Source organism: Streptomyces piniterrae (assembly GCF_005048155.1).
Classification (GTDB): domain Bacteria; phylum Actinomycetota; class Actinomycetes; order Streptomycetales; family Streptomycetaceae; genus Streptomyces; species Streptomyces piniterrae.
The window spans coordinates 746,464-804,134 of record NZ_SUMB01000004.1; the positions used below are offsets into that span (position 1 = coordinate 746,464).

The 57,671-nt window shown below is 69.8% G+C and carries 49 protein-coding genes and 2 pseudogenes (1 of these 51 running past the window's edge); 12 read left to right on the plus strand and 39 right to left on the minus strand.

The window, feature by feature from the left end; all coding sequences use genetic code 11:
• Window positions 1-176: 176 nt before the first annotated feature.
• The 4 genes from FCH28_RS15870 to FCH28_RS15885 all read right to left on the minus strand — a co-directional run bounded on the left by FCH28_RS15870 (window position 177) and on the right by FCH28_RS15885 (window position 5,107).
• The gene (locus tag FCH28_RS15870; RefSeq protein WP_136740494.1) at window positions 177-647 is read right to left on the minus strand and encodes a hypothetical protein; all 471 of its coding nucleotides are present in this window, start codon (window positions 645-647) and stop codon (window positions 177-179) included.
• Between the two features lie 379 nt (window positions 648-1,026).
• A complete protein-coding gene (locus FCH28_RS15875; protein ID WP_136740495.1) occupies window positions 1,027-1,458 on the minus strand; it encodes a hypothetical protein in 432 nt (143 codons plus the stop codon).
• Between the two features lie 226 nt (window positions 1,459-1,684).
• Window positions 1,685-2,254 carry a transposase domain-containing protein gene (locus tag FCH28_RS15880; RefSeq protein WP_136740496.1) on the minus strand — a complete coding sequence of 190 codons (570 nt, stop codon included), beginning with the start codon at window positions 2,252-2,254 and terminating at the stop codon, window positions 1,685-1,687.
• A gap of 171 nt (window positions 2,255-2,425) precedes the next feature.
• Entirely contained in the window at window positions 2,426-5,107 is a 2,682-nt protein-coding gene (locus tag FCH28_RS15885) for an NACHT domain-containing protein (protein WP_169314171.1), read from the minus strand.
• Window positions 5,108-5,515: 408 nt separating this feature from the next.
• On the opposite strand from FCH28_RS15885, the gene FCH28_RS15890 reads away from it, so the two are divergent.
• A complete protein-coding gene (locus FCH28_RS15890; protein ID WP_136740498.1) occupies window positions 5,516-5,992 on the plus strand; it encodes a hypothetical protein in 477 nt (158 codons plus the stop codon).
• Window positions 5,989-6,294, plus strand: coding sequence for a transcriptional regulator (locus FCH28_RS15895; RefSeq protein WP_136740499.1), 306 nt, complete (start codon window positions 5,989-5,991; stop codon window positions 6,292-6,294). Before FCH28_RS15890 ends, FCH28_RS15895 begins: the two co-directional genes overlap by 4 nt.
• Window positions 6,295-6,703: 409 nt before the next feature.
• On the opposite strand, the gene FCH28_RS15900 is transcribed toward FCH28_RS15895, so the two are convergent.
• Both FCH28_RS15900 and FCH28_RS15905 read right to left on the minus strand, forming a co-directional pair.
• Window positions 6,704-7,213: a peptidylprolyl isomerase gene (locus tag FCH28_RS15900; RefSeq protein WP_136740500.1), complete on the minus strand. Its 510-nt coding sequence runs from the start codon at window positions 7,211-7,213 to the stop codon at window positions 6,704-6,706.
• A gap of 328 nt (window positions 7,214-7,541) precedes the next feature.
• Window positions 7,542-7,931, minus strand: a complete 390-nt coding sequence (locus FCH28_RS15905) for a VOC family protein (RefSeq protein ID WP_136740501.1) — start codon at window positions 7,929-7,931, stop codon at window positions 7,542-7,544.
• A gap of 313 nt (window positions 7,932-8,244) precedes the next feature.
• Between FCH28_RS15905 and FCH28_RS15910 the strand changes: the two genes are divergently transcribed.
• From FCH28_RS15910 to FCH28_RS15925, 3 genes are all read left to right on the plus strand, one after another.
• Window positions 8,245-8,898, plus strand: a complete 654-nt coding sequence (locus tag FCH28_RS15910; RefSeq protein ID WP_136740502.1) for a TetR/AcrR family transcriptional regulator — start codon at window positions 8,245-8,247, stop codon at window positions 8,896-8,898.
• Window positions 8,899-9,323: 425 nt separating this feature from the next.
• Entirely contained in the window at window positions 9,324-9,656 is a 333-nt protein-coding gene (locus FCH28_RS15920; protein WP_169314172.1) for a hypothetical protein, read from the plus strand.
• A 50-nt stretch (window positions 9,657-9,706) separates the two neighbouring features.
• Window positions 9,707-10,396, plus strand: a complete 690-nt coding sequence (locus FCH28_RS15925; RefSeq protein WP_136740504.1) for a hypothetical protein — start codon at window positions 9,707-9,709, stop codon at window positions 10,394-10,396.
• Between the two features lie 32 nt (window positions 10,397-10,428).
• Here the strand turns inward: FCH28_RS15925 and FCH28_RS15930 are convergent, their stop codons facing one another.
• Entirely contained in the window at window positions 10,429-10,956 is a 528-nt protein-coding gene (locus FCH28_RS15930) for a DinB family protein (protein ID WP_169314173.1), read from the minus strand.
• A gap of 411 nt (window positions 10,957-11,367) precedes the next feature.
• On the minus strand, window positions 11,368-12,363 hold the full coding sequence (locus FCH28_RS15935; RefSeq protein ID WP_136740505.1) for a LysR family transcriptional regulator: 996 nt from the start codon (window positions 12,361-12,363) through the stop codon (window positions 11,368-11,370).
• Window positions 12,364-12,434: 71 nt separating this feature from the next.
• Here FCH28_RS15935 and FCH28_RS15940 point away from each other — a divergent pair.
• The 4 genes and pseudogenes from FCH28_RS15940 to FCH28_RS15950 form a co-directional block, all read left to right on the plus strand.
• Window positions 12,435-13,274, plus strand: a pseudogene (locus FCH28_RS15940) (4-hydroxy-tetrahydrodipicolinate synthase family protein); the annotation flags it as partial.
• Window positions 13,275-13,345: 71 nt separating this feature from the next.
• Window positions 13,346-13,450: pseudogene (locus tag FCH28_RS40100) on the plus strand (IS481 family transposase); the annotation flags it as partial.
• Window positions 13,451-13,547: 97 nt separating this feature from the next.
• Entirely contained in the window at window positions 13,548-14,762 is a 1,215-nt protein-coding gene (locus tag FCH28_RS15945) for an amidohydrolase family protein (protein WP_136740507.1), read from the plus strand.
• A 319-nt stretch (window positions 14,763-15,081) separates the two neighbouring features.
• The gene (locus FCH28_RS15950; RefSeq protein ID WP_136740508.1) at window positions 15,082-15,645 is read left to right on the plus strand and encodes a dihydrofolate reductase family protein; all 564 of its coding nucleotides are present in this window, start codon (window positions 15,082-15,084) and stop codon (window positions 15,643-15,645) included.
• A gap of 250 nt (window positions 15,646-15,895) precedes the next feature.
• On the opposite strand, the gene gap is transcribed toward FCH28_RS15950, so the two are convergent.
• Window positions 15,896-16,894, minus strand: a complete 999-nt coding sequence (gene gap, locus FCH28_RS15955; protein ID WP_136740509.1) for a type I glyceraldehyde-3-phosphate dehydrogenase — start codon at window positions 16,892-16,894, stop codon at window positions 15,896-15,898.
• A gap of 137 nt (window positions 16,895-17,031) precedes the next feature.
• On the minus strand, window positions 17,032-17,988 hold the full coding sequence (locus tag FCH28_RS15960) for a GlxA family transcriptional regulator (protein ID WP_136740510.1): 957 nt from the start codon (window positions 17,986-17,988) through the stop codon (window positions 17,032-17,034).
• A 264-nt stretch (window positions 17,989-18,252) separates the two neighbouring features.
• Here FCH28_RS15960 and gad point away from each other — a divergent pair, with 264 nt between their 5' ends.
• From gad to FCH28_RS15975, 3 genes are all read left to right on the plus strand, one after another.
• Window positions 18,253-19,644 (plus strand): glutamate decarboxylase, encoded by a 1,392-nt coding sequence (gene gad, locus FCH28_RS15965; RefSeq protein WP_425471931.1) that lies wholly within the window; start codon window positions 18,253-18,255, stop codon window positions 19,642-19,644.
• A gap of 133 nt (window positions 19,645-19,777) precedes the next feature.
• Window positions 19,778-20,617 carry a hypothetical protein gene (locus FCH28_RS15970; RefSeq protein WP_136740511.1) on the plus strand — a complete coding sequence of 280 codons (840 nt, stop codon included), beginning with the start codon at window positions 19,778-19,780 and terminating at the stop codon, window positions 20,615-20,617.
• A 370-nt stretch (window positions 20,618-20,987) separates the two neighbouring features.
• A complete protein-coding gene (locus tag FCH28_RS15975) occupies window positions 20,988-21,674 on the plus strand; it encodes a phosphatase PAP2 family protein (protein WP_136740512.1) in 687 nt (228 codons plus the stop codon).
• A 20-nt stretch (window positions 21,675-21,694) separates the two neighbouring features.
• Here the strand turns inward: FCH28_RS15975 and FCH28_RS15980 are convergent, their stop codons facing one another.
• The 29 genes from FCH28_RS15980 to FCH28_RS16120 form a co-directional block, all read right to left on the minus strand.
• On the minus strand, window positions 21,695-23,065 hold the full coding sequence (locus FCH28_RS15980; protein WP_425471932.1) for a glutamate-1-semialdehyde 2,1-aminomutase: 1,371 nt from the start codon (window positions 23,063-23,065) through the stop codon (window positions 21,695-21,697).
• A 7-nt stretch (window positions 23,066-23,072) separates the two neighbouring features.
• Window positions 23,073-23,624, minus strand: coding sequence for a dTDP-4-dehydrorhamnose 3,5-epimerase (gene rfbC, locus FCH28_RS15985; RefSeq protein WP_136740513.1), 552 nt, complete (start codon window positions 23,622-23,624; stop codon window positions 23,073-23,075).
• Entirely contained in the window at window positions 23,621-24,916 is a 1,296-nt protein-coding gene (locus FCH28_RS15990) for a polysaccharide pyruvyl transferase family protein (protein WP_136740514.1), read from the minus strand. The genes rfbC and FCH28_RS15990 overlap by 4 nt, the downstream gene beginning before the upstream one ends.
• Entirely contained in the window at window positions 24,913-25,860 is a 948-nt protein-coding gene (locus tag FCH28_RS15995) for a glycosyltransferase family 2 protein (protein WP_136740515.1), read from the minus strand. The genes FCH28_RS15990 and FCH28_RS15995 overlap by 4 nt, the downstream gene beginning before the upstream one ends.
• Window positions 25,857-27,137 carry an MATE family efflux transporter gene (locus FCH28_RS16000; RefSeq protein ID WP_425471937.1) on the minus strand — a complete coding sequence of 427 codons (1,281 nt, stop codon included), beginning with the start codon at window positions 27,135-27,137 and terminating at the stop codon, window positions 25,857-25,859. The genes FCH28_RS15995 and FCH28_RS16000 overlap by 4 nt, the downstream gene beginning before the upstream one ends.
• Window positions 27,138-27,142: 5 nt before the next feature.
• Window positions 27,143-28,426, minus strand: coding sequence for a DUF4910 domain-containing protein (locus tag FCH28_RS16005; protein WP_136740517.1), 1,284 nt, complete (start codon window positions 28,424-28,426; stop codon window positions 27,143-27,145).
• On the minus strand, window positions 28,414-29,439 hold the full coding sequence (locus tag FCH28_RS16010; RefSeq protein ID WP_136740518.1) for an NAD-dependent epimerase/dehydratase family protein: 1,026 nt from the start codon (window positions 29,437-29,439) through the stop codon (window positions 28,414-28,416). Before FCH28_RS16010 ends, FCH28_RS16005 begins: the two co-directional genes overlap by 13 nt.
• Window positions 29,440-29,442: 3 nt before the next feature.
• Window positions 29,443-30,090: a PIG-L deacetylase family protein gene (locus FCH28_RS16015; protein ID WP_136740519.1), complete on the minus strand. Its 648-nt coding sequence runs from the start codon at window positions 30,088-30,090 to the stop codon at window positions 29,443-29,445.
• The gene (locus FCH28_RS16020; RefSeq protein ID WP_136740520.1) at window positions 30,087-30,881 is read right to left on the minus strand and encodes a sugar phosphate nucleotidyltransferase; all 795 of its coding nucleotides are present in this window, start codon (window positions 30,879-30,881) and stop codon (window positions 30,087-30,089) included. The genes FCH28_RS16015 and FCH28_RS16020 overlap by 4 nt, the downstream gene beginning before the upstream one ends.
• On the minus strand, window positions 30,878-32,170 hold the full coding sequence (locus tag FCH28_RS16025; RefSeq protein WP_136740521.1) for a class I SAM-dependent methyltransferase: 1,293 nt from the start codon (window positions 32,168-32,170) through the stop codon (window positions 30,878-30,880). Before FCH28_RS16025 ends, FCH28_RS16020 begins: the two co-directional genes overlap by 4 nt.
• The gene (locus FCH28_RS16030; protein WP_136740522.1) at window positions 32,171-33,385 is read right to left on the minus strand and encodes a glycosyltransferase; all 1,215 of its coding nucleotides are present in this window, start codon (window positions 33,383-33,385) and stop codon (window positions 32,171-32,173) included.
• Window positions 33,386-33,387: 2 nt separating this feature from the next.
• Window positions 33,388-34,692 (minus strand): O-antigen ligase domain-containing protein, encoded by a 1,305-nt coding sequence (locus FCH28_RS16035; protein ID WP_136740732.1) that lies wholly within the window; start codon window positions 34,690-34,692, stop codon window positions 33,388-33,390.
• 1 nt (window position 34,693) lies between these two features.
• Window positions 34,694-36,217, minus strand: coding sequence for a right-handed parallel beta-helix repeat-containing protein (locus tag FCH28_RS16040; protein WP_136740523.1), 1,524 nt, complete (start codon window positions 36,215-36,217; stop codon window positions 34,694-34,696).
• Window positions 36,218-36,226: 9 nt separating this feature from the next.
• A complete protein-coding gene (locus tag FCH28_RS16045) occupies window positions 36,227-38,203 on the minus strand; it encodes an alginate lyase family protein (RefSeq protein WP_136740524.1) in 1,977 nt (658 codons plus the stop codon).
• Window positions 38,200-40,398 carry a bi-domain-containing oxidoreductase gene (locus FCH28_RS16050; protein WP_136740525.1) on the minus strand — a complete coding sequence of 733 codons (2,199 nt, stop codon included), beginning with the start codon at window positions 40,396-40,398 and terminating at the stop codon, window positions 38,200-38,202. Before FCH28_RS16050 ends, FCH28_RS16045 begins: the two co-directional genes overlap by 4 nt.
• A 17-nt stretch (window positions 40,399-40,415) precedes the next feature.
• Complete coding sequence (gene asnB / locus FCH28_RS16055) at window positions 40,416-42,338, minus strand: asparagine synthase (glutamine-hydrolyzing) (protein ID WP_136740526.1); 1,923 nt, start codon at window positions 42,336-42,338, stop codon at window positions 40,416-40,418.
• Window positions 42,339-42,341: 3 nt separating this feature from the next.
• On the minus strand, window positions 42,342-43,877 hold the full coding sequence (locus FCH28_RS16060) for a Wzz/FepE/Etk N-terminal domain-containing protein (protein WP_136740527.1): 1,536 nt from the start codon (window positions 43,875-43,877) through the stop codon (window positions 42,342-42,344).
• Window positions 43,874-45,241 (minus strand): Wzz/FepE/Etk N-terminal domain-containing protein, encoded by a 1,368-nt coding sequence (locus FCH28_RS16065; RefSeq protein ID WP_136740528.1) that lies wholly within the window; start codon window positions 45,239-45,241, stop codon window positions 43,874-43,876. Before FCH28_RS16065 ends, FCH28_RS16060 begins: the two co-directional genes overlap by 4 nt.
• The gene (locus FCH28_RS16070) at window positions 45,238-46,503 is read right to left on the minus strand and encodes a glycosyltransferase family 4 protein (RefSeq protein ID WP_136740529.1); all 1,266 of its coding nucleotides are present in this window, start codon (window positions 46,501-46,503) and stop codon (window positions 45,238-45,240) included. Before FCH28_RS16070 ends, FCH28_RS16065 begins: the two co-directional genes overlap by 4 nt.
• Complete coding sequence (locus FCH28_RS16075; protein ID WP_136740530.1) at window positions 46,493-47,827, minus strand: nucleotide sugar dehydrogenase; 1,335 nt, start codon at window positions 47,825-47,827, stop codon at window positions 46,493-46,495. Before FCH28_RS16075 ends, FCH28_RS16070 begins: the two co-directional genes overlap by 11 nt.
• Before the next feature lie 82 nt (window positions 47,828-47,909).
• Window positions 47,910-49,388, minus strand: coding sequence for a sugar transferase (locus FCH28_RS16080; RefSeq protein ID WP_136740531.1), 1,479 nt, complete (start codon window positions 49,386-49,388; stop codon window positions 47,910-47,912).
• Between the two features lie 697 nt (window positions 49,389-50,085).
• Window positions 50,086-50,316, minus strand: coding sequence for a hypothetical protein (locus FCH28_RS16085; RefSeq protein WP_136740532.1), 231 nt, complete (start codon window positions 50,314-50,316; stop codon window positions 50,086-50,088).
• Between the two features lie 355 nt (window positions 50,317-50,671).
• Window positions 50,672-51,241, minus strand: a complete 570-nt coding sequence (locus FCH28_RS16090; protein ID WP_136740533.1) for a hypothetical protein — start codon at window positions 51,239-51,241, stop codon at window positions 50,672-50,674.
• Complete coding sequence (locus tag FCH28_RS16095; RefSeq protein WP_136740534.1) at window positions 51,238-52,359, minus strand: ROK family glucokinase; 1,122 nt, start codon at window positions 52,357-52,359, stop codon at window positions 51,238-51,240. Before FCH28_RS16095 ends, FCH28_RS16090 begins: the two co-directional genes overlap by 4 nt.
• 324 nt (window positions 52,360-52,683) lie before the next feature.
• The gene (locus tag FCH28_RS16100; protein WP_136740535.1) at window positions 52,684-53,547 is read right to left on the minus strand and encodes an ATP-binding cassette domain-containing protein; all 864 of its coding nucleotides are present in this window, start codon (window positions 53,545-53,547) and stop codon (window positions 52,684-52,686) included.
• Window positions 53,544-54,617, minus strand: coding sequence for an ABC transporter permease (locus FCH28_RS16105; protein ID WP_136740536.1), 1,074 nt, complete (start codon window positions 54,615-54,617; stop codon window positions 53,544-53,546). Before FCH28_RS16105 ends, FCH28_RS16100 begins: the two co-directional genes overlap by 4 nt.
• On the minus strand, window positions 54,614-55,627 hold the full coding sequence (locus FCH28_RS16110) for a sugar ABC transporter substrate-binding protein (protein ID WP_484422074.1): 1,014 nt from the start codon (window positions 55,625-55,627) through the stop codon (window positions 54,614-54,616). Before FCH28_RS16110 ends, FCH28_RS16105 begins: the two co-directional genes overlap by 4 nt.
• A 370-nt stretch (window positions 55,628-55,997) precedes the next feature.
• Complete coding sequence (locus tag FCH28_RS16115; RefSeq protein ID WP_136740736.1) at window positions 55,998-57,002, minus strand: sugar ABC transporter substrate-binding protein; 1,005 nt, start codon at window positions 57,000-57,002, stop codon at window positions 55,998-56,000.
• Between the two features lie 660 nt (window positions 57,003-57,662).
• Window positions 57,663-57,671 carry the end of a GntR family transcriptional regulator gene (locus FCH28_RS16120; RefSeq protein WP_136740738.1) on the minus strand. 711 nt of this gene lie beyond the right edge of the window, so only the last 9 of its 720 coding nucleotides appear in the window; its start codon lies beyond the right edge, outside the window; it ends in the stop codon at window positions 57,663-57,665.

Here is a 57,671-nt window from a genome sequence, read left to right on the forward strand (position 1 = left end):
GAACTCGGACTGGGCGCGAGGTGGCAGTTGGCCGTCGAAGCGTCGAGCCGACGCCGAGCCGACGCCGAAACCGATACGTCGCGAACACTCGACCCTGGCGGCCGCGACCGTGCTGCTGTGGCGGCGGCCCTGCGACCCCCGCTGTACGGTCGCCACACGCCCCCGTGCGGGCCGTGTCACTTGCTCACGGACTTCAGAATCCGCACCTCGCCGCCGAACTGGTTCTCCGGCTTGTGCTCCTTGATCAGAGCATCGTTGAAGTCCTCGTTCTCCTCGTGGTTCTTCGCCATCCGCTCCAACGCCTTGCCGATTTCGTTGAGCTTGGTGGCAAGGTGCTCCATCGAGTCCGTCATGCCGTCGCGCAGGCCTTCGTAGACCACGCCGAACTTCTCGCCGAGCTCGTCGTCACCCCACGGTGGGGTGCCCTCCTTGTCGCTGAAGGTGGTCAGGCCCTTCCAGGCGTCCTGGGCGACACTCGAGAACGTCGTCTCCTTCGGCGCTCCGCCTCCGCCGCCTCCGCCGTCACCCTGCGCGGCCAGGCCGTTCTTCAGCCTGGTGGTCGCCTGGTAGAAATCCCTGCCGATCTCGGAGAAGCTCCTCCCCTCGGCCTTCAGCATCTCCGGATTGCTCTTGAACCCGTCGCCCATGACTGCTCCCCCGTTCAGCAACCGGCATTATCGAGCTGCCGGTTCACGTCCGTTTCATATCTTTGCCAGCGTACCCAGAGGCACTGACAAGCCCTCAACCCCTGGGGGTCACAGTGTTGTCCCGGGAGCGTCCGGCCGATGCACCTTCCGAGACAAAGCGATCACGCCGTGTTCGGGGTAACCGATGTCGAGCTCGAGAACCCGCAACGGCGTCTGGGTGCCGTCAGGCCCGGTGGGCGCCGCGGCCGGTGGGGCCTTGACCGAGGAAGGGGCGGGCCATTTCGCGGGCCTCCCAGCGTTCGCCGGTAGACGTTACGCCGACGAGACGGCCCGAGCCTCCGTGGGCACGGGCCCTTGGTCCGTATCCGGCCCCCGGGGCTCAACCCCGGTGTCCACCCCGCCCCCGCTTCTTCGGCCCCGTGACCAGGTTGGTCGAAGGACCGTCGTACTCGGCGCGCTCCTTCTGCTCTTCCTCGTCCCGCTTGCGCTCCCACTGCTCGCGCTTCTCGCGCTCGGCCTCGCGGTCCTCCATGGTCTGCGACTCGGCGGCGCGGCGGATCTCGGTCATGCGGTCGCCCAGCGCGTCCATGTAGCGCTCGTTCTTGATGGCGTCGGTCATTCCCATACGTCCCGACAGGATGCCCTGGGCCATCTCCTGGAGCGGTCCGCTCACATTGGGGTTGTTGGCCAGAGTGCGCAGCGCCTTGTGGAGGCTGTGAGCCTGCTCCGGGTCCTGCGCGGCGTCCATCAGCTCGGAGTCGTCGATCTCCCGCTCGCCCGGTCTCGGTCCGCTTCCCGGCCTGTTGGTCATGAGAACCCCCATCGAGCCCCAGAGGGCCCTTCGCACGCACCGAACGCGGATTTCGCACTCGCTACAGCCTGCTACAACTTTTGACGAGCTTACCCAGCCGACCGTTTGGACCGTCACCCGGGCGCATCCGCGCGCGCCGCTCGCCACGCTCCCGCACTGCCCGTATGACGGGAGTCATGACTGTGTGGGCCTGGCCAGGTGGAACACCTCGCGGGCGGCGTAGCGCCTACGGCATCGGACGATTTTGCGTCGGGTCTGGCCTTCCTTGATGAGAAGGCGTTGGTGGCAAATCCCCGGTCCAGCAGTACGGCCATGCCCTGGTGCAGCGCGCGCAACAGACGCCGTCCGAGGACGGGCTCGCTGGGGTTGCGCGGGCCGAAGACCGCGTCGATGACCGCCCAGGTCCGCAGGCCACCAGGGCGACCAGCAGGACCTGTGGGTAGTCGGAGGCGGCGGGGTAGTGGTTGGCCCCTTTGCCCAGCCGGGTCCGCACGTCCCCATCGTCGGCGACGTCCAGGCAGGTGCCGTCGATGGCGACCGCCAGCAGTCCGGCCCAGCGGGTCCCGGCGGTGCGGATCGCACTCGCCGGGCCGCGCAGCTGGTCGAACAGGGCCCGCATCGAGCGCACGCCGAGCCTGGTGCGGGCGCGCCACAGCGCGGTCGCGATCATCATCGGCAGTGACAGCGCCTCAAGGACGTCGCTCAGCTTGCGACTCGCAGCCTGGTAGCCGCATTTCTCGAACAGCGTGACCGTGAGCGCCAGGTAGACCACTACCCGGGCCGGAAGTTTCCGCAGCCGCTGCTATGACAGGCTGTTCGGACAGCGGAGCCTCCGCTCCATGTGAACGGCTTGTCTTGCCACACCAGCCGGTTCTACCGGGGCTCCGCTGCTCGTGTCCGGCGCCCTTCCAGGCCAGCCCTTGCTTACAGCCACGCCCAGCCCCATCACTTCACGGCCTTGGCCCTTTTACTCGGTGATCGTTCCCGGCCCCAAGAGCAGGGATTCGCGCCTCTCTGCGATGACGATCTTCACGGAACCCGGGATGGTGTGGGCGTCGAGCGGGTGCGGGGGTTTCGGGAGGACGAGTGTGTGGAGGTGGGGAAAACGGGCGAGCCAGTTCATGCCGTGGAAGACGGACGTGTAGCCCTCGCGCAGCCATAGGTGCGTCAGACGCTCTGCCGGTATGTGCGACGCAAGGTCGCGCGGATGGTGCGTGCCGAGAATCTGGATGCGTGCACGGCCACCCATCGCCCGCAGGGCACTCAGGTGTTCGACGCTCGCGGCAGTGAAGTAGAGCTCTCCGTCCTCTGGAAGGTGGGAAATGATCTCCTCGGCATAGGTCGAGCAGTCGAATCGGTGCCAGGACCAAGCCAGTTGGCGGCGAACGAGCATTGACGGGTGCGTCCGGAAGAGAGCCAGATAGGCGATAGCGGCGTTGGATACCAGCCGGGTGGCGGTGACCACACACGCCTCGGCCTGTCCCTCGTCGAGGTGTTCCGGCCCGGGCAACATCGACACGACGTTCGGCCCACCGTACTCGGCCAGGCGGCGGGCCGCCGTGAGATTGTTCGGCGGCAGAAGGCCGCGAGTCAGCGACATGATGGATTCCTGCAGTGCGGAATCCACCTCGGGGGCGTGGTCCAGACACGATCGCGCAAGGAGGACGCGGCGCAGGGGGAGCCTGCGCCTCCCGTTCTTGTCCGATGGGGGAGACATCCGCGCCCGATGGAACCTGAGCTGCGGCCTCCCTGGACTTGTTTCCTCATGGAGCTGCTCGTCGGTGAGGACGGGAACGAGTCCACGCAGGATGCGGGCGCGTTCATCCGGACGCCCGTGGGCCACCGCCATGCGGATGACGTCCTCCCACTGGGAGTTCTCGGCATTGTCCTGAAGCCAGGGAAAATCACGGGCCTCGACGATGGCCTTGGCGGCCAGGTAGTCCTGGAAGGTACGGTGAATGAAATCCATGGTGTCGGCGGTGGGTTGCCGCAGCACTCCACTGCGGTCGAGCAGATAGCGCAGCACCGTCTCCGCGTCGGCGTCGATGTGCGTCATCGACGGCAGGTGCGCGGCCAGGACAGCGCGTGCATCGTCCCGGTCCATCTCCGACCGGTCGTTGCGGACCATCCAGTGTGCGAGGCGCTGCAGCAGCGCGATCTGAGGTTCCCTCCCGATCCGCAAGTCACCCCGCTGGTGCATGCCCCGCTCGAGGTCACGGCGTTCCAGCAACATGGCCAGGGCGGCGTCGTAGAGTTCCTTGCGGTCCTCGGGCAGAAAGCCGCGACGTTCGCGGTGCAGAGCGCAGAGCAAACCGCACATCAGTGGGTTGACAGCAAGATGCCCGAGGTCGGGTTTGGTGCGGACGGCCGTCAGCAGGGCGTCCGCCGACTCGTCCCCGGCCACCGCCGCGGCGTGCCAGCGGCGGATGAACGCGGTGATGTCTTCCTCCGACATGGGCATCAAGGACAGCTCGGCGAAGGTGTCGGCCTGAAGCCAGTCGTCCTGCACCGCGGAGGGCCGTGTCGTCACCAGCCACAGGTTCTTCGGGAAGGCCGCAATGAGCCGGTGCAGCCATTGCCGCGCGATCTCCCGCATGTGGTGGGGGACTTCGTCGACCCCGTCGATGAGGAGGAGCCCACGGCCGGCTGAAAGTACGCGTTCCGCCCAACCCTCGGGCTCGGTGAGGGGAAAGCCGACCGAGGACAGGAACTCCGCCGGCCTCGGAAGCGTCTGACGGGCGATGGTGCGGAGGGGAAGCACGAACGGCACACGTCCGCGCAGTCCACCCAACTCATCAGGTAACTCCTGACGGACGGTGGAAACAGCCAGCCATTGCAGGAGAGTTGTCTTGCCGGAGCCCGCCAGACCGCGCAGCAACACCCGGTCCCGCCCGGCCAGGATGCGCTGGGTGGGGATGGGCACCGCCGGGCCCTGCCTGGTCTCGGCCTCGAGCGAGATGTACGCGGCGTCGAGCTGCCACTCGCGTGCCTGCCCCAGGTCCAGCCCGTAGATCGTCAACTCACCGTGCCGGCGGACGAGTTGTTCCGCATACCGTGCCTCGAACTCCGCGTCCTGGACGACAACACTGGGAACACGCTGCAGCAACGCTGAAACGTCGGACTGCATACGCCCCTGGCGCCGTGTCTGCTCCACGAGCGTGCGCGCCACGAACGTGGAACGCTGGGTAAAAAAGTGAAGAATGTGTCGGCAGGCCACACGCAGCACAGCGTCGTGCAATGCCACGGCGCCCTCCGACAGGAACAGGAACGTACTCGCCGACACGGCCCCCTTCAGCCGCAGCGCGAACCTTTCCTCCCCCAGCTCCACGGCCTGTACGTCATCCATGTCGAGATCGCCGAGTGCATGCAGGGTGAGGGCCAAGGCGTGCGCCGTGGCGGCCTCCTCGTCCGCGGCCGGCCGATCGCTCGCCGGCAGCGGCTCGACAGCCCGCCGCACCAGTTCCGTCGCCAGCTTGAGCAAGTCCTGCTCACTGAGACTCTTCTTCTCGCCACGGTAGGACAGCCACCCCGAAACCCGGACGGGGCGCTCCACGATCCCCGCCCCCGCACCCTCCGCTACGAGCAATTTCTGCACCAGCGGTTTGAGTGCGGCCGCCCCCAGCCGCGTTCCGATGACCGACAGATCCATCCTGGGCATCCCTCCCGTGTGCCGCAGTGCCGCGCTGTGGCGATCGAGTATGTCGGACTCTCTCCTCCGTAGGTCTGGATTCCTGGCATTCGCCGGGATCGGCGCTCCAAGCGGACCCGCTGCCGAAGCGGTCGTGGTGTCCCGGGTCGTCCGAAACCGGCGAAGAGCAGCGACAATCGGCGCGTCGCCCCGAGGCTCTGGTTGGGACGAAGGCCCAGCCGCCCGGCTGACGTTGGCTCGCGGTCGCCTGGCGCCCTCCGAGATTCTGACCGACTACGGGCAGCGGTCTCGGATGTTGGAGACCGTCCGCGTTCTGAGCCACAGAGAGGGAGGAGGGGGTTGGGGTGGGGGTCCGTGCGCGAGCCCGACTCACTCTCCATGTTGGCAAGTGACGTCTAAGTATCCAGTATGGCAAGTGACTCTCCCTCCGGTCTCATAGACCCGACGACTGCACGCGCGGCACTGGACATCGTCGGCAGCGCGCGCACTCGCGTTGCAACGCACATCAAGAGCCCGTGGTGGTACCACCCAGGACTCGGAGCCTCTCTCGCCTTCGCTTTCTCGTCGGTCAGCATCGACTGGGACCTCATTCCCTACGGCGTCGTCCTCGGGCTCATGGTCATCCCGATGGCGCTGACGATGCTCCTCAAGAGCTCCACGGGTGTCGGCGTCGATCACTACACGGCCACGCCGGGCGCCCGACGACTGTCGATGGTCTACTCACTGCTGCTCGGCGCCCTTCTCGCCCTCGGAGCGGTCCTTCAGTGGGGGATCGACTTCCGCTGGGCGATGGCCGGATGCGGGGCAGCGGCCTTCCTCCTCACAGTCGTCACGGGGCTTCGCATAGAGCGGGCTCTCCACAGGGACGTACAGGCCGGCGCATGAGCGAGCCCGCGTTCGACGAGGTCCTCCACCCGGCCAACCGACTTCGGATCTGCGCCATGCTCGCGGCCGCCGACAGCGTGGCCTTCTCGACCATCCAAGAGGCCCTGGGCATCAGCGACTCCGTACTCAGCAAGCAAGTCAAGATCCTCCAGCAATCCGGCTACCTGGCCGTCGCCAAGAAGACCTCGAACTCTCGCGCACGCACCTGGTTGTCCCTCACCCCCACCGGCCGCAAGGCACTGGCTGGACACTTGGCCGAGTTGCGCCGCATCGCCGAACTCGCCGGCCCTGCTCCGGAATGAGCCTCGAAAAGCTCCCGGGACCTCGGGCGCGGGCGAGGCGAAGCTGCGGGCGGCCGCGCCCCGTCGGCAGGCGTGTCCACTGCCCTGCGGTACGGCCTCGGCACCAGCCACGAAGCGGTCACCAACACCGACTACCGGCACCTGGGGGGTCGACCCCGGACTCCGACCGTCTTGCAGGGCGTCCTGACTGGCAGCACATCGCGAGGCCACGGTCCTGGCGGGGTGTCACCCATCGCGCAAGCCGACTTGATCGTTCTCAAGGTCACCATGGCGACCTTGGCCAAGACCCCTTTGGGACCCGCCCCTTCAGCAGGCCGATCTTGCCGCGGCCCCTCCCCCGGCGTCATCGATCCGGCGCGAGGATCTGCCCGGGAGGACCGCCTCCGAGATCCCCAACGGCATCGGGCACTCAGAGTTGACCGGATTCGTCGATGACGACCTTCTGGGCGGTCTTCCCCGACTGGCTGCCCAGCGCCTCGACCTTCTTCACCACGTCCATACCACCGGTCACCTCACCGAACACGACGTGCTTCCCGTCCAACCAGGAGGTCACCGCGGTCGTGATGAAGAACTGCGAGCCGTTGGTGTTCGGGCCGGCATTCGCCATGCTGAGGAGACCGGGCCGGTCGTGCTTGAGCTGGAAGTTTTCGTCCTCGAACTTGGCGCCGTAAATGCTCTTGCCGCCGGTTCCGTTGTGGTTGGTGAAGTCGCCTCCCTGGAGCATGAATTGGGGAATGACCCGATGGAAGGTCGAGCCCTCATAGCCGAAGCCATGTTCGCCGGTACACAGCGCGCGGAAGTTCTCCGCCGTTTTGGGCACCACGTCCGCGAAGAGCCGGAACGTGATCCGCCCGAGAGGCTGACCGTTAGCGCTGATCTCGAAGTAGACCTGGGGGTTAGACGTCGACATGCCGCTCATGGTCACTCATCCCGGGTCGTAGGACGGTGTTGGCACCGCCACCTGCACCCGCACGGGTGAGGGGCTGCCACCCTGGCGGCTGCTTCAGCCGGCGCCCGCGGGGCGCGTGCAGCCGGCGCGTCCCGCGGCACCCGAGAGTAGGACTTCGACGGGTTCGCCGGCCGGCCTCATGCACCGCCTCGGCCGGGGTGGTTGAAGCCGTTCGATGACGTTTGCGTGCACACCCTGCCGGGGGGGACGGGCGCGGCGAGGCTGGACAGGGGGTAGCGGGCGCCGCATGGGGTGTTTCCTCTGTGCGGGGGCAGGGCGTGACGGCGGCGTCGTGTGATCAGGGGGCTGCCGGCGCTGCCCACTCGACGAACTGGACGATCACGCCGTTGGGGTCGGTGATCTGGAAGAGGCGTTCGCCCCAGGGCTCCTCGCGCAGCGGCATGGTGATTTCCACTCCCTCGGCCTCCAGGCGCTTCTCCTCGTCCTGGATGTCGGTGGTGGTGAAGGCGAGGATCAGGCCGGAGGCGCGCTGGTCGCGCTGGTCGGCCGGCAGGATCTGGGTGCCGCGGGCGAGTAGGACGATGTCGACCGCGGCGTCCTGGCGGGTCAGGGAGGCGAAGCCGTCGGCGGCGGCCTGTTCTGTGTAGCCGAGGTGGGTCGTGAAGAACTGCTGGGAGGCGGCGACGTCATCGACGGTGAGCGAGACGGTGGAGGCGGTGATCTGCATGGTTTTTCTCCTCAGTGGTTTCCGGGAGGGGGAGTTGCCGGTGCCGGTCGGGCGCCGGTCGCCGCGGGGCAGAGGGCAGAGGGCAGAGGGCAGAGGGCAGACCAGGGTGCGTCCGTCGCGCTCGGCCAGGCCGAGCCGGGCCCGGTGAAGACGGCCGGGAATGCGGAGGGAGGTGGGGTGGGGTCGGGTGAGGTGGGGTTTCGGGATGGGCACTTCCGTTCTTCGCTCCGTGGCAAATTTGCTACGGACGTAAAATTAGCCCGGAACCCCCAAGCGGGTCAACATAAAAATACTACGAGTGTAAGATTGCCCCATGGCTACTGAAACCGTCTCGTCCGCACCGCCTGCCGGCTTGCGGGAGTCGAAGAAGCAGGAGACCCGGCAGCTCATCTCCGACCACGCCACCCGCCTGTTCATCGCCCAGGGCTTCGAGCAGACGACCATCGCCGAGATCGCTGCCGCCGCACGGGTCGCCAAGAAGACGGTGACCAACTACTTCCCACGCAAGGAAGACCTGGCCCTGGACCACCAGGACGCCTTCATCGGCTCCTTGGCCCGCACCGTGACCGATCGCCAGGCCGGCGAGTCCGCCCTGGCGGCACTGCGCCGCGCCTTCACCGACGCGGCCAAGGCAGCCGAACCGGTCGCCGGGTTCTCCGGCCCCGACTTCGCCGGCATGATCGCCGACAGCCCCACCCTCTCCGCCCGCCTGCGCGACCTGCATGACCTGCGCGAGGCAGCCCTGGCCGACGCCCTGGCCGAGGCCACCGGCGCAGCCCGCGACGACATCACCCCCCGCACCGCCGCCGCCCTGCTCGGCGCCGTGCACCGCACCCTGTTCCAGCGCATCCAGGAACTCACCCTCGCCGGCCAGGACAACCCCCGGATCTCCGCCACTGTCACCGCGGCGGCGGACAGCGCCTTCGGCATGCTGGAGCCCTCACTCGCCGACTACGCCACAGCGTGAGTCCGAGCGTCACCCGTCGACTTACCGGTGCCCCTGCCGCGCCCCCGGCCGACCGGCCGGTCGACGCGTGCGCCACGGGGGCGCGCTCGGTGCATGGCAGCGAGCGCGAACCACCGAACAGTCGTCGCGTCTCTCCCAGCGGATCCGCGGACGACAGAGCCAGTGCAGGTGAGCGAACACCGGCTCCACCGGCTCGGGGTCCGATGAGCACGTCGGTCTGCCCGTAGCAGGAGTCGCAGACCGGGCGAGACGATCTTGGGTGAGCGCATGGTGCCGTTGGTCATCTCGGTGGCAGCGCCGCCGGGGTCGGCTGCGAAGACCGAGGTGCCGACACCGCGCAGGCGCTCTGCCAGGTCGAGGGCGTAGGCGAGGTTCGCGAGCCTGGTCCGGCCGTACCAGTGGGCGGTCAGCAGGTACGGCGAGAGGTGGTTGACGGCGAACGACGCCTCGATGCCGTCGACGGTCCGCTGACGATCAGCAACATTGGCCTGGCTCATTCGCTGTCGCACAGGCTCAGAAGGATGACGGCGACGTTTTCAGCCCCTATAGCCTGGGGCGAAAAGGGCAACGTCGAAGCTGGCCTCGGGCACATACTCTTCAGGCGCGCAGGTGAGTTCCTCGAACGAGGCGTGGCTGCCGAGGGCATTCCCAAACCCATCACGAACGCCGTGACCGGCGGGAAGAGCATCGGGTATCAGGGCGCGGACAAAGGAAAGCCGTCTACGACACGGTGTACGACGGAAGAACTCACCACGTAGCCACCATCGTTGGCGACAACGGATTCATTGGCATGGGGAGCGAAGCCGGCATGAGTCACCACTACGACGAGCCTCGGCATCTTCTCGTTCAGGCCAGCGGCGACAGATCGCCGCTGTACACGGCGGAGGCCGGGGTCCACGCCAACGTCGAGCAATTCGCTCTCAACGTACCGGTGGAAGACCCCGAGCTGAGTTTGCCGGACGACCTGGCCCACAGGCTGGTGTCGTGGTCTCAAGCGCGCCCTGAGAACGGGTTCACGTCCCGCCCCCAGTTGCGCAAGTACACCCGGCAAGGCAGGGAAGCCGCCCAGCGCCTGGCAAAGCATCTTGGACCGCTATGGGTCGTTCGCTATAGAGACGAGGCGCACGATTCAGCGAAGTTCGTGTGCTGGGGATGCGACCGGCTCCACTGGACCATTGATGCCCACGGCACACCACCGCACCCGGTCCACATCACCGTGCAGGGCGAGTACCACTGGTATCCGCTCCGCGCTGAAGGATTCGAAGACTTCGCTCCGGACGACCCTGCTACTGCTCTCCACCTGTCGGACATTCTCGTATCCGATCTCTACCAGTGGGCGAAGGACATCGACGAGGCCATGAACACGTGGCTGGAGGACCGTGACGACGCCAGGCAGCAAGCCACGTATGAACGGCTGGACCACGTCGGCGAGGCGCTCGCCGAGCGGGTGGCACGCGAACTGGGTCCAGGAAGGAAGGTGACTTACCGAGGCGTCTGAGCGTGCCCTTGTCGGGGATTCTCTGGCTCCGGCTACTCGCCGGTGACGCCGTCGGCAAGCTCCCGGACGATGTCAAGTTGCCCGACGTGCCTCGCGTACTCCTGGAGCAAATGGAACAGGACCCAGATCAGCGTTGGCCGCTCCTCCTCGGGTGGGACCCGGCCCCCGAGCGTCGCCATCCGGTCCTCCAGCCGCGCGCCGGCGACGATCGTGCGGGACCGCTCACACTGGGCGCGGAAGAACGTGGTCACATCCTCGACGGACTCGCCCGCCTCGACACGCCATCTGCCGCCACGGGCTTCCATATCGCCCCATGGCTGTTCGACCTGCTGGCCTGCGAAGCCCCACTGCAGCCAGCGCAGCTCCACATGGGCCAGATGCTTCAACAGCTCCAGCGGTGCCCAACCGGACGGCAGCCGGCTACCCCGCAGCTCCTCGTCGGTGAGGCCGTCCAGCTTGCGCAGCACGGCGTCACGGTAGAAATCCAGATAGCCGGCCAACAACTCGGCCGGGCAGGTGAGCGTGACATCGGGCTCTGCCGGGGTGGCTTCAGCAGTCATGGCAGTGATGTTAAGCGGGCCCCACAGGCACGCCAGCCGCGAAGCGCCCCGCCCGTCGATGATTCCCCGGTCGTCCCACCATGTGTGTGCGCCTCCATGACGGAGAAGCCGAGCGGCACGGCACGGGCAGGGGCTGTTGAGCGCGCCCGGTGCACGGAAGCGGGGACGCCGGAAGCGGGCACGCCGGGCACGCCGGGTGCGGGAAGCGGTCCAGGGAAACGGGCCGGTCGGAAAACCGGAACCGCGCCCCGGGCCGGCTTGGCGCTTCCTCTGAGTTCCACCGAGTCCCTGTGCCCGTGGCCGGGGGATTGTTCCTCCGAGGCCCGCGAGTCCACGGAAACTGAAGGTTCTTCACCGGGAATGGGTGGGTCCGATGACCTGATTCCGAGGGGTGGATCCGCGGGTTCCGAGTCAACTCGCCGGGTTGGCCTCGGCGCGCAGATCCAGCAGCGCCTGTGCGGAGTCCGCGTAGCGCTTCGCGGTCTGCTCGTCCATCCCTGAACCAATCATGCAGCTCACTGCCGCTCTTGCCGCGGCCACGAATGCGGCGATCGCCGGATGAGTGCCGCCGCCCGCGCGGAAGGCGACCTTCGATCGACGGAACAACGGCAACTTGGTCAACACCACGCCTGCGGGGCTTTGCGCAGTGGCCATTTCCGGAACAAATCCCGCCCCTTGCCCGGTGGCTGCCAGGGCCACCACGGTGCGGAAATCGTTGACCTGGTGGCGAATTCTCGGCTGGAATCCGGCCGCCTGGCAGGCGCGTACGGCCATCGCGTGACCGGTCGTGCCGTCCCGTGCGGTTATCCACGGGGCCTCGGCATAGGGTCCGAGCAGCTCTGCCAATGTGTCGCTGCGGCTGGTGTTCCTGGTCGCGGTACTGGTGACGAGGTACATCGGCTCTTCCAGGAGCGGTACCTCGTCCACTGTGGTGTCCGGTGACGCGGGTACGAAGTCGTAGTCGTGGACAAGGGCCACGTCGAGTTCGCCGGCTCGCAGGCCGTCGGAGACGCGGGCAGAGTCGATTTCCTGCACCATCGGTTCCAGCGCGGGATGCCGTTGGGTCAGCTCGGCCAGCGTGGCGGGCACGATGGTGTGGCCGCCCGAGGGGAACGTCCCGATACGTAGCGGCCCGCCGATGCCGTCCCGCGCGCTGGCCAGCTCGGCGACCGCCAGCTCCAGGCGCTGCAGCACGGCGTCGGCGTGTGCGACGAGGGACCGGCCTGCGGGCGTGAGGATCACACGCCTGCCGCTGCGTTCCAACAAGGCCACGCCTGCCTCGCGTTCCAGCACACCCAGCTGCTGGGAGACGGCGGATGCGGTGAAGGTCAGCGCCTCGGCCACGGCCGCGATCGTGCCCCGCCGGTCCAACTCGCGAAGCAGGTAGAGACGACGAACATCGAGCATAAGTTCAGCTTAGGCATGAAGGTAGAAATCAGAAATGGATCTACCGGGTCAGTGTGAGCCAGGGTTGGACCATGAAGCCCAATCCGTTCTTCGAAGGCCTGTATGTCCCCTTGGTGACTCCGTTCACCGACGACCTGCGCCTGGCCCCCGATGCGCTGGCCCGACTCGCGGACGAGACGCTGTCGGCCGACGCCTCCGGACTCGTCGCCCTCGGCACCACGGCGGAATCGGCCACCTTGACCGCGGAGGAGAAGCAGACTGTGGTGCGCATCTGCTCGGCCGCCTGCCAAGCACACGGCGCCCCGCTGATCGTCGGGGTCGGCACCAATGACACCGCCACCGCCATCAAGTCGCTGCGCGAGCTGGCGGCCACCGGCGACGTAGCCGCGGCGCTGGTTCCCGCGCCGCCCTACATCCGGCCCGGTGAAGCGGGGACACTGGCGCACTTCACCGCGCTGGCCGAACACGGCGGCATACCGCTGATCGTGTACGACATCCCCTACCGCACGGGGCAGACTCTCAGCATCGACACGATCGCAGCGCTGAGCCGCCTGCCGGGGGTCGTCGGAATCAAGCACGCGACCGGCGCGATCGACGCGACCACGGTGGAGTTGCTCGGCTGCCCCCCGCCCGGCTTCGCCGTGCTCGGCGGCGACGACGTCGTCATTTCACCGCTCGTCGCGGCGGGCGCCCACGGCGGAATCATCGCATCGGCCAATGTGCGCACCGCCGACTACGCCGAACTGATCTCGCTGTGGCGCCGCGGCTCCGGTGAACCCGCCCGCAGGCTCGGAGCCGAGCTGGCCCGGTTTTCCGCTGCCCTCTTCGCCGAACCGAACCCGACAGTGATCAAGGGAGTACTGCACGCTCAGGAACGCATTCCCAGCCCGGCCGTCCGAATGCCGTTGCTTGCCGCCGCTGCCAGTACGGTCCGCCGAGCGGCGCTCCTGGCCGGCAGCCGTGCACCCTCGACCGACCCGGCGCCGCGGGCTTCCTCACCCACGCGGCCGCGTTCCTCCCCACGCACGGCATCGAACGGATCGAGCGGGTACTGACCGACATCGCTGCCACACTGCACTCGGAGGCCGGCCACCCATCAGGCGGGCGAACAACCCTCCAGGTCAACACAGGTCAATGCAAGTCGATACATAAGCAATTACTGAGCGGTGAGGAGACACAGACGGGTGGTTGCCAGCGGCGAACAACAACACATACCCGGCCACCGGATCTGGGCGGTCCGCGCGGCGCGGCTGTTCGACGGGTGCACATTGCGAGCGGGGCGCCCGCTTGTGCTCATCGAGGGTTCGCGCATCGCCGGTGTCGATATGACGGGAGCGGCCCCCTCTGGGGATCTGCGCGTTCTGGATCTCGGCAACGCCACGCTGTTGCCCGGGCTCATCGACTCCCACGTGCACCTCGCCTTCGACCCCGACCACAGGTCGAAGCAGGCGATGGTGGACGAAGATGACCACACCACCCTGACGCGCATGCGCTTCCACGCCGGGCAGCAACTGCGGGCGGGCGTCACGACCGTACGGGACCTCGGCGATCGTCACTATCTCGCCCTGTCGCTCCGTGCCCCCTGCACGGCAGGCAGGGAAATGTGCCCGGAGGTTGTCGCCGCCGGGCCTCCCATCACGCGAACTCGTGGACACTGCTGGTTCTTGGGAGGCGAGGCCGACGGCATCGCGGCTGTGGAGGCCGCGGTCGGGGAGCGCGTCGCTCGTGGCGTCGACGTGGTCAAGGTCATGGCGACCGGTGGTGTGACCACTCCTGGATGGGGGCCGCATCAGTCGCAGTACACACGCGACGAACTGGCCGCGGTGACCCGGGTCGCCCATGCGCACGGCAAGCCGGTCACCGCGCATGCGCACGGCCGGCAGGGGATGGCTGATGCCGTCGCAGCCGGCGTCGACGGCCTTGAGCATGCCTCCTTCTTCACCGAGGACGGTGTCGAGCCCGACTGGAAGACCGTTGAGGCCGTGGTGGAGGCAGGCATCTTCATCGGTGCCACCGAAGCATGGCTGCCGACAGGCTCGATGGTCGCACCGCACATGGCCGAGCGCGTGGAGCAGCGAAGCGCGAATTTCGCGCGGATGCACCGCGAAGGAGCGCGGCTGGTCTGCTGCTCCGACGCCGGTGCCGGCCCCCGCAAACCCCACGGTGTGCTCCCGTACGGCATCCTCCACTTCGGCTCTCTCGGCCTCACCAACGCCGAAGCCTTGGCTTCGGCCACCTCTCTTGCCGCACGGGCATGCGGGCTGGCCGATCGCAAAGGAAGGGTCGCCGCAGGCTATGACGCCGACCTCATCGCGGTAGCCGGCAATACGCTGCGGCAGCTGGAGACTCTGCTCGACATCCGGACCGTGATCCGAGCCGGCAGGCTGTTCACGGGCTGACCCCGCTTATCCCGCTTCCGATGCTCGTCGCCCAGCCCGTGCATGACGTGGCCACAGGACCATCCAGGGCAGCTTCGAGGATGGAATTCGGCAGGTGAGGGCACAGATGCATTCGAATTCTGCGACGCTGGCGGCCTCCAGCCAGCAGCCCTTTCCGAACAGAATCCCGAGTCCGCTCCGGGGGGCATTGACGTGCTCATCCGGCTCTCTCAACGAAATGATCCCGTGAGGTGACTCGGCCCAGGGGATCCCGCGAGCCGCGCTGAGCCTGCGGCGTCCGGCGGTCGTACTGTCGAGCCGTTACCGAGGAGGACTTCTGATGCGCAGCGTGACCTATTCGATGGGCGTCTCACTTGACGGCTACATCGTCGGGCCGGACGGCGACTTCAACTGGACGGCGCCCGACGAGGAGGTCTTTCGCTTCTGGATCGACGAGATTCGAGAGGTCGGCGTCCACCTGTTGGGACGACGGCTCTACGAGACGATGCTGTACTGGGAGACCGCCGACCAGGATCCATCGCTCGACGACTCCATGCTCGAGTGGGCCGCGCTCTGGAACCCGCTGCCAAAGGTGGTGTTCTCCACCACGCTGTCGGCGGTGCAGGGCAATGCCCGCCTGGCCTCCGGCGGCCTGGCGGAGGAGATCGAGCGGTTGCGGGCCGAGCCGGGGGAAGGCGACATCGCGATCGGCGGCGCGACGCTCGCCGCCGACGCGGCCGCGTCGGGTCTGATCGACGAGTACCGGGCCATGGTCTACCCGGTGCTGGTCGGCGGTGGCATTCCGTTCTTTCCCCACCGCGAGCGCCGGGTGGATCTCGCATTCGTCGAGACCCGCACCTTCAGCTCGGGAGTCGTCTACCTCCGCTACCGCGTGGAGCGTTAGCCGGCTCGTCCGCCGAGCCCTGGGAAGAACGGGCCGGCCAGTGACGTTCCCTCAGCGAAATTGCAAAGCATTCGGCGGCAACGTGCAATTGTTGGCCGCGCCCTGCCGTTTAGCCGACAGGTTCGAGCGAGGACGGGCGGCCCCGCTTCGGTGGCCGGGCGCTCTGGTTGGCCCGAGTGGTCAACCAGAGCGCCCGAAGGAAGTGCCGCCCGGCGCGGTCACCGGAGGCGGGGCACCACCCCGCGTCCGGTCAGCGGGTGGCGAGGAACTCGAGGGTGTCGATCACGCGATTCGAGAAGCCCCACTCGTTGTCGTACCACGCGACCACCTTGACGTGGCGGCCGTCGACGCGGGTGAGAGCCGAGTCGAAGATCGACGAGGCGGGATTGCCCACGATGTCGGACGACACGAGCGGGTCGTCCGAGTACTCGAGGATGCCGGCGAGCGGCCCCTCCGCTGCGGCGCGGTACGCCGCCAGCACGTCGTCGCGCGTCACGTCGCGGGCGACGGTCGTGTTGAGTTCGACGATCGAGCCCACCGGCACCGGTACGCGGATCGAGTCGCCCGACAGCTTGCCGTCGAGGTTCGGCAGCACCAGGCCGATCGCCTTGGCGGCGCCGGTCGTGGTCGGCACGATGTTGACGCCGGCGGCCCGGGCGCGACGGGCGTCGCGGTGCGGACCGTCCTGCAGGTTCTGCTCCTGCGTGTAGGCGTGCACCGTCGTCATGAACCCGTGCTCGATGCCTGCGAGTTCGTCCAGCACCTTGGCCAGTGGCGCGAGCGCGTTGGTGGTGCAGGAGGCGTTCGAGACGATCATGTGCTCGGCCGGGTCGTAGGCGTCGGTGTTGACCCCGTACGCGAGGGTGACGTCGGCGCCGTCCGACGGTGCGCTGACGAGCACCTTCAGAGCGCCCGCGTCGACGTGGGCGCGCGCGGCCTTGGCCGCGGTGAAGCGGCCGGTGGCTTCCAGGACGATGTCGACGTCGAGGTCGGCCCACGGCAGGTCGGCCGGTTCACGCTTGGCAAGCACCGTGATGCGACGGCCGTCGACGACGAGGGTGTTCTCGTCCACGGTCACCGGGCGTCCGAGCCGGCCGGCCGTGCTGTCGTACGCGAGCAGCCGGGCGAGCGTGGCGGGCTCGGTGAGGTCGTTCACGGCGACGATTTCGAGGGGGCTCTCGCGCTCCAGCAGTGCGCGCAGCACATTGCGTCCGATGCGGCCGAATCCGTTGATGGCGATGCGAGTCATGAGTGATGTCCCTTCCCTTCGCCACCAGGGTCGCGTGCGGCTCGCGCCGCTGACAGTGGCGTGATCGCCATGGTTCAAAAGGATCCCGCCAACCGTCGGTGGAAAGGCATCCCGGCAACCGGGGCCAGGTGGCGGGGTTATTCACCTCGGGTGAAGGTGCGCCGGTACTCGCTGGGTGTGGTGCCGAGGATGCGCTGGAAGTGCAGGCGCAGGTTCGCGCCGGTGCCGAGACCGACGTCGGCGGCGATCTGCTCGACGCTGCGCTGCGAGCGTTCGAGCAGTTCGCGGGCCAGATCGATGCGGGCGCGCATCACCCACTGCATCGGCGTGTAGCCGGTCTCCTCGACGAAGCGCCGGGAGAACGTGCGCGGCGAGACCTCGGCCTGCTGCGCCAGTGTGTCGAGGGTGAGGGGCTCGCCGAGCCGGTGCAGCGCCCACTCGCGGGTGGCGGCGAACCGCTCGCCGAGTGGCTCGGGGACGCTGCGCGGTACGTACTGGGCCTGGCCGCCGCTGCGGTAGGGGGCGGCGACCAGACGCCGGGCCGCGTGGTTGGACGCGGCCACTCCGAGGTCGCCGCGCAGGATGTGCAGGCACAGGTCGATGCCGGAGGCGGCGCCGGCCGAGGTCAGCACGCTGCCCTCGTCGACGAACAGCACGTTCTCGTCGACCTGGACGAGCGGATGCCTGGCCATGAGTGCCCGCGCGTAGTGCCAGTGCGTCGTGGCGCGCCTGCCGTCGAGCAGGCCCGTGGCGGCGAGCGCGAAGGCGCCCGTCGAGATGGCGGCGAGCCGCGCGCCCCGGTTGTGGGCGGCGATCAGTGCGTCGACGACGGCCTGCGGCGGGTCGTCGCGGTCCGGGAACCGGTAGCCGGGGACGAAGACGATGTCGGCCCACGCAAGCGCGTCGAGGCCGTGGGCAACGTAGTACGCGAGGCCGTCGCCGCCAGTCACCAGACCGGGTTTCGCGCCGCACACCCGCACCTCGTACGGCATGCTCGCGCGGGTCGTGAAAACCTGCGCGGGAATTCCGACATCGAGCGGCTTCGCACCCTCGAGCACAAGGACGGCAACGCGATGCAGGCGGGAGGCTGGCACAGGAAGAGGTTACGTGGGGCGTGACTTTCGGCAACGGGTGGTGGTGGAGCAGGACGCCTGGGCCGACACCGGCTCTCTCTGCGCCAGGTCCCCCGGGAGAATGCCGAGCTCAAGCAGGGCACCGAAGCCGCATAGCCCTGTGTCCGGCATCCGAGGTCGAGGGCCGCCGGCTCGTGCCCGAGATGGCGTACGTGCTCAGGCCGAGCCCTTGGCCGGACCGTAGTGTCTGATTCGGGTCTGCGGTTCCGATATGTGAGGTGACTGGTGGCGCTGCACAACGCTCAGGAGCCGGCGGTCGATCCGGCCGTCGACATCTTCGCCTCCCCTTTGAGTGAGCGGGCCCTGCCCAAGCGGTCGATGCCGGAGTCCCCCGCACCGCCGTCCGTGGTCTTCCAGCTGCTGCGCAACGAGCTGCTCCTGGACGGCAATGCCGCGCAGAATCTGGCCACCTTCTGCACCACCTGGACGGACGACGAGGTCCGCCGTCTGATGGACCTCTGCCTGGACAAGAACATCGTCGACAAGGACGAGTACCCGCAGACCGCGGAGATCGAGTCGCGCTGCGTCAACATCCTCGCCGACCTCTGGAACGCGCCGGCCGGCGCGGGCGACGCCGCCAATGCGGTGGGCTGCTCGGCCACCGGCTCCAGCGAGGCCGCGATGCTCTGCGGCCTCGCCCTCAAGTGGCGCTGGCGCGACCGGCGGCGCTCCGCCGGCCTGTCCACCGACCGTCCGAACCTGGTGTGCGGGCCGGTGCAGGTGTGCTGGGAGAAGCTCGCCCGGTACTTCGACGTGGAGCTGCGACAAATCCCGGTGGAGCCCGGGGCGACCGGTCTGCAGCCGCACCAGCTGCGCGAGTACGTCGACGAGAACACCATCGGCGTCGTCGCGATCCTCGGCGTCACCTACACCTGTACCTACGAGCCGGTCGCGGAGATCGCGGCCGAGCTCGACCGTCTGCAGGCGGAGACGGGCCTCGACGTACCGCTGCACATCGACGCGGCCTCCGGCGGATTCATCGCGCCGTTCCTCCACCCCGATCTGGTCTGGGACTTCCGGCTGCCCCGAGTCGCCTCCATCAACGCCTCCGGCCACAAGTACGGCATGGCGCCGCTCGGCGTGGGCTGGGCGCTGTGGCGCGACAAGTCCGCCCTGCCGGAGGACCTGGTCTTCCACGTCGACTACCTGGGCGGCGACATGCCGACCCTGGCGCTGAACTTCTCCCGCCCCGGCGGCCAGGTCATCAGCCAGTACTTCACGTTCCTGCGCCTCGGCCGCGAGGGGTACCGGCGGGTCTACCAGGCCTGCGCCGACACCGCGCAGCACCTGGCCCGGCAGGTCGCCGAGATGGGCCCCTTCACGCTCCTCTACGACGGCGCAGGCGCGCTGCCGGCCGTCTCGTACACGCTGACCGACCCGGCGTCGACGAGCTGGAGCCTCTACGACCTGTCCGACCTGCTGCGGATGCGCGGCTGGCAGGTGCCCTCCTACCCGCTGCCGGCGAACCGGCAGGAGACGGTCGTGCAGCGCGTCCTGGTCCGGCACGGCGTCGACCGCGACCAGATCGAACTCCTCGCCGACGACATGCGCAGGGCGATCAAGCGCCTCGATGAAGGCCACCCGCACGACGCGGAGCGCGTCGGCTTCCACCACTGAGAGCCACTGAGGGCCACTGAGGGCTGGCGGGCCCGCCGTCACTCGGTCCGGCAGAGCCCGACCGCCTCTGGGCGCGGGACCGGATCGGCGTTTCGCCCGGGAGGCGGCCTGTTCGTCGATCTAGGCTCGGGCCGTGGGTCAGCCGGAGCAGCGCGCCCAGGGCGCGGGACCGTTCACCACCCGGGTCACCTGGCGCCTGCCCGGTGGCGGCGAGGTGGTCTGGGAGTCGCGGCTCGCACGGCGGCGCGGAGTGCTCGCAGTCCGCACACCGAGCGCGGAGGGCGGTCGGCACGCCCGTGCCGACGAGGTCTCGGTCGGTCGCCTGCGCAGGCTCAACGCCGTTGCCGCGACCGCCTTCGTCATCGGCGGGGCCCTGTTCGCGGCCGGCGCCGGCGTCGCTCTGTTCGGCTCCGGCGACGCCACCGAGAGCGCCTCGATCTACTTCGCCGGCGGGCTGTTCTTCAACACCGGCGGCTACACCTCGCTCCTGCAAGTGATCAACGCGCCCCGCCACGTGATCGGCGACACGACGATGGTCACCCACCGCTGGCGGTGGTGGAGCTACGAGCCGACGCGGGTGGACTGGCTGAGTGTCTTCCTCCTGTTCGCCGGCACCCTGGTGTTCGGTGTCAACCTGCTGGATTCCTTCCTCCAGGGGCTGACCGTCCAGCAGATCAACCGGCTGATCTGGGTGCCCGACGTGGTGGGCTGCGTACTGTTCCTGGCCTCCGGGCATCTCGCCCTGGTCGAGGTCTGCCACGGCCGGCCCCGCCTGCTCCCACGCAGCCTTGGATGGTGGATCGTGGCGGTGAACCAGCTCGGGTCCGTCCTGTTCATGGTCTCGGCGCTCGCCGCGTACACCCGACCGGCCACCGGCAGCCCGGTCAACATCGACATCGCCAACTGGGGCACCCTCACCGGCGCCCTGTGCTTCTCCGTCGGCGGCGTCCTCCAGATCTTCGAACGCCCGTAGAGGAGCCACACTCATCCCTCTGCGTCATGCCGCTACTCATGCAGCTACTCATGGCGGCTGGCCTGCTGAGTCGATCACCGGTCTGCCGCTGTGCCGCGAGCTGTTCGCGGACGAGTTCCGAGCCGTGGAGGTGAGACCCGAGACCGCGCACACCTCGTACGTCCCGCACATCCCGCGCGTGACCGCCGCGAACGGATTGTTGGTTAGGGTGGAAAACGGACACGACAGGGTGGGTCGGAGACGACGGGGGGCTCGTGTTGGATCGCCTGGCCTTAGCGGAACTGGCAGTGGGCCCAGCCCAGTTCGCGCTTGACGTGTTTGTCATCTTGCTCGGCCGCCGCCATGCAGGGCGTCGCGGCGCGGTGGGCGTGTGACCGGCCGGCCGGCGCCCGCGGCGCTGTCCCCCTCGCTGCGTGCGTGGCTCGGGCTGGTCGCGGCTCTCGCCGGGCTGGTGGTCGTCGTGCTCGGGGTTCTGTATGCCGGGCACGGCGAGCCCGGCAGGGTGGACAGGTGGATCGTCCAGCCGACGGCGGACAGTGTGCGGCCGCCATGGCGGTACGTCGCTCTGGCCATGGACTTCTTGGGGGAGCCCGTGGGAGCGACAACGCTGGTCGCGGCCACCGTGACGGGCTGCCTGCTGCTTCGGCGTCCTCGCGCAGCGGTGCTCGTCGTGGCCGGCGCGGGCATGGCCGTGGGGACGGCGACGCTGCTCAAGCACCTGGTGGGACGCACCATCCACGGCGACGGCAACCTGTCCTATCCGAGTGGGCACACCGCCTTCTTCACCGCGCTCGCCCTCGTGGTGGCGCTGCTCGCGGCCGGCCGGCTCGGCCTCGGCAGGACGGCCGGCACGTTGGTCGTGTTCGCCGTGGCGCTGGTTGCCGGGGCCGCCATGGGATGGGCGCAGGTCGCTCTGGGCGCGCACTACCCGACCGACGTCCTCGGCGGCTGGTGCACCGCGCTGGCGGTGATACCGGCGACCGCGTGGCTGGTGGATGGGATGGCCGACCGGCTGGGCGATGGGGTGGTCGAAGCCGGTCGGTGGCAGCGTCACTGACGCAACGTCAGGTCGTCACGTCACGCCAGGCGGCGGAATACGGGCTTTACCGGTCGTCCGGCCAGCCAGGGGGTGGGGTCGGCGGCGTCAAGAGCCTTCCGGTACACCGCACATGCCTGGGCCACCACGTCGACGGTGCGGTCGATGTCGGCGTCGTCGAGCGCGCTGCTCACCACGAACGACGGGGCCAGCACCCCGCCCGCGAGGAGTTGGCGCAGGAACAGGGTGCGGTACTGCTGCGACGGCTGCCGGTTCTCGTCGAGAGTGGCGTAAACGAGGTTGCTGGCCCGGCCCCGGACGACTACGTGGTCGCCGACGTCCATGCTGGCCGCGGCCTCGCGGACACCGACGGCCAACCGTGCGCCGAGGGCGTGCAGTTGAGCGGTGATGCCCTCCTCGACGTAGGTGGTTTGCACGGCCATCGCGGCTGCCAGGGAGTGCGTCTCCGCACCGTGCGTGGTGGAGAGCAGGAACACCCGGTCGCGGGAGTGGCGCAGCCCGCCCCGCTCCATCAGGTCGCGGCGCCCGGCCAGCGCGGAGACGGCGAACCCGTTGCCCAGCGCCTTGCCGAACGTGGAGAGGTCGGGGACGACGCCGTACAGGCCCTGGGCGCCCGCCTCGGACCAGCGGAAACCGGTGATCATCTCGTCGAAGATGAGTACGCAGCCGTGCCGGTCGGCCAGCTCGCGCAGGCCGGCGAGGTAGCCGGGCGGCGGCTCGGTGTGGGTGGCGGGTTCGAGGATCAGGCAGGCGACCTCGTTCTGGTGGCGGTTGAGCAGCTGCTCCGTGGCGGCCAGATCCCCGTAGGGGAATGTCAGGGTGAGGTCGGTGGTCGCAGCTGGAATGCCGGCGGACATCGGTGTGGTGCCGATGAACCAGTCGTCGGTGGAGAAGAAGGGGTGGTCGGCGCAGATGGCCACCCGGGGGCGTCCGGTGGCGGCGCGGGCGAGGCGTACCGCGGCGGTGGTGGCGTCGGAGCCGTTCTTCGCGAACTTCACCATCTCGGCGGTGGGCACGGTGGCCAGGAAGCGTTCCGCCGCCTCGACCTCCAGGATGGACGGCCGGACGAAGTTGCTGCCGCGGTCGAGTTCGCGGCGTACGGCCTCGTTCACGCGGGGGTGGGCGTGGCCGAGGCTGGCCGACCGCAGTCCGGAGCCGTATTCGATGTAGCGGTTGCCGTCGATGTCCCACACGTGGGCACCGTGGCCGTGGCTGATGACGGGGGCGAGGTGCTCGGGGTACTGGTCGTCGCCCTTGGCGTAGGTGTGCGCGCCGCCGGGGATCAGGGCGTGCAGCCGCTCGTTCGCCGCGTGTGAGCGGGGCAGGAGGAACTCCTCGGTCTCTTCGGTCTCTTCGGTCTCTGCGGTGCCCACGGTCTCTTCGGTGTCCACGGTGGCTTCAGCTCTCTTTCTGCTTCAGGACCTCGGCGAGGCTCGGCGCCTTCCGGTCCCGCTCGGACATCGATGTGGGCGGAAGCGGCCAGGGAACGGCGAGCTCCGGGTCGTCGAAGGCGATCGTCACGTCCTCGGCCGGATCGTGCGGACGGTCGATCCGGTACGAGGTGTCGGCGGTCTCGGTCAACGCCTGGAAGCCGTGCGCGCAACCCGCCGGGATGTAGAGGGTCGTCTGTGTCTCGCCGGAAAGTTCGAAGTGGGCCTGGTTGCGGTAGGTCGGTGAGCCGGGACGCAGGTCCACGACGACGTCGAAGATCTCGCCGTACGAGCACCGCACGAGCTTGGCCTCGCCGGCGCCGGAGCGCAGGTGCAGGCCGCGCAGCACGCCCCGGACCGAGCGGGACACGCTGTCCTGGATGAAGGCGTCCGGGTCGAGGCCCACCGAGCGGACCACGTCGGCGTCGAAGGTGCGGCAGAAGAAGCCGCGTTCGTCGGCATAGGGGGTCGGCTCGAAGAGGTACGCGCCGGCGATCGCCGGGACTTCGGTCGCTTTCATGGAGCCTCCTGGCGGGCGTGGACGTCGGTCTGGGTGCGGGTGCGGTTGCGGTCGCCCGCCGGGAAGAGGGCGGTGGTCAAGGCGGTGAAGTGGTCCTCGAGTTGCCGGGCGGCTGCCTGGTTCCGCTCGGTGAGGGTCCGCCGGAGCTCCGCCGATCGCTGCTCCAGCGCCCGGAATTGCTCCAGTAGCCGGTCGGCGTCGACCTCGCGCGCCGGGTGGCAGTACGCGGCAAGGCCCATCCGGTCCATGAGCGCGTCGCTCTTCGCCGCATAGCTGAGTGCGAGTGTCGGAGTGCCGACCTTCAGCGCGCAGATCAGGTTGTGGTACCGGGTCGCCACCACGGTGTCGGCGGCCGCCATCTCCTTCATCAGGTCGGCCAGCGAGGCCGTCTCGGCAGCGGTGACCAGCGGCGAGTCCACCGTGTCGAGGATCGCGGCGACCACGGACCGGTCGCACTCGTCGCCGGTGAGCAGCCGGACCGGCCTGCCGTCCTCGACCAGCGCACGGACGAAGCGAGTCGTCCCGTCGAGGTAGCGCCGGTGGATCTCCTCGGCTCGGGCGCGGTCGTCGTTGCCGCCGTGGAAGGCCATGACGCCGACGCAGACCGTGCCGGGCGAGTCCGAGGGCGCTTCCCCAAGCTCTCCGACAAGCTCCGAGCAGGGGATACCCCATTCCTGCGGCGTCGGCAGGGCGAACGCGAGGTCCGGGTAGACCCCGTCGCGCGCCGTGTCCACGCCCATCGCCCGCATCGCGTCGCGGGACAGGGCGTCCCGGTACGAGCGGTATGTGGCCAGCCGCGCCGACCAGCGCACCAGGGCCCGGGTCGGCCGGTTGCCGATCGCGTCCGCGCCGACGCCGGCCAACGCGATCCGGGTGCCGAACAGCCGGCCGCTCGCGCAGAGCAGGAACAGCGCGTACGGGAAGCCCCACGGGCGCAGCGGCAGTGTGGCCTCCAGGACTCCCATGCCCGGCACGATCACCACATCGTGCCGGCGCACCCAGGCGGCGGTGCGGACGGCGTCGACGAGTTTGCCCAGACCCTTCGCCGCGATCCCGCCCGCCCGCGACGCGGTCCGGTACTCCCCGCGGTACCAGTGCAGCCGCGTCGCGGGGATCCCGTACCGGGCCGCGACGACCTCGGGTCCGCCGCACAGCGCGTCCACCACCGCCTCCGGGTGCTCGGCGCTGAGGTACCCGAGCACGGCTTCGAGCGATCCGTCGTTGCCGAGGTTGCCGGAGCCGAGCAGGCCGAACACCCCGACGTGGACTGGGGGTTGGGCCGTGGATGTCACGCCTGCCTCTTTTCGCGTCCGGCGACGAGGGCCTCGACGGAGATGGTGAGCCGGGCAGGGTCGACCGGGGCGCGGTCCTCGACCCGCTCGCCGGCGCCCGGTCGGACCCGGCTGGTCATCCAGGAGGCCAGGTGGCGGTGGCAGGCGCGCCGGTCGTCCGGGGACAACGGCGCCCGCCGGATCGCCGAAACGAAGCCCCAGACGTACTCGGCGAGCAGCCGGGGTGTCGGGTGCAGCGGGCCTGCCCGGCGCGGGTCCAGGTTGACGCACCGGGAGCGCTTGGAGGGGTTCGCCCGCTCGGCGCGGGTGGGGTGGTCGCGGCGGAAGTACAGCAGCTCCGGCACCTGGTGGAAGGGCCCGTGCAGGGTGATCTCGGCGACGAAGGTGCGGTCCGCGTGGTGGTAGCTGTCGTGCGGCTTCACCCGGCGGAGCATGTCGGCCCGCATCACCCCGTAGAAGTCGTCGCCGCCGGGTTCGAGCAGCAGACTGCGGAAGCGCTCGGGCGCGTGCGGCGAGTCGGTGGCGAGCCCGTATGCGTACGGGACCTTCACCTGGCCGTCGCCGTCGATGACCGCCTGGCCGCTGTGCGCGAGGATGACGTCTGGGCGTTCGTCCAGCGCCTCCACGCAGCGCCGCAGCAGGTCCCGGGCGTACAGGTCGTCGTGCGAGGCCCACTTGAACAGCTCGCCACGGCACTGGGTGAACACGTAGTTGTGGTTCGGCGCGGCGCCGATGTTCCGGGGCAGCCGGAGGTAGCGGATGCGTGAGTCCTGCGCGGCGTACTTGCGGCAGATGTCCTGGGTCCCGTCGGTCGAGGCGTTGTCGGTGATGACCAGCTCGAAGTCCTCGTAGGTCTGGCCGAGCAGGGCGTCGAGCGACTCGGCGAGGTACTCCTCGCCGTTGTACACGGGCAGGCCGATGCTCAGCCGGGGTTGGGCGGTCATGACGTCCTCACTTCGGGGATGGGATGGTGCTGGTGCTGGTGCTCGCGCAGGGCGATCCGCAGGTGCAGCCACCACACGGCCGAGCCGCTGACGGTCGCGGCGGCGACGCCCCAGGCCGAGCCGGCCGTGCCGGCCACGGCCGCACCGCCGAGGCCGCCGATGACGTAACAGGCGGAGCCGAACAGCTGGCTGCGCAGGCTGCGCCGGGCCGCGCCGAGTGCGCGCAGCCCGGCCGCCGCGCCGGTGCCGAGGCCGGCGCCCGCGACGCCGAGCGTGGCCGGCACGATGAGCGCCGAGGCGGAGTGCCAGACGCCACCGAGTACGAGCTCACCGAACCGGTCCGGCACCAGCAGCAGCGCCGCGCCCCACAGCAGCGCGGCGACGGCCTGCCCGCCGCCCAGCAGGAGGCAGAACTTGCCGAGGCGGTCCGGTGCCCGGCGCAGCACCCGTGCCGCCTCCGCGACGGTGACCAGCGACAGCCCCATCAGCAGAGCCAGGAACGGGCCGAGCAGGAGTTCCGCGCCCCGGACCGCGCCCACCGCGCCGACCCCGACGATCGCACCGAGCCCGTACGCGCGCAGCTGGCTCGCGCCGCTGAGGCTGACGTTCTCGACCAGGTACCGGTAGCCGAGGTCGCGGTGCTCGCGAAGCCACTCGCGCGCCCGGGTCGTCCGGGGCCGGATCCCGGACTGGAAGCAGCCGTACACCGCGGCCACCGCGGCGGACGCGCCCCAGGCCAGCACGAAAGCGGCCACGGTGCCCACGCGGGCCGCCACCACCATGGCCGGGACGAGCGCGACGCCCCACACCAGGTCGTTGGCGAACGCCTTCCGCCCGGTGCCGGCCGCGAAGAACGCGAACCGCCAGGCGTCCTGAAGCAGCAGCGCCGGCAGCACGACACCGAGGCAGCCGAACGCGGACCCCACGCGGCCGCCGAGGCCGAGTCCGACCAGCAGACACACCGCACCCAGGGCGGTACCGACGCCGAGCGCGGCACCCGACGACCGGGCCGTCGCCGAGCGCCAGGACGCGTCCGGCACGCCGCTGAAGCGGACCACGAGCGGGTCGGTGGCCAGGCCGCGGGCGACGTTGAGCGCCACGCCGTAGGTCAGCCACGCCAGGCTGAACACGCCGAACGCGGTCACCCCCAGCGAGCGCGCCACGTAGATCCCCACCGCGAAGTTGGAGATGCTGGAGGCCGCCTGGTCGGCCAGCCCCCAGGACAGCCGGCCGGCCAGGGCCCGCTTGGCGCTCCGCTTCTCCCCCTCGGTGGTCATCGGCGTCATGCCTTGATCAGCCCGGCGCCGTGCAGGGCGCCGGCCGCGGCGGCGACGGTGTCGAACGGCAGCCCGGACCGCTCGGCGACATCCAGCAGACCGTGCTCGCCGTCGGAGAGGCTGAGCACCCAGAGCATGGCCATCTGGGCCTGTTTCGCGTCGCTGCGACCGCCGAGCGAGTCGTACAACCCGCGCCGGCCCAGCTGTGGTTCGCCGTAGGAGCTGAGGTTGACGTACCGCCGGTTGCGGTCGAGGACGGCGAACGCCTCGCGGCAGACGGCGAGCGTGTCCGCCATCGCCTCCGGGGAGACGAAGTCCGGGTTGTCCGCCGAGGTGTGGTACTCGGGGTAGCCGGCGTACGGGGTCCGGCTGAGCGAGCCCACGCCGAGGTCGAACCCGGGCGAGCAGAACTGCCGCTCGTCGTAGCCGTACGGGGTGAACTCGGTGATGTGGTGCGGGCGTTCGGAGGTGGACAGTACGTACCGCAGCACCCGGTCGATCTCCGCGTCGCCGCGCCTGCTCTGCTTGTACGTGAGTCGGCCCGAGTCGCCGGCACAGGCCAGCACCAGGCCGTGCTTGACCCGATCAATCCGTTCCGCGTTGCGGGCCAGCCAGGTGATCGCGCCGATGGTGCCGGGCGCGAAGATGAACCGGTAGGTGTAGTACGGCGTCTGCTCCGCCAGTGCACGGGCCAGGAACGTCGCCACCGCGATGCCGGCCAGGTTGTCGTTGGCCAGCGACGGGTGGCAGACGTGGCAGGAGACGATCACCTCGTCCGGGACCTGACCGGGGATCACATGCTCGGCGTAGGTGAGGTGGCCGTCCGCGAGCGTGGAGTCGATGCGCACCTCGTAGTCGCCGTCCGGTAGCGCGTCCAAGGTCTCCTGGGCCAGGCAGAATCCCCATTCCGGCTTGTAGTAGCTGGTGCGGTACGGCACCCAGGTCGGGTGGTCGGGCAGGGTGTGCAGGTGTCCGCGCAGCTCGGACAGCGGCATGGTCGCCGACACCGGCACGCTGTAGCCGAGCACGTGCAGGCTGGACGCGGCGAAGTCGACGACCCGGTTGCCGGCGCTGTCGGCGACGTACGCGTCCCGGATGTTCCACTCCTGCGGCACCGTCCAGTCGAGCACCTGCGTCCCGGTCGGCACCTCGTGCACCTGTAGCGGGACATACTCGCCGACGATCTCCAGGGTGGCGCGCACACCGTCCCCCGTGATGCTCCGGCAGAGCGGGTACAGCCGCTCCACCAGCGCGTGCATCTCCTCTCCGGCCTCGGTCATCGGCGCCACCGCAGGGTGTCGTCGACGGCACCGGCCTCGGACGCCGCGCGCAGCACGGCAAGGCGGGTGAAGCGTCGCTCGAAGTCCTCCCGGGTCAGCCCGAACTTCCGGTAGGCCTCGGCGAGTTCGAGTGCGCCCCGCTGCACCGTCCACTCGCAGTCGAAGCCGGGCACCGCGGCGCGGAACCGGGAGAAGTCCACCCGGTACGACCGCGGATCGGCGCCGGTCTCGCCGGTGATCACCACCTTCGAGCCGTCCACCGCCTCGGCGACCTGCTCGGCGATCTCCGCGACCGTGACGTTGTTGATCTCGCTGCCGATGTTGAACGCCCGGTCGTGCACCGCTTCCCGCGGCGCGGTCAGCGCGGCCGCGAAGGCGCGTGCGATGTCGGCGGCGTGCACCAGCGGGCGCCAGGGGGTGCCGTCGGAGAGCACCAGCACCTCGCCGGACAGCAGCGCGTGGCCCACCAGGTTGTTCAGCACGATGTCGGCGCGCAGCCGGGGCGAGTAGCCGAAGGCGGTGGCGTTGCGCATGAACACCGGGGTGAAGTCGTCGTCGGCGAGCGTGTGCAGGTCGTCCTCCACCCGCACCTTGGACTCCGCGTACGGCGTCACCGGGCGCAGCGGGGCGTCCTCGGTCACCAGGTCGTCGCCGCCTGCGGCGCCGTAGACCGAGCAGGTCGACGCGTACAGGAAGCGCCGCACTCCGGCGTCGCGGGCAAGGCGGGCAAGGCGTACGGACGCGTGGTGGTTGATGTCGTAGGTGAGTTCCGGCGCCAGCGATCCCAGCGGGTCGTTGGAGAGCGCGGCCAAGTGGATCACGGCGTCCACTCCGGCCACGTGGTCGGCCGTGACGTCGCGCAGGTCCACGCGGTGCCCCGACGGGTCCGCGGGCGGCGTGCCCAGCACGCAGTCGGCGAACAGGCCGGCGTCAAGGCCGACGACTTCGTGTCCGGCGGCCGCGAGGAACGGGGCCATCACGGTGCCCAGGTATCCCTGGTGTCCGGTCAGCAGTACGCGCAAAGTTCAGTCCCCCAGGTTGAGCGTGAGTTTGGTGACGGCGAACGCCTCGGCGTAGCGCGCGTGGCATTCGATGCCGCGGATTCGTGCGAGGCCGAGGAAGGCCTCGCGGTCGTACCAGGGGCGGTGCCGTTGCGAGGGGTAGTGCTCCTGCAGCAGCCGCACCTTCTGTTCGGCGGTCTCCGGCGACAGCGGCTGGTAGGCCGACGGACGGCCGAGGTCGCCGTCCCACTTGACGATCTCGTAGCCGAGGACCAGGTGGTCGCGGAACGCGGTGGGTATCAGCCGCGCCAGGCCGCGGTGGTCCTGGTGCGCGTCATCGGTGCGCGGGGCAAGGATCAGGTCCGGCTCGGTCTGCGCGCGCAGCTCCTCGACCGCGGCCTTGGCCTCGTCCCAGTGCACGGGCATCCGGCCGTCCGGCAGCTTGAGCACGGTCAGCCGCAGGTCGGCGCCCGGGCAGAAGGCGGCGAGCGCGGCCCGCTCCTCCTGCTCCCGGTCGGTGCCGCCGCCGGAGAGCACCAGCGCGTCCACGCGGATGCCCGGCCGCGCGCTGCACAGCGTCAGCAGCGTGCCGCCGGCGCCGATGGCGATGTCGTCGCAGTGCGCGCCCACCGCGACGATCCGGTCCAGGTGACCTGCTCCGAGCCGGATCACGCGCTCACCCCGGCGCTGTCCCGCTCCCACACGGCCCAAGGGCGGTCTCCCCTGGCGTAGGCGGCGTCGAGCGCGGCCCGCTCCTTCACGGTGTCGGTCGGCTTCCAGAAGCCGCGGTGCTGATGCGCCACCAGCCTTCCCTGCTTGGCCAGTTGGGCGCATCCGTCGGCGACCAGGTCCCCGTTCTCCGGGATGTGGTCGAAGACCTCCTGGCGGAGCACGAAGTAGCCGCCGTTCTCCCACAGCGGCAGTTCGCTCACCGCGGTGATGCCTCCCACCAGGCCGTCCTCGCCCAGGTCCACACAGTGGAACGAGGACTGCGGCGGCACCACCATCATCGACGCACCGGCGTCGCGCCGGGCGAACCGGTCGATCATCTCCGGCAGTGGGGCGTCGGTGAGCACGTCGGCGTAGTTGGCGAGGAACATCTCGTCGCCGTCCAGGTGGTGCCGCACCCGGCGCAGCCGCTCCCCGATCGGTGACTCGACGCCGGTCTGCGCGAAGGTGATCGTCCAGTCCGAGATGTCGGTGGACAGCAGCTCGGTCCGCCCGCCCCGCAGCACGAAGTCGTTGGACGTCGTCTCCTCGTAGTTGAGGAAGAAGTTCTTGATGTGGTGGGCCCCGTACCCGAGGCACAGGATGAACTCCGTGTGCCCGAAGTGCGCGTAGTAGCGCATGACATGCCAGATCAGCGGGCGCGGGCCGACCATCGCCATCGGCTTGGGCACGTCGTCGGAGGCGCCGTTGCGCATCCGCATCCCGTAGCCGCCGCAGAACAGAACGACCTTCATGCTGTGCCCTCTTTCAAAGACGTGACCTCGACAATGCTCAGTTCCGGGATGGGGAAGACGAGACGGCCACCCCAGTCGTGGACGAACGACAGCTGCTCGGTCAGCTCGGCCCGCAGGTTCCACGGGAGGACGAGGACGTAGTCCGGCTTGTCGGCGGCGATCTGCTCGGGCGGCAGGATCGGGATGCGGGTGCCGGGGGTGAACCTGCCGTGTTTGTAGGGGTTGCGGTCGACCGTGTACGGGAGCAGGTCGGGCCGGATGCCGCAGTGGTTGAGCAGGGTGTTGCCCTTGCCAGGGGCGCCGTAGCCGACGACCGTCTCGCCGCGCTCGGCCGCCTCGATGAGGAAGCGGAGGAGGTCGCGGCGGACCTTGGCGACCCGGGCGGAGAACTCGGTGTATCCGGAGAGTTCCTGGAGTCCGGCGGCCTTCTCCCGGGCCAGCACGTCGGCGACCTTTCCCCAAGCTCTCGGCTCCGCTCGAGCAGGGGATACCCCATTGGACTGCTCCCCCGCCACCTCGGTCGGCCGGGCCCACAGCCGGATGGAGCCGCCGTGTGTGGGCAGCAACTCGACGTCCACGAGCGCGAGTCCGCCGCTCGCCAGTGCCCGGATCGCGGACGCGACCGTGTAGTACTGGAAGTGCTCGTGGTAGATCGTGTCGTACTGGTTCTCCTCGATCAGGGTCAGCAGATGCTGCACCTCGATGGAGACCCAGCCGTCGTCGGCGACCAGGGAGCGCAGCCCCCGGGTGAACCCGACGACGTCGGGGATGTGCGCGTACACGTTGTTGGCCACGACCAGATCCGCCGGGCCGTGTTCGGCGCGGACGGCCGAGCCGATGTCCGGGGACAGGAACTCGGTGAGCGTGGGCACACCCGCGTCCCGCGCCGCGGCGCCGACGTTCACCGACGGCTCGATGCCGAGGCAGCGGATCCCCCGGTCCACCATGTGCTTCAGCAAGTACCCGTCGTTGCTGGCGACTTCGACCACGAAGGCGTCGGAGCCGAGGGCAAGACGGGCCGCGGCGTCGGCGACGAACGTGCGGGCGTGCTCCACCCAGGAGGTCGAGTAGGAGGAGAAGTACGCGTACTGCGTGAACGTCTCCTCCGGCGTGATCAGCGGAGGGATCTGCGCGAGCCAGCAGTCGGTGCAGACCCGCAGGTGCAGCGGGTACGCGGGCTCCGGTTGATCGAGTTGGTCGGCGGCGAGAAAGCTCTCGCATGGTGGCGTCGCCCCGAGATCGACGACGCTCGCCATCGCTTCCGAGCCGCAGAGTCGGCATCGTGTCATTTACTGCCCCCCAATAGTTCCGTTCACTTCCGTCCGCACCGCGATCGCGGTGCGGTACCCCTCCACCAGGCGCTCCAGCCCGACGGCCGGGCTGAACCCCTGCTCGTATCGGCGCCGGGCCGCCTGGCCCATCTCCCGGTTGCGGCCCGGCTCGGCCGCGATCCGGCGTATGCAGGACGCGAGCGAGGCGGCCTCGCCCGGCCGGTGCAGCAGCCCGGTCACTCCGTCCTCGACGAGTTCGACGAAGGCGCCGTGGCCGGCGGCGACGGTCGGGACCCCGGCCGCCATCGCCTCGACGACCACCAGGCCGAACGCCTCCAGCCATGTCGAGGGAGCCAGCACGGCGACCGATCGCGCGACGGCCTGACGGCATTCCGCCGCGTCGTACAGGCCGACGTAGCGCACGTCGTCCCGGCCCGCCGCCCAGGCAATCACCTCGTGCTCCAGCGGCCCCGCCCCCGCGATCACGAGCGGCACACCCACCCCGCCGCTCGCCGCGAGCTCGTCCCACGCGGCCATGAGCAGCCGCACGCCCTTGGCCTCCGCGAGCCGGCCGAGATAGAGCAGATGCTCACCGGCGCCCTCTCGGCAAATGCCCGGCTCCGGCACGAAGTTGTGCTTCACCGCCAGCCGCTCGGATGGCATACCGGCCCGCACCAGGACGTCGCGCTGCGCCGCGGAGATGCAGAAGAACCGCTCCACGCCGGACCACCACCGCCGCCGGTTGACCGACAGGCTGACCGCGAGCGGCACCGTCGCCAGCCGGGAGCTGCGGTAGCAGCCGTGCCGGACGGCGGGCAGTGGTGCGGAGCCGACGCACTCGGTGCACGGTCGGCCGTCCCGTTGCAGCGTGCCGGGCGGGCAGACCTGGGTGTAGTTGTGCAGCGTGGCGACGGCGGGCACGCCGGCGTCGGCGCAGGCGGCCAGCACCGCGGGCGACAGGAGCGGGAAGACGTTGTGGACGTGGACCACGTCAGGGCGCAAGGTGCGTAGCCGGGCGGCGAGTTCCGTGCGGACCGCCGGGTTCCAGGGCACCAGCAGCGGCACCGCGGCCTTGCCCAGCAGGGACCGGGCGGCGATGTCGTCGCTGCGCCGCTCGAACACCTCGACCCGGTGGCCGGCCGCGCGCAGCAGCCCCACCTCCTGGTCGACGACCTTGTTCTCCCCGCTCGGCTGCGCCGAGGCGTAGCGGTTGTGCACCACAAGGACGTGCATGCTCAGGTCACCTCCGATCTACGGGCCCATCGCGGTATGCGTCGTTGAGGGACTGTGGGCGTGGTCAGCGGGGTCGCCGCGGCAGGTACCGCCAACAGCGAGGCGGCCAGGGCAAGATGCAGCAGATACGGCGAGGCGTCGCCGAGACCGGCCTCGGTGTACGACGCGATCGCGCAGTAGCTGATCAGGAAGATCGCGCAGGCCCTCGGCAGCGACGGTGGCCGCAGCAGCGCGACACCGCCCAGCACGACGATGACCGCCGCGACGAGGGTGACGCCGATCAGACCCTGCTCGTTGTAGACGGCCAGCCAGCTGTTGTCGATCGGCAGCCCGCCGAACGACTTGTCGCCCAGGCCCACGCCGAACCACGTCTTCTCGGTCGTCCGGGGCGCCGCCAGCAGGGCGTCCCAGACCTTGGCCCGACCGGTGAGGCTGGTCAGGTACTCCTGGCTCTGTCCGCGCAGGAACCACTCCTGCAGCGCGGAGGCGAACCCCACCGCGGCCACCGCGACGCACAGCACCGCCCAGAGGAAGAACCGGCGGGCGGCGGCGCTGGTCAGGATGAGCGAGCCGATCGCCAACGCCAGCCCGAGGAGCAGGCCGAGCGTGGCCGTCCGGGTGTGGGTCAACGCGAGCAGGGCGAGTGAGGGCACGATGACCACCGCCGCGCTCGCCTTGTCGGTCCGGCGGCCCAGTACGAGCAGCACGGTGAGCCCGATGATCACCGCGGCGTACTGTCCGATCTGCGGCGGGGTGAGCGGCCACAACGCGCCGACCAGCCGCCCGCCGTAGAGCTCGGGCAGGGCCGCGCCCGGTGAGATGACCGCGCCGGCGGCCACCGACCCGAGCACCGCGAAGTACATCCGGATGTGGTGCCGGGCGAACGTCAGGCCGCCGTTCCACCAGCGGCTGAGCAGCCACAGCGTGCCGACGAAGAGAGCCAGCCGGGCACAGCGGAACAGCGCGCCGAGCCCGGACTCCAGGTGCACGCTGGAGATCACGCTCGGCACCAGCAGCAGGGTGAGCAGGAGCAGGAAGGCGCCGGCTCGGATGCGCAGCCGGAGATTGAGCGCGAGCGCCAGCGCGAACGCGGCGACCAGCGCGCCCATGGTGGCTATCTGGATGAGGGAGCGGGGCAGCGGGATGATGGTCTTCGCCCCGGCGGAGCCGAGTGTGTTGAGGATCAGCAGCCCCCAGACGATCCCGACGGTCTTCGGTGCGCCGGCAGGGCGCGGTTCGGCGCCGGGCTGTGTGCCCGCCGTGTCCGGTCCGCCCGGCAGCCCACCGCGCCGCAGGTCCGCGCCCATCTCAACCACCGGCCCGTGGGTCGAGGGTGCTGCCCGCGTCCTGCTGGTAGGGCGTGCCCTGCCACTGCCCGAAGTCGAGCACCCGGCTCGGGTCGTGGACGACGAATTTCCATGGTCCGAGGTAGACGTTGTCGTGCCAGCGGTTGTGCTGCTTGTGGGTGATCGCCTCGGCCACCCGCTCGCCCTGGTACGGAGACCAGTCGGGATAGGTGCCGTAGTTGGCCAGCACCGCCATGCGGTCGCACTTCACCGTGCACTCCACGACGGACTTGTCCAGCACGAAGCGGTTGTCGTGGATGTCCACCCGCTGGGTCTTCCACCGGCAGTCGGTGTAGAGCGGTGCGGTGGCGATCGCCGGCCGCGCGCAGCGGTCGGAGCGCCGCACCAGCAACGTGCAGTTACCGGACGAGGTGTTGGCCGGGCTGTTGCAGAACCGGTCGGCGTTTTCCCACATCGTGATTCCGGACCAGTTGTTCTCCAGCACGTTCCGGTAGATCTCGATCTTGTCCGTACGGGCTCGGACCCGTGGTTCGCCGCCGGCCTCGGACAGGTAGACGGTCGCGAACGGGAAGTTGTCGCCGCGGTCGGCGTACCTGCGGCCCTCGACCCAGTTGTTCCGCCGGATCGTGTTCTTCCGGATGACCGCGTTGTAGCTGGTCTCATAGATCAGCGCGGCACCGTCGTTGGCCTCGACCACGTTGTCCTCGATGCGGAAGTCGTTGTTGTTGGTGTCCGCCCATAGCCCGGTTCCGCGGTTGTCGTGCACCCAGTTGCCGCGTACGTCGGCGCCGTTGACGGCCCAGAACTTCACGCCCGCGGTGCAGCCGCAGCCCGGCCGCCGCCGCTCCCAGTCGTCGGTGTTGTTGGCCACGATCTCGTTGCCCTCGACCACCAGGCCGCTGACACGACCGGCGGCCTTGTACGCGTTCATGCCGTACTGGCCGTTGCCGCGCAGGCAGCTGGCGAGGACCCGCTGGCGGGCACCGGCCATCAGCCCGGCGCCGGAGTTGTGCTGGATCTTCGCGTGCTCGATCACCCACCCGTCGGCCGAGTCATGGTTGACCACGCCCTCGTTGTGCGGCGCTACGAAACCCTGCACGGTCAGGTAGCGGATGGTGACGTCGCGGGCGGTACCGCCGAACGCGTACTGGTTGGTCTTCCGGCCGTCGAGCACCGCGCCCGGCGCGCCGAGGTAGCGGTTCCCGTTCTTGGGGATGACCTGGGAGTAGCGGTCCGGTTCGAGCCTGTGCTTGCCCGGTCGAAGCCAGAACGTGGTGTTCGGCGGGCTGCTCTTGGTCTTCGCCGCCAGGTCACCGACCTTCGCGGGGTCGACCGTCACCGCGCCCGCCGGCGCCTTGGCAGGACCGGCCGCGGGCTTGGCGCACACCCGGGCCACGGACCGGGCCACGGACGTGGATGGCTGGGCGGTCGGCTCCGCCGGTGCGCCCGGCGTGCTCACACAGCCGGTCGCCAGCAGCGCCGGCGCCGCCACCGGTAACGCCCAGTTCCGCCACTTGATCCCCACGCGTCCTCCCTAGCCGCGGAACCTGAGTACGGTGGTGAACCCCTCAGTGCCGTCGGTGAAGCCGGTGCCGACCAGCGTGGTGGCGGGTTCCTTGCGCCCGAAGCCGGCGGAGTACCAGCCGAGTGGCGGTTCGCTCTCGCCGCGATGCGCCTTCCAGGACAGTTGCTCGGGCAGGTCGAGTACCGCGGAGCGCGGCTCGCCGTCCCGGGTCCAGGTGAGCACCGCCCGGTTGTCCACCAGGTCCGCGGTGATCGCCGGGCCGAGGTGGAAGGCGAGGCGTGCGGCCCGGCGCGGGCCGTGCACCTCGTCGACCACCCGCAACTCCCGGGTCGCGGCGGTCAGTTCCACCCGGCGGCGGTGCACTGCGCCGCTGGTGCGCCGGTAACCGTCGTGCTCGGCGCACCAGCGGGCCACACCCTGGTGGGATGTGATCGCGGTCAGGACGCGGGTGCGGGCCTGCCGGGTCCACAGGAACGGGCCGCCGGAGGCGGACTGGTCATCGCCGTCCAGTTGCAGGGTGTTGTGGCCGAGGGTCGACCGGAAGTACTGCCGCCACTCGGGCTGCCCGTGGTAGCAGTACGTCCCCGGGTCGGCGAGCACGTCGACCCCGTCGTGCCGGACCTCCACGGACAGCGCGTCCGCGTGGGCGTGCGCGGCGATGGACAGGAAGCCGTGCGGGCCACCGTCGCAGCGGCACCAGATCCCCTCCGGGCCACGCAGGATGGTCATGCCCGCATCGGCGAAGTGGGCCGGTCGGCTCGCCGCGCGGGTCACGGCCGGTGCGGTGCCGTTCTTCGCGTACGGCCGGACGAGCGCGGCGAGCAGCGGGGTGCGCACATCGGTGCCGGTCACCTCGGGCCACCAGTCGAGGCGGCCGAACACGGCGTCCCCGGTGGCCAGCAGCGAGGCCCAGCGGTCGGTACCCGCGCCGTCCACGACCAGACCGTGACCGTCGTCCGCGTCCCCCTGGCGCGGCGGCCGCAGCCGGTTGTCCACGACGGCCGCGAGCGCGTCGGTCATCCGCAGCAGCACCAGCCGGATCGACGCGGGGACCGGCACGCCGGCGGCATCCGCCTCGGCCACCGCGGCCAGGCCGAGCTCCAGCACCAGTCCGTGATACTCGGTGGCCAACTCCCGGTTGAGGCCCGAGTCGAAGGTGTTGCCGCGCAGCTGCCGCTCCAGCGACCGCAGCGCGCCGGCTCGCCAACGCGCCGAGGAGGGGAACCACCCGAACGCGCAGGCCGCGGCGAACTGCCCGGCGGCCTCGGCGATGACGTGGTTGTTCGCCGAAGACCCCCGGCTGGGGAAGGCGGCCAGCCAGCGCTGGTGGTGCCAGATCTGGTTCCGCGCCACCGGGTTGCCCTCGAACAGCGCGGCCGCGCCCGGCCAGCCGTCGAGCAGCCGGCGGATCCACACCCAGGACAGCAGCCGGATCCCCAGCTCGATGCCGCTGACCCAGTGCACTCCGCGCAGCGGCGCGTTGGCCGCCCACCACAGCCGCAGATGCTCGGCGACGCGCTCGGCGTACCGCTCGTTCCCGGTGATCGCGTAGGCGGCGGCGAGCACGGTGAGGTACTGATGCCGGGACAGCTCCCAGATCTGCTTGATGTCCCCGACCGCGTCCTCGTTCCGGTACGGCACGTCGAAGGCATAGCCCCATGGAGCCCGGCGCCCGGTCTTCGGGTCGTACCACCAGTCCGGGTCGGCCAGGTCGTCCCGCTCCACCCCGAAGTACTCGGCGTGCCCGGCCATCAGCCGGTCCGCCTCGGCGATGAGCCGCTTCGCGGCGTCCGGTGGCACCGCGGCGATCGCCTGGGCGGGCAGTACCGCGGTGAACCGGGCGCCGGTCACGCTCGGGCAGTCCGGCGGCGCCGACCGCCACCGCCGCCTGCGCACCGCGTCGCCCACCCGGCCGCCGACCTCCCGCGGTCCCATCCGGGACAGCCGCCGCAGGTACCAGCCCGGACTCCCCGAGTTCGCCGTCATCGCGCCCTCGCCAGCGTCACCGGCGCACCGCCGACCAGGCCGGCCTGCACGGCGAGGGTGGCCGCCGTGGTGGCGACCAGCGACTCCAGCGGCACCGGCATCGGCCCGCCGGTCCGCACGGCCCTGATGAACGCGGCCAGCTCGGCCTCCTGGCCCTTGTCCCGGGCCTTGGGCAGCCGCGAACTGACCCACCGCTTATGGCCGGCTGTGCTCTTTTCGAAATACAGCGAGGCACGGACGAAGTCGTCGAGCCGCAGCACCTTGCCGTCCGCGACCAGGTCCAGCGTCTCCTTGGGGAAGCCGGCCGGACCGGTGGTGACGTAGCTGATGGTGGCGGTGGACCCGTCCGGGTAGCGCAGCACGGCCTGAATGTCACCGCCGCCCTCGGTGCCTGACGTGGTGACCGCGTACACCGAGACCGGGTCGGCCCCGAGCAGCCAGCTCGCCGTGTCGATGAAGTGCCCGCCCTCTCCGGCGAACCGCGAGCCCTCGGTGCCCTGTTGGAGGTACCAGCTGCCGTGCTGGAGCCGGCCCGCGTTGACCAGGTAGCGCAGGCTCGCCGGTCCGGTCCGGGTGCCGAACCGCTTCCCGGCCTCCTGCAAGAGCGGCGCGAACCGGCGGTTGAAGCCCACCTGAAGCCGGTCGTTGCCGGACTCCTCCACCGCCGCGAGCACGCCGGCCAGCTCGTCCTCGGTGAGGGCCAGGGGCTTCTCCACGAACACCGCCTTGCCGGCCAGCAGTGCCCTTCGGGTCAGTTCGGCGTGCGAGCTGTGGCGGGTGACCACGAACACCGCGTCGATGGACTTGTCGCCGAGCACGGCGTCGAGATCGGTGGTCGCCTCGGCGAAGCCGAACTTCCGCTGCGCGTTGGCCGCGGACAGCGCCGTCGTGGTGACGACGGTCGACAGCTCGACGCCGTCGCGCTGTGCCAGGTGCGGCAGCAGCATCGATGTCGCGTAGTTACCGGCGCCGACGAACGCGAGGCGCACCGGCGTCTTGGCGGGCCGGGCCGGACTCCGCTTCACGTTCACCGGGGGAACGGCCACCACCGGGGCCTCGGCCTCCACCGCCTGTTGGGGGTACCGGAACAGCACGGCCACGGCCTTCAACTCGCCTTCCTTCAGGCGCTGGTACGTCTCCACGGCGTCATCGAAGTCGGCGATGTGGGAGACCAAGGGCTCCACGTCGACGCGGCCGCGGGCGAGGAGATCGAGGAAGCACGCCAGGTTGCGGCGCTCGGTCCAGCGCACATAGCCGATCGGGTAGTCCCGGCCCTCCAGCTCGTACTCCGGGTCGTAGCGCCCGGGGCCGTACGAGCGGGAGAACCGGACGTCGAGCTCCTTCTCGTAGTACGCGTTCCAGGGCAGGTCCAGGCGGCACTTGCCGATGTCGACGACCCGGCCGCGGTCCCTGCTCAGCCGGGCGGCCAGCTCGACGGGTTGGTTGCTGCCGCCGCCGGCGGCCAGGTACACCTGGTCCACGCCATGGCCGCCGGTGAGTTCGGCGACGGCGGCTTCCACGGCCGCGGACGCGGGATCGCCGCAGGTCGCGGCGCCCAGGCGCGCGGCGAGCTCGCAGCGCTCCGGGTCGGGGTCGGCCCCGACGACGCGGACTCCCGAGGCGGCCAGCAGCTGCACCACCAGCTGCCCGATCAGGCCGAGGCCGATGACGAGGGCCACGTCGCCGAGCTGTGGCTCGCCGCGGCGGACGCCCTGCAACGCGATCGACCCGACGGTGCCGAAGGCCGCGTGGCGCGGCGCGAGGCCGTCCGGCACCGGGGTGTAGAGGTTCTTCGGCACCCAGTTCAGCTCGGCGTGCAGCGCGTGCTCGTTGCCGGCGCAGGCCACGAGGTCGCCGACCTTCACCTCGTCGATCCCGGTGCCGACCTGCTCGACCACCCCGCACAGCGAGTAGCCCAGCGGCGTATAGGAGTCCAGCTTGCCCATCACCTTGCGGTAGGTGGCGGGCAGCCCGTTGGTGGCCACGCTCTGCATGACCTTGGCCACCTGGTCAGGACGGGAGCGGGCCTTGCCCAGCATCGACATGCCGGCCTCGGACACCTTCATCAGCTCGGTCCCGGTGGATATCAGCGAGTAGGCGCTGCGGACCAGCACACCGCCCGGCTTGCACCCCGGCACCGGCACGTCGAGCACCGTCAACTCGCCGCTCTTGTAGTTCTGCACAACCTGTTTCACCCGAACTCCTCTGATTCCTAAGCCGATAACCGAGTGCTCTGGCCGGACCCAGAGGTCGCGCCGCGATACCAGTACTCGAGGGTCAGTACGTGCCACAGATGCTTGGAGAAGTCCCGCTGCCCGGCGGCGTCCTCGGCGACCATGCGCGCCAGCGCGTCGCGGCGCAGGAGCCCGGAGTTGACGAGTTCGCCGTCGTTGACCACCTCGCGCACCAGCGGCGCCAGGTCCCGGCTCATCCAGGCGCGCAGCGGGGCGCTGAACAGGCCCTTGGGCCGGTACACGATCTCCCGGGGCAGGACCGAGGTGGCCGCCTCCTTGAGGACGGCCTTGCCCTGCCGTCCGACGATCTTGCGATTGCCGGGCACGGCGAACGCCGCCTTCACCACCTCGACGTCCACGTACGGCACCCGCACCTCGGTCGATGCGGCCATGCTCGACCGGTCCGTGTAAGCGAGGTTCAGGCCCGGCAGGAACATCCGGGCGTCGCCCAGGCACATGCGGTTGACGAAGTCGTCGAGGTCGTTGTCCTGGTAGATGTCGGCATGCTCGGTCAGCACGTCGTCGACCGTCCCGGCCAGGTCCGGATCGACCAGGGCGAGCAGCTCATCCTGGTCGTACATGGTGTAGCTGCGCCGGAACGCGGTCTCCTCCGGCAGGTCGGCGAAGGACAGGAACCGCTTCGCGAACCGCACCGACCGGTACCCGCGGCGGGCCGTGGCGACCGGCAGCCGGTCCACGGCCCCGGACAGACCGCGCCGCACGGGCCGCGGGACGCGCTGGTAGCGCAGCGCGAGCAGGTTGGCCAGGTGCTTGCGGTACCCGGCGAACAGTTCGTCGGCACCCATCCCCGAGAGCATCACCTTCACCCCGGCCTCCCGGGCGGCCGAGCAGATCAGGAAGGTGTTGATCGCGGCGGGGTCGCCGATCGGCTCGTCCAGGTGGTACGTCATCTGCGGCAGCAGGTCGAGTACGTTCGGGGCGATCTCGATCTCGTGCAGGTCGACGCCGAACCGCTCGGCCACCTGCCGGGCATAGCGCAGGTCGTCCGGCATCGCCTCGAACTTGGCGTCCTCGGCGCGGAACCCGATCGTGTACGCGGAGATCCCGGGCCGGTCGCGGGCCGCCAGCGCGGTCAGGTAGCTGGAGTCCAGGCCGCCGGAGAGGAAGGTCGCCACGGGCACGTCGGAGAGCAGATGGCGTCGGGTCGACTCCTCGACGATGGCGGCCAGGTCCGGCGGCTCACTGTTGCGGGCCTCATGGGCGACATCCCGGAGGTTCCAGTACCGGCCGCGCTCCACCCGCCCGTCGGGCCGGCACCGCAGCCAGCTCCCCGGCGGCAGCTTCTCCGCCTCGCGGAACGCGCAGCGCGAATCCGGCACCCAGTAGTACAGCAGCGAGGCCACCAGCGCCGCATGGTCCACCTCCAGGGACCCGCCGGTGGCGGCGGCGAGCGCCTTGAGCTCGGAGGCGAACACCAGGCCCGCGCCGCGCCGGAGCAGGAACAGCGGTTTGATGCCCAACTGGTCGCGGGCCAGCACCAGTTCACCGGTGCGCTCGTCGAAGATCCCGAACGCGAACATGCCGCGCAGCCGGGGCAGACAGTCCGTGCCCCAGCGCCGCCAGGCCTCCAGCAGCACCTCGGTGTCGGAGGTACCGCGGAAGCGCACCCCGGCGGCCGCCAGCTCGGCACGCAGCTCGGGCGCGTTGTACAACTCGCCGTTGTACGTCAGGACGAGGCCGCCCGAGACCATCGGCTGGGCGCCGTTCTCGGACAGGTCGATGATGGCCAACCGCCGGTGCCCGAGGTGCACTTCGCCGTCACCGGCGGGGTGGCTGTACCGGCCCGCCCCGTCCGGACCGCGGTGGGCGAGAGTGTCGGTGAACCGGTCGGTCACGACCTTCCCGTCCGGCCATCGGTAGGTGCCTGCTATGCCACACACGTCTTACCGCGCCTCCTGGTCGGTGTCCGGGACCCGTACGGCCCATGACGGCCGCTCCGTCCGCAGCCGGCCCCTCTCGTTCTGCCTGGCCGGCCTCTCGCCATGGCCCCGTAACGCGATGTGCAGCCCGTCCCACAGCGTGCCGTCGGTCCGGTCCCCCGGATCGGGGTCGATCAGCACCACCCCGATCACCGGAATGCACAGGTCGTCGAGCTGCCGCGCCACGGTGTGCAGCCATGCGGCGCTGCCGTGCCCGGCACGCAAGACGAGCACGGTCCGGCCGCCGAGGTACTGGAGGTCGGTCCACGCCGCGCCGGGCGCTACCGAGCCGACGCCGATCCTGCGCACGTGCTGCGGCACGGCCGCGGCACGCTCGCCGCTGACCACGTCCGGGTCTCCCGGCTTCTGGCGGCGGCCCGCGAGCTGCGGTCCCGGCAGACCGTCGACGACGACCACGGGACCCTCCGCCGCCAGGGCCCCGGCCAGGTCCAGGGCGATCACGCTCGTGCTGTGCGCACAGCCCAGTTCCAGCAGCGACACCGGTCCCGCGGAGCCGCGCACGGTGCGGGCCAGGGTCGCGGTGAGCCGTTCGCGTGCCGCCCGGGTCCGTCGGCGCTGCCACGGCCTGGCCGGCCGGCGGGGCACACGGCGCAGCTCCGCGATGACCGACGCGCCCAGGTTCGCCGCGATCTCCCGGCGCAGCACGGGGCGGTCCGCCACCACCGCGCCGACCGCGGCCAGCGCGAGCCCGAGGACCAGCCCGAGGACCAGCCCGATCGCGGCGTTGGTGGCAGCGGCCCTGGGCAGGGAGTGGCGCACCACGCGCGGGGCGTCCACGATCTGTGTGCCGGTGATGAGTCGGGGCGTGCCGATGCGTGCCTCCGCGGCGCGCTGGTCGAAATCGGCGATCTTCGACTTGAGTTCGGCCCGGCGGGCGAAGAGCGACTCGATGCTCGCCGACTCCTTCGGGTCGCTCTCCGGCGTTCGGTCTCCGATCGCCCTGTTGACCCGGGCCAGTTCGTCCCGCAGCCGGTCACGCTGGTCGAGCAGGGTCCTGGCCTCGGCGTTCGCGGCTTCCCCCATCCGCTTCACATGGTCCGCGACGAACGCTTCGGCCAGCGCCCTGGCTCGACTCACCGCTTCCGCGTCGCTGTCCCCCGTGACATCGATCTGCAGCAGGTTGTTGGTCAAGCCGGTCCCCCGGTAGTCCCGCATGAAGTCCTCCGGGTTTTCCGGGGACTTGAGGGACCGCAGGGCCGGCTCGGCGACCCGCGTGGTCCGCAGCAGCTCGACGTCGGTGCGGATCAGCGTTCCGGGGTCGTTCGGCTGGTCCTCCTGATGCGCGACCAGCACCTTGGTCACCGCGGCCGGCGACGGCCGCAGCAGGACCGCCACCGCCGCACCCACCAGCAGCCCCAGCAGCGCCAGGGAGCACCAGAGGCGGCGACGCCTGCGCACCGCCACCACCAGCGCCTGCAGGTCCAGCAGCGGAGCGGCGGCGGACGACTGCTGTGTCTGCTGCGTAGCGCTCGTCGTCACTCGGAACCTCCCGCCGCGTGGCCGCGAACCGCGAGCACCGGAGTGACGTCGGCCGGAGGATGACCGGCAGACCGCGTCGGACGAGCCCGGACCGTGCCGGCGACGACGACGCCGACGACCTCATACCTGGCGTCCGCACACGCCTCGGCGATGCCGGCGAGCTCCCCTGCTGTCCAGCTGCCCGCGCTGAGCACGACCAGGGCACCGGACTCGGTGTCGCGGTCCGGCACCATCGGCCGGTCCACCGAGACCTCCGCCACCCGCAGCAGCGGCTCGCACTCGGCCTCGGCGACGAGCTGCCCGGCGGCCCGGCGGGCGATCTCGTCGCCGTCCGGTACGACGACCAGCAGCCGCCTGGGGGCCGGCAGCTGGTCCCGGAGACGAGCGCACACCCGCCGGTAGCGGATCCGCCTGCCGGCCTCGTCGCCGGACATCCGCGGGGTGGGTATGTCCCACCGGGTGTCGACGCCCAGCAGCCGGCGGATCCAGGCCCGCGGGCCACCACCTTTCGGCCGGTGCGCGGGCCGTTCACCGGGCACGTCGACGGTACCCAGCAGCGCCGAGCCGAGCGCCGCGGCGATCTCCGCTTCGGTGCGCAGTCGGCGATTCATCCGTGCGGCGGCGAGATGGCCGACGACCGCGAGCAGGAAGAACAGCAGCGCCCCGGCGGCGATGAGCTGCATCCTCGTCGGCGGTGCCTCGCCGGTCGGCCGGGCCGCAGGACCCATGACGACCATGTTGGCCTTGTTGGTCGCCGGGTCGGCCTCGTCCAGCTTCTTCATGGCCTCCTGCAGCGCGGTGCGCAGCTGCTCCAGCCCGGTGCGGGCCTGCACGCTCTCCACGGTCCGCCCCGGATCGGCCGCATTGGCCAGGTCGGTGATGCGGCGGTCGACCTGCGCCACCTTCTGCCGCAGCGCCTCGGGCCCCGCCGCCGCGTCGGGGTCGCTGTTGTCGCCTGCGATCCGCGCGGCGAAGGTGACGAACTGCCGGGCCACCTGGTCGGCGAGCCGCTGCGCGCGCTCCGGGGTGTCGGCCGTACCCGAGATCTTGACGATGTTCCCGTCGGCGGCCTTGGCGCTCACCCGATCCCGCAGCTCGGCGCCGCCGACGCCGGTCCAGCCGAGCGTGGCGGCCGCGCGGTCGACCACCACCGAACTGGCCGCGATCTCCGCCTGGGTCAGCAGCTCGCGCTCCTCCCACTGTCCCGGCAGCAGTACCGATGCCGACGCCGTGTAGCGCGGCGGAAACAGCACCGAGGCGCCGTAGCCGACGAGGGCGCCCACCACGGCGAGGACGGCGAGAAGCCGCCGGCGCCGACGGAGAATCCGCCCGATCGTGGCCAGGCGTACCGTGTCATCGCTCAACGGCGCGGCCTCTTCCCTGTGCGGAACCGGTCGGCGGCCGACACCGGGGTGTGGTCACGGCAGGCAGCGGCGTAGGCGGCGAGCAGCGACGCCTGCGAGTTCCGCCAGGAGAGCGGCCCGCCGATCCGCTCCTGGCCGATCTTGCCCATCCGGGCCCGCTTCTCCGGATCGTCCAGCAGCAGCGCGATGAGCTCGGCGAATTCGGCCTCGTCGTTGGCGGTGGCGTAGACGGCGGCGTCACCGGCGGAGACCCGCGCCTCCCGGAGGTCGAACGAGACGATCGGCCGGCCCATCGCCATGTACTCCAGGACCTTGTTCATGGTCGACACGTTGTTGAGCGGATTGCGCGGGTCGGGGGAAAGGCATACGTCCGCGGTGGACAGGTAGCGCACCAGGTCGGCGTCCGGAACGCGCCCGGTGAACTGCACCTGCTCGGAGAGCCCGAGCCGCCGGGACAGCTCCACCATCGCGTCGAAGGCGTCGCCTGAGCCGACGAACACCGCATGCCAGTCGGTCCGCCCGAGCTCGTCGCGCAGCTTGGCGAGGGCCCGCAAGGCGTAGTCGACGCCGTCCTGAGGACCCATCACGCCGAGGTAGCACAGCAGATGGGGCTTGCCGCGCTTCAACTCCGCCTCGGGCGGAACCGGTTGGAAGCGCTCGATCGCGGGCGCACTGCGCACCACGAACACGTCCTCCGGCCGCCGGCCGCCACGGCGCACCGCGACGGCCCGGTAGCTCTCGTTCGTGGCGAGCACGACGTCCGCGGCCCGGTAGGTCAGCCGTTCCAGCGCGCACACGGCGCGGTAGAGCAGGTCCTCGCCGCGGTCGAACCGGGAGAGATACAGCTCGGGCACCAGGTCGTGCTGGTCGAAGACGAACCGCGCGCCGCGCCGCTTCAGCCACAGTGCCGGCAGGAACAGCAGGTCGGGCGGGTTGCAGGCGTGCACCACGTCGACCGGGCCGACCTTCCGGGCCAGCCGGGCGGTATGCCACAACGCCGATCCGTACTCCCGCAGATAGCCGGCCGGACCTCCGGTGGCCGCGCGCAACGGGTAGCGGTGGATCCGCACCCCGTCGATCACCGCCTCCGGCTCCGTGTCCCGCTTGCTCCCCCGGGGACAGATGACGTGCACCTCCCAGCCCGCGTCGCGCAGCGTCGTGCACTCCTGCCACACCCGCCGGTCGAACGGCACCGACAAGTTCTCCACGAGGATCAGCGCGCGCCGGTCCGGCCGGTCTTTGCTGTTCGCGTTACCAAGCAAGGCCCATGTACCCCGGTTCGGCCCGGCGCGCCTCGGCGTCGGGAAGGTGGACGAGGTCGACGATCACCGGGCCGTCGGGAGCGCCGCCATGGGGCAGCGCCGACAGCACGGCCGGATCCCTGGTCCCGACCAGGCACACCTCGGCGTGTTCGAGCACCTCGTCGACGGAGTCCGCGAGCAGCTGCGCGAGGTGCGGCAGCCGGGTCTCGATGTACTCGCGGTTCGCGCCGAGCAGCCGGGAGAGGCTCACATTGGCGTCGTAGATCTTGAGGTCGTAACCCTTGCCGAAGAGCCTCTCCGCCAGCTCGACGAGCGGACTCTCGCGGAGGTCGTCGGTGCCGGGTTTGAAGGACAACCCGAACAGGCCCGCCTTGCGCTTGCCGGTGCGCTCGACCAGCTCCACCGCGCGTTGCAGATGGTCGGAGTTGGAGGGCAGCACATGGGCGAGGATGGGCACCGAGACGTCGGCCCGCCGCGCCGCGTGGACCAGACTGCGCAGGTCCTTGGGCAGGCAGGAGCCACCGAAGGCGAAGCCGGGCCGCAGGTAGGCGGGGCTGATGTTCAGCTTGCGGTCGGCCAGGAACACGTCCATCACCTGGTGCGAGTCCACCCCGAGCGCCTGGCACACCGCGCCCAGCTCGTTCGCGAACCCGATCTTGAGGCCGTGGAACGCGTTGTCCGCGTACTTGATCGCCTCGGCCGTCGGTACCGGCACCCGGAACACCTCGCCGGGCAGGCCGTCGTACAGTGCCGCCACCACGTCGCCGCTCGCCGCGTCGAGTTCGCCGATGACGGTCTTGGGCGGGTCGAAGAAGTCCCGCACGCTGGTGCCCTCGCGCAGGAACTCCGGGTTGACCGCGACCCCGATGTCCGCCCCGGCCGTGCCGCCGACGGACTTCTCCAGGATCGGTACCAGCAGGTTCAGGCAGGTGCCCGGGAGCATGGTGCTGCGGAACACGACGGTGTGCCGCCCCCCTTGCTCGGCCCCCTCGGCCAGCGCGGCGCCGATCTGCTCGGTGACCCGCTCCAAGTACGTGGTGCACAGGCTGCCGTTGGGCTCCGACGGCGTGCCCACGCAGACCAGCGACACCTCACTCTCCATGATCGCCTCGCGGACGTCGCCGGTGGCGCGTAACGCTCCGGTCCGCACGACCTCGGCGATCAGCTCGCCGATCCGCTCCTCGACCACCGGGGCCCTGCCGTCGTTGACCAGGTCGACCTTCACCTGGTTCACGTCCACCCCGATGACCTCGTGCCCCATGCTGGCCAGGCACGCGGCCGACACACAGCCCACGTAGCCGAGCCCGAAAACGCTGACTCTCATGACCCGTCCTTCCCCCCTGGCAGGCCCCTGTGGCCTGCCATCCGCGCGTCGATGGGACCGTTGAGCCGCAGCCCCCCAGGCATCAGTAGGCCCCCTGCCCGTAGACCACCGCACGCAGCGTCTTCCACAAGATCACTGCGTCCAGGGCGAGCGACCAGTCCTCCACGTACCGCAGGTCCAACCGGACCGCCTCCTCCCACGGCAGGTCACTGCGTCCGCTGATCTGCCACAGACCGGTGAGTCCGGGCTTGACCAGCAGCCGCCGCCGGATGTCCGGGCCGTACGCAGCGGACTCCTCCGGCAACGGAGGCCGCGGACCGACGAGCGACATCGAGCCGGTGAGCACGTTGAAGAGCTGCGGCAGCTCGTCGATCGAGTACCGGCGCAGCACCGCTCCCAACCGGGTCACCCGCGGATCCCGGCGGAGCTTGAACAGCAGCCCTGCGCCCTCGTTGCGGTCGGCCAGCTCGGCACGCACCCCGTCGGCCCCGGCGACCATGGTGCGGAACTTGAAAATGGTGAACTCGCGGCCGTCCTTGCCGATCCTGCGCTGGCGGTAGACCGCCCCACCCGGACTGTCCACCACCACGAGCAGCCCGACGAGCACCATCAGCGGCGCGAACAGCATCAGCAGGACCGCCGCGCCCATCCGGTCGACGACCTCCTTGACCGCCCGGCGGCCCCCGGTGAAGGTCGGCATGCTGACCCGCAGCAGCGGGATCCCGAGCACCGCGTCGACGTGCAGCCGCGGTCCCGCCACCTCCATCAGGACGGGGGCCACCACCATCTCGGCATCGCTGCCTTCGAGGTTCCAGGCCAGCCGCTGCAGCCGGTCCGGTGACCAGTGCGGATCCGGTGTGACCGCGACGACCCGGTAGCCGTCGCGGCGAACGTGGTTGGCAACGTCCGCCAGTCGGCCGACGACCGGCACTCCGTCCACTTGATCACCGGCGAGCCCCAGACCGTCCGCCGTGCACACCGCCTCCACCCGCCAGCCGAGGTGCGGGAACTTGCGCGTCCGGGTGATCAGGTCGCGCACGGTGGCCAGGCTCCCGGCAGCGAGCACCGGGCGCAGACACCGACCCTCTTTCCGCTGTTTGTGCAGCCAGAGACGCAGCAGATACCGCTCGGTCATGGTGATGAGCGCGATCGCCGGGATCGCGACGAAGATCCAGAGCTTGATATTGCGCGAGGTGAGGGCGATCCCGCCGAGCGCCAGTACGACGACCGCCGTGAACAGTGCGCGTCCGAGCCGGCGGAATTCCTCGGCGCCCTGGCCGAGCACGGCCGGAGCCCACGCCCGGCTCACCGCAAGCGCACCCAGCACCAGCAGCTCGGTGCCGAAGGCGAGAATTCTCCACTTCTCGTGCCAGTTGGCCGCGTCCCGTACCCCGAAGAAGCCGCCGATCGCCGCCACCACGAAGGCGGTTGCCACGGTGTCGCTGATGATCACGGTACGGCGGTACCGCTGCTCCCAGTCGCTCGTGGGCCGGCCGATCGCCACGTTCCCCAGACGCCCGCGCGCCGAGGGAAACAAGCTGACTAATTCCCCCTGCTGCACAGACCCCCCCGGGTCACCAGCAGGCTCGACGTGTTCGCCCAACACGGTTCCTCCCCCCGGGAGGCCCCCGCCCCCCGCTGTGCCACCCCTCGGAAGGCCCCCGCCCTCCGCGCCGCGCTGTTCCACCCCTCGGGAGGCCCCCGCCCCCCGCACACGACATACCGCCTATCTCAGTGCCACTTGAACAACCCACTGTGACGGCAGGCGACTTGCACGTCCTGCCGGACTCTCGACTCAAGAAGCGCGGAGACCCGTCGAAACCTTGGGTGCTCCCCGCACCCAAAGCCCCCTCTCGGGCTCCAAGAATTGATCATGACCTATAGATCATTACTGGTCGCTTTGTGAACCGACCAGCTGAAGCACGGTCAATCTAGACCATCGGGGCCAGCATGTGGAGGGGATGTGTGCAACTTGTGCCCGGACTTTGCGGCCGCATCCACCGACCGGTCACCACCTACGGGCGCCTGACGACGAAGACACACCTGGTGACCTGCGATGACGGGAGTCCTCGGGGCCGCCGGCAGCGGCACCCCCGAGGCGCCACGGCGCCGACAACTGGGCCGCGCCAAGGCCCTGTTGGCTCCCCCGGGGCCCGATGACGCCCCCAGCGGGAGCCGGGAGCATCGCGGCGGAGCACCTCGGCGTCGGGCCGGCCCCGGGTGCTGCCGTGCGCGCGGCGCTACCGGCGGGTGCCGGGTCAGAGTTCTTTGATCAGCCGTGTGATCACAGGCACCGGGAGGTGCGGGTACAGGATCCGCAAATGCCGCACGATCGCCGCATCGCCCTTCTCGTACCGCACTTGGCGCACCTCCTCGATCACCTCGGCACGGAAGTTCTCGTATGTGCGGAACGTTCGGTAGAACCAGTCACGCTGTCGGCTGCGGTGGTTGTAGACCGCCAACGGATATATACGCTCCGGCTCGCGCATTCTCACGCGGTGCCCTCGGACGAATTGCCGTACACCCTGCCCCGTACTGCGACGGAAAGCATTCCTCAAATGCTCCAGCTCCTGGCGGCACGCATTCGTCGACGCGCAGCGCCAACCTGCCGCACAACCACAAGGTTTCAGCACCTCCCGGAGAAGGTCACCGAATGGCCATATGACCGGCAGAACTCAAATGGCTGGGTCGGAAGCCAGGTTCGCCGAAGAAAAGGGCGACACCGACAATCGTCGGTACGTCGCGAGCGGTGCCGCAGGGTCTCCTCGCTCACCCGACGCCCAGCCCGTCACGACCCGATCGCCACGACCCGATCGCCAGAACTCGGCCCTCAGAACCCGACCCTCAGAACTTCACCGTCGACACCGTGTACACCACCGGATGCCCCGGCTCGTCGAAGCTCACCATGATCTGCTGAGACGGGTGCGGCGCCTTCATCCGCGCCGTCGTACCCGCCCACGGCGCGTCGATACCGAAGTCCCAGCCGACCTTCGCCGCCTGGCCCGGCGTGATGGTGGCCTTGCCCTTCTTGAGGTCGGCGGTGCTGGAGCCGATGGACTTCAGGTAGTGGTCGAGGCCCCAGTCGTTGGTCCTGAACTGCACGAACAGCGAGCTGGTCTGCCAGGAGTTGGTCTCGTAGTAATAGACCGGGGTCGAGCCGAGCGGCACCGGGACGTTGTAGATCCGCTGCTGCACCCGGGACGGAAAGGCGTTGGTCAGGCCGGTGGCGGCGGCCTCCTGTTCCTTGCCCTCGCCGCTGTCGCGGCTCTGCTCGGCGGAGATGACGATATAGCCGGCCGGGATCGCGATCAGCAGGAAAATGATCAGCGCGGACAGCCAGGTGCGGCCACGCTTGACACGCGGCGGCACGGCGGGCTGGAGGTCGTCGTTCATCAGCGGGTCCGGTTCGGTCATCGTCGGCCGGCCCGTTCATAGCGTTCATAGCGCTCGACGCGCCGCCGGTTGGCGCGCCGGAAGCGGCGGGCCACCAGACGGGCGAGGTCGGCGGCGCCCACCATGCCCGCCTCGGGGCCCAGCTGGGCCTTGGCGATACGCGCCTCGGGCCGGTAGCCACGGCCGGTGAGATGACGCCGGAAGGCGTCCCTGGCCGGCCCGATCAGCAGGTCGTCGGCGGCGCTGACGCCTCCGCCGATGACGAAGCAGGAGGGGTCGAGGGCCGCCGCGAGATTGGCGATCCCGACACCGAGCCACTGGCCGATGTCCTCCAGGAGCTCGACGCACATCGCGTCGCCCTCCCGTGCCAGCTCCGTGATCAGCGGCCCGGTGATGTCGCCGACCCGCCCACCGACCCGGTCGATGATGTTGTACGCCACCGGGGAGTCGGCGGCCGCCAGCTCCCGAGCCTCACGGACCAGCGCGTTGCCGGAGCTGTACTGCTCCCAGCAGCCCCGGTTGCCGCAGGGGCAGCGATGGCCGCCCGGCACGACCTGCATATGGCCGAACTCGCCCGCCACACCGTACTTGCCGCGCTTGACGGCGCCGTCCTCCAGGATCGCGCCACCGATACCCGTACCGAGCGTGATCATGACGAGGTGGTCCTCGCCGCGTCCGGCACCGAACCGCCACTCCGCCCAGGCGGCCGTGTTGGCGTCGTTGTCGACCATGACGGGAACCGCCAGCCGGCCCGCCAGGCGGTCCCGCAGCGGTTCGTTGCGCCAGTTCAGATGGGGCGCGAAGAGGACCTTGGAGCGGTCCGCGTCGACCCAGCCTGCCGCCCCGATGCCCACCGCGTGCACGTCATGCCGGTCGGAGAGATCCAACACCAGCTCGGTGATGGTGTCCTCGACGACCCGGGGACTCTTGGACTTGTCCGGCGTCTCGGTACGGACCTTCTCCAGAATCGTGCCGTCGGCGTCGACCACACCGGCCATGACCTTGGTGCCGCCGATATCGATACCGACGGTGGGCACACGGGGCGCGGTCAGATGCGAGCGCCGCTCCCGGGTACCGACCGTACGCAGCACGGTGGCCCTCGCGGACCCCCGGTGCACCCGTTCCCGGTACATGCTCATCGACCCACCCTCTTCCCGCGACGTTCCCCATTACGGATGCCGTTGCGGATGCCGTTCCGGTCGCGGCGGCTGCGTGCTCGCAAGAGTCGTCTCGTCCCTGCGGGTCTCAGGAGGCCGGGGCCTCGGCGTGCGTCGTCCGATGCGAGAGCGCTTCATCACCGTCGTGCGACGCGATGGCGTGCACCGCTGTCGTCCGATGCGACCTCGTGCATCGTTTCGGTGCGATTGTGCATCACTCGCACCGTCCGGCGCACCGCGACGTGGGGAAACGCGCCCCGCGGCCGGTGGGTCGGCCGCGGGGCGCGTCGATGGTCGGACGGTGTCCTATTCCGGACGGTGACCGCCGGGGAACTCCGGCGTCGCCGTACGAGCCAGCTCATGGCTGAGCTGCTCCAGCTCGCTGCCGCCCGCCATTTGGCGGGTCAGCTCCTCCAGAGCGATCGCCGACTTGGCATGACTTCCGGCCATCGCGCCACGCTTGAGGAGCACAAAGCGATCGCCGACGAGATACGCGTGATGCGGATTGTGGGTGATCAACACCACGCCGAGCCCGGCATCCCGGGCCGCCGCCACATACTTCAGCACGACGCCGGACTGCTTGACGCCCAGCGCCGCCGTCGGCTCGTCCAGGACCAGCACCTTGGCACCGAAGTAGACGGCGCGGGCGATGGCCACACACTGCCGCTCGCCGCCCGAGAGCGTGCCGATGGGCTGATCGACATCGCGCAGGTCGATGCCCATCCGCAGCAGCTCACTACGGGTGGTCTCGCGCATGGTGCGCACGTCCAGCCGCCGGAAGGGACCCACCCCCGTGGTCGGCTCGGAGCCGAGGAAGAAGTTCCGCCACACCGGCATCAGCGGGACGACCGCGAGGTCCTGGTAAACGGTGGCAATGCCCCGGTCCAGCGCCTCACGCGGGGAGGACAGCCGGATCTCCTCGCCCTCGATCGTGAAGGTGCCCGCATCGTGCTGATGCAGCCCCGCGACGATCTTGATGAGGGTGGACTTGCCGGCGCCGTTGTCGCCCAGCACACAGGAGATCTCCCCGGCGTGCACCTCCAGCGACACACCTTCGAGTGCCTTGATGTTGCCGTAGAACTTGCTGACCTCGGTCAGCTCGACCAGGGCCGGCTTCTCGTCCGGCGCCGTCTTCTTGTCCACCGGCGTCTTCTTGTCGAGGGCAGTCATGCTTTCTCCTCCGCCCGCTTGCGGACCCATGCGTTCAGGAGCGTGGCGAGCAGCAGCATCGCGCCGAGGAAGAACTTGTACCAGTCCGGATTCCACTGCGCGTAGACGATGCCCTTGCTGGTCATGCCGAAGATGAAGGCACCGACCGCGGCACCGATCGCCGAGCCGAAGCCACCGGTCATCAGACAGCCGCCGACCGCCGCCGCGATGATGAAGAGGAACTCGTTGCCGACACCGTCACCGGACTGGATCTCGTCGTACGAGAACAGCAGATGCTGGCCGGACACCCAGGCCGAGAAGGCGACACCCATATAGAGGCCGATCTTGGTCTTGGTGACCGGGACACCGACCGCCCGCGCCGCATCGGCATTGCCGCCCACCGCGAAGATCCAGTTGCCGACGCGGGTCCGCAGCAGAATCCAGGTCGCCACCGCGACCAGCACGATCCACCACAGGATGGTGATCTGAATGTCGACACCGCCCACCGTGAGATGGGAGGCGAACAGCGCACGGGCCGACTCGAAGCCCTCCATGTCCGCGATCGACTTCGTGGAGACGGTGCCGCCGATCAGCTTGGTGAAGCCCAGGTTGAGGCCCGTCAGCATGAAGAACGTACCGAGCGTGATGATGAAGCTCGGCAGTTTCGTACGGGTCAGCAACATCCCGTTGAACACCCCGATAGCCAGGGTGACCAGCAGCGACACCCCGACACCCACCCAGGTGTTGGCGGTCATCTGGTAGCTGAACATCGACGAGATCAGCGCCGAACTGACGACCATGACACCGGCCGACAGATCGAACTCGCCGCCGATCATCAGCAGCGCCACCGGCACCGCCATGATGCCGATCGTCGACGACGCATACAGCACGGTGGCCAGGCTGGACGCCTGGAGGAACGGTTCGGCGACGATCGAGAAGAAGACGAAGACCGCGGCGGCGCCGACGACCGAGCCCAGCTCGGGACGGCCCATCAGACGGCGCGCCAGAGAGCGGTGCAGCAGACGTTCGTCTCCGGTGCCCTTGGCGGGCGGGCCCGCGGGCTGCAGAAGTGGTGCGTCGGTGGTGCTCATCGGGTTCCCCGCTTCGTGTATTCCTGCAACGCGGCGGCGTCCTTCTTGGTGATCACCTGGGGTCCGGTGAGCACCGGCTTGCCGCCGCCGAGAACGTCGGAGTTGTACTTGTAGAGCCACAGCAGATCGACCGCCTCATAGCCCTGGAGATAGGGCTGCTGGTCGACGGCGAAGCCCAGCGAACCGTCCTTCAGACCACCCGCGACCTGCGCATTGAGATCGAACGTATCGATCTCCGCCTTACTGCCCGCCTGGTCCTTCGCCTTCACTGCGGTGGCGGCGAACGGCGCACCGAGCGTGACGACGGAGTCGATGCCACGATCCGACTGGAGCTTCGACTCGATCGAGGACTGCACATCGGGCATGTTCGTGCCCTCGACATAGAGCTTCCGCAGATCGCCCTTGAAGGTCTTCTCGGCACCGTCGCAACGCTGCTCATGGCCGACATTGCCCTGCTCGTGCAGAACGCACAGAGCCTTCTTCCGGCCCCGCTTGTTGAGCTCCTCGCCGACGGCCTCACCGGCCACCGTCTCGTCCTGCCCGATGTGGCTGAGCGCGCCGAACGCCTTGGACGCCTCGGCCCCGGAATTCACCGTGATCACGGGTATACCGGCCTTCCGGGCCTTGGCGATCACGTCCTTCATGGCGTTGGGCTTGGCGAGCGAGACGATCAGCCCGTCGACCTTCTGGTCGATATAGGACTGCACCAGCTGACTCTGCCGGCCCGCCTCCTTGTCGTGCCCGTACACGAACTTGATGTTGTCCTTCACGGCGGCCTGCTCGGCACCGTTCTGCACGATGTCCCAGAAGGTGTCGCCGTCTCCCGAGTGGGTGACCATCGCAAACGTCCACCTGGGGGTGTTCACCGCGGCCTTGCCCCCGGCGGCCTGCGCCTCGCGCTCCTCCTCCGCCCGCTTGCCGCCGGTGCTGCTGCATCCCGCCAAGGAGGCGCCGAGCGCCGCTGCCAGCACGGCGCTCACGACGCGTCCCCTTCTCCGAACCCTTGCCACGAGGACTTGCCCTTCCCGCTGATGTCACGCTGTGTCGGCTGTATTGGCAGTGGCGGCTGTACGCGCCGTGTCGGCATCGCCGGCCATCCAGGCCGGCGGGCCGGCCGTCTCACCCGCTGCCGTGCCCGGCATCCCGCCCGCTGTCGTGCGTGCTGCGCTGCCTGCCATCGTGCGCACTGTCCTACCTGCGCTTTCACGGTTTCGGCAATCACGACTTCCGAAATCACGACTTCGGTGATCAAGACTTCCGTAGTCACGGTTCTGGTGGTCGCGGTTTCGCACACCGGCACCGGGCGACCGGCTCCAACCGCCCAAGTATCCGTTACCGGTGATCTGTACCGGTTCATCGGGTCCCGCCTTCCGTAGGGCTTCACCGGGTCCCGCGCCCGGTGTACTCCTCCAACTTCGGTACGTCCTTTCCGCTGACCAGGGCCGGTCCGGTGAGCACCGGCTTGCCGCCGCCGAGCACATCCGCATTGGTCCTGTGCAGCCAGAGCAGATCGACCGCCTCGTAACCCTGGAGATACGGCTGCTGGTCGACGGCGAACGTCACGTCCTTGGCCTTGAGGAGCCGCACCACCGCGGGGTTCAGGTCGAACGTCGCGACCTGCGCCTCGCTGCCCGCCTCGTCCCTCGCCTTGACGGAGATCGCCGCCATCGGCGCACCGAGCGTGACGATCGCGTCGATGGACTTGTCCGACTGCAGCTTGGCCTGCACCGACGACTGCGAGGCCGGGGCGTTGGTGCCGTCGACGTTCAGGTTCTCGACCGACCCGTGGAAGCCCTTGCGGACACCGGCACAGCGGTCCTCCAGCGACACATTGCCCTGCTCGTGGATCACACAGAGGACCTTCTTGGCGTGCCGGTCGTCCAGCTCCTCGCCGACCGCCTGGCCCGCCACCGACTCGTCCTGACCGATATGCGTCAGCGCGCCGTACGCCTTCGAGAACTCGCCGCCGGAGTTGACGGTGATGACCGGGATGCCCGCCGCGACGGCCTTACGGACGGCCGCCTGGACGGCCTGCGGCTTGGCGAGGGTGACGATCAGCCCGTCGACCTTGGCGTCGATATAGGACTGGATCAGCTCCGCCTGCTTCGAACCCTCTTTGTCGTTCGCGTAGAGAAACTTCACATTGTCCTTGGCCGCGGCCGCTTCGGCGCCGTTCTGGACGATGTCCCAGAAGGTGTCGCCCTCGCCGGAGTGGCTGACCATCCCGATGGTCATCCGAGGCGTACCGGCACCTTTGCCACCACCGGACGCGCCGGACGCGCCTTCGGAACCCTTGCCCCCGGAGCCACTACACCCGGCGACCAACGCGAGCGACGCCACCAGGCCCGCACTGAGAACACCGCGGACGGACCGAACGCTCCGCATGCCGCGCCCGCTTCGACCGCTGCGCCTGCTGAGGACATTGACGGGTCGAGCCATACGTACGTTTCGCACGCCGATCATCGTGGGACCGCCTTTCTCCCGGCCGCCTGAGTGCGGCTGGAAGAGTTCTAAGGCGCCCACGAAGCCACGTCAATACTTTGTCCGAACATTCTGACGCGGAGGCGCATCATATCGGGACGCAGTGGCACATAAGGGCGACCTGACAGACCACAAAGAGCCCAGGAGCGAGTCTCGGGGCGGCTTCGACACGGTCTCGGGGCGGCTTCGGCGACGATCCAGGGAGGGAACGACGGCCGGCCCGGTCGACCCAGCGGTCCCAGGGCAGCCAAAACCAGCCACCCACGCGCCTTTGAATTCCCGCGCGTGGAGGCCCGCTGACTTCATCTGGCCGGGGGCGCGAAGGCACGACCCGGCGCTTTGCTCAGACGCGGCCCACCAAGGCCACTCGCCACTCCTACGGCCGCTGGGGCAGGGATGCACCCTTACGGCATCTCACGCGGCCATTCAGCATCATTCAGCGCGCAAACCCCAAAGCCGGCACGCCCGCCCCCTCGCCCAGCCCCGCAGGGAAAACTCCGCTGGCCGGCCCCACAGGGCACCCCCTCCCCCACCCGGCCACACCCCAGGGCTCAGGGTCACTCCTCAGGGGCG

Excerpts from the sequence above, each read along its gene's own strand:
- FCH28_RS15870 (WP_136740494.1), bottom strand. The coding sequence starts at position 647 with ATGGGCGACGGGTTCAAGAGCAATCCGGAGATGCTGAAGGCCGAGGGG.
- FCH28_RS15875 (WP_136740495.1), bottom strand. The coding sequence starts at position 1,458 with ATGACCAACAGGCCGGGAAGCGGACCGAGACCGGGCGAGCGGGAGATC.
- FCH28_RS15885 (WP_169314171.1), bottom strand. The coding sequence starts at position 5,107 with ATGGATCTGTCGGTCATCGGAACGCGGCTGGGGGCGGCCGCACTCAAA.
- FCH28_RS15890 (WP_136740498.1), top strand. The coding sequence starts at position 5,516 with ATGGCAAGTGACTCTCCCTCCGGTCTCATAGACCCGACGACTGCACGC.
- FCH28_RS15895 (WP_136740499.1), top strand. The coding sequence starts at position 5,989 with ATGAGCGAGCCCGCGTTCGACGAGGTCCTCCACCCGGCCAACCGACTT.
- FCH28_RS15900 (WP_136740500.1), bottom strand. The coding sequence starts at position 7,213 with ATGAGCGGCATGTCGACGTCTAACCCCCAGGTCTACTTCGAGATCAGC.
- FCH28_RS15905 (WP_136740501.1), bottom strand. The coding sequence starts at position 7,931 with ATGCAGATCACCGCCTCCACCGTCTCGCTCACCGTCGATGACGTCGCC.
- FCH28_RS15910 (WP_136740502.1), top strand. The coding sequence starts at position 8,245 with ATGGCTACTGAAACCGTCTCGTCCGCACCGCCTGCCGGCTTGCGGGAG.
- FCH28_RS15925 (WP_136740504.1), top strand. The coding sequence starts at position 9,707 with ATGAGTCACCACTACGACGAGCCTCGGCATCTTCTCGTTCAGGCCAGC.
- FCH28_RS15930 (WP_169314173.1), bottom strand. The coding sequence starts at position 10,956 with ATGACTGCTGAAGCCACCCCGGCAGAGCCCGATGTCACGCTCACCTGC.
- FCH28_RS15935 (WP_136740505.1), bottom strand. The coding sequence starts at position 12,363 with ATGCTCGATGTTCGTCGTCTCTACCTGCTTCGCGAGTTGGACCGGCGG.
- FCH28_RS15950 (WP_136740508.1), top strand. The coding sequence starts at position 15,082 with ATGCGCAGCGTGACCTATTCGATGGGCGTCTCACTTGACGGCTACATC.
- gap (WP_136740509.1), bottom strand. The coding sequence starts at position 16,894 with ATGACTCGCATCGCCATCAACGGATTCGGCCGCATCGGACGCAATGTG.
- rfbC (WP_136740513.1), bottom strand. The coding sequence starts at position 23,624 with ATGAAAGCGACCGAAGTCCCGGCGATCGCCGGCGCGTACCTCTTCGAG.
- FCH28_RS15995 (WP_136740515.1), bottom strand. The coding sequence starts at position 25,860 with ATGACCGCCCAACCCCGGCTGAGCATCGGCCTGCCCGTGTACAACGGC.
- FCH28_RS16000 (WP_425471937.1), bottom strand. The coding sequence starts at position 27,137 with ATGACCACCGAGGGGGAGAAGCGGAGCGCCAAGCGGGCCCTGGCCGGC.
- FCH28_RS16020 (WP_136740520.1), bottom strand. The coding sequence starts at position 30,881 with ATGAAGGTCGTTCTGTTCTGCGGCGGCTACGGGATGCGGATGCGCAAC.
- FCH28_RS16025 (WP_136740521.1), bottom strand. The coding sequence starts at position 32,170 with ATGACACGATGCCGACTCTGCGGCTCGGAAGCGATGGCGAGCGTCGTC.
- FCH28_RS16030 (WP_136740522.1), bottom strand. The coding sequence starts at position 33,385 with ATGCACGTCCTTGTGGTGCACAACCGCTACGCCTCGGCGCAGCCGAGC.
- FCH28_RS16035 (WP_136740732.1), bottom strand. The coding sequence starts at position 34,692 with ATGGGCGCGGACCTGCGGCGCGGTGGGCTGCCGGGCGGACCGGACACG.
- FCH28_RS16045 (WP_136740524.1), bottom strand. The coding sequence starts at position 38,203 with ATGACGGCGAACTCGGGGAGTCCGGGCTGGTACCTGCGGCGGCTGTCC.
- FCH28_RS16075 (WP_136740530.1), bottom strand. The coding sequence starts at position 47,827 with ATGAGAGTCAGCGTTTTCGGGCTCGGCTACGTGGGCTGTGTGTCGGCC.
- FCH28_RS16085 (WP_136740532.1), bottom strand. The coding sequence starts at position 50,316 with ATGCGCGAGCCGGAGCGTATATATCCGTTGGCGGTCTACAACCACCGC.
- FCH28_RS16090 (WP_136740533.1), bottom strand. The coding sequence starts at position 51,241 with ATGACCGAACCGGACCCGCTGATGAACGACGACCTCCAGCCCGCCGTG.
- FCH28_RS16095 (WP_136740534.1), bottom strand. The coding sequence starts at position 52,359 with ATGAGCATGTACCGGGAACGGGTGCACCGGGGGTCCGCGAGGGCCACC.
- FCH28_RS16100 (WP_136740535.1), bottom strand. The coding sequence starts at position 53,547 with ATGACTGCCCTCGACAAGAAGACGCCGGTGGACAAGAAGACGGCGCCG.
- FCH28_RS16105 (WP_136740536.1), bottom strand. The coding sequence starts at position 54,617 with ATGAGCACCACCGACGCACCACTTCTGCAGCCCGCGGGCCCGCCCGCC.
- FCH28_RS16115 (WP_136740736.1), bottom strand. The coding sequence starts at position 57,002 with ATGCGGAGCGTTCGGTCCGTCCGCGGTGTTCTCAGTGCGGGCCTGGTG.